This is a genomic window from Enterococcus sp. AZ095a, assembly GCF_050546735.1.
In the GTDB taxonomy this organism is placed as follows: domain Bacteria; phylum Bacillota; class Bacilli; order Lactobacillales; family Enterococcaceae; genus Enterococcus_D; species Enterococcus_D entomosocium.
Genome location: NZ_CP172953.1, coordinates 230,686 through 287,471, shown reverse-complemented (window position 1 = coordinate 287,471; position 56,786 = coordinate 230,686). Strand labels below are relative to the sequence as shown.

The 56,786-nt window shown below is 43.4% G+C and carries 65 protein-coding genes; 11 read left to right on the top strand and 54 right to left on the bottom strand.

Annotation, left to right across the window (positions count from 1 at the left end):
• Window positions 1-27: 27 nt before the first annotated feature.
• The 29 genes from IGJ26_RS01410 to thiD form a co-directional block, all read right to left on the bottom strand.
• Window positions 28-966 carry a DNA-directed RNA polymerase subunit alpha gene (locus IGJ26_RS01410; RefSeq protein ID WP_008376367.1) on the bottom strand — a complete coding sequence of 313 codons (939 nt, stop codon included), beginning with the start codon at window positions 964-966 and terminating at the stop codon, window positions 28-30.
• A 79-nt stretch (window positions 967-1,045) separates the two neighbouring features.
• Window positions 1,046-1,435 carry a 30S ribosomal protein S11 gene (gene rpsK, locus IGJ26_RS01405; RefSeq protein WP_005227104.1) on the bottom strand — a complete coding sequence of 130 codons (390 nt, stop codon included), beginning with the start codon at window positions 1,433-1,435 and terminating at the stop codon, window positions 1,046-1,048.
• A 27-nt stretch (window positions 1,436-1,462) separates the two neighbouring features.
• On the bottom strand, window positions 1,463-1,828 hold the full coding sequence (gene rpsM, locus IGJ26_RS01400; RefSeq protein ID WP_005227102.1) for a 30S ribosomal protein S13: 366 nt from the start codon (window positions 1,826-1,828) through the stop codon (window positions 1,463-1,465).
• Window positions 1,829-1,845: 17 nt separating this feature from the next.
• Window positions 1,846-1,962 carry a 50S ribosomal protein L36 gene (rpmJ, locus tag IGJ26_RS01395; RefSeq protein WP_002288710.1) on the bottom strand — a complete coding sequence of 39 codons (117 nt, stop codon included), beginning with the start codon at window positions 1,960-1,962 and terminating at the stop codon, window positions 1,846-1,848.
• A 32-nt stretch (window positions 1,963-1,994) separates the two neighbouring features.
• Entirely contained in the window at window positions 1,995-2,213 is a 219-nt protein-coding gene (infA, locus tag IGJ26_RS01390; protein WP_002288695.1) for a translation initiation factor IF-1, read from the bottom strand.
• 188 nt (window positions 2,214-2,401) lie between these two features.
• Window positions 2,402-3,046 carry an adenylate kinase gene (locus IGJ26_RS01385; RefSeq protein WP_005227100.1) on the bottom strand — a complete coding sequence of 215 codons (645 nt, stop codon included), beginning with the start codon at window positions 3,044-3,046 and terminating at the stop codon, window positions 2,402-2,404.
• A 60-nt stretch (window positions 3,047-3,106) separates the two neighbouring features.
• Entirely contained in the window at window positions 3,107-4,402 is a 1,296-nt protein-coding gene (gene secY, locus IGJ26_RS01380; RefSeq protein WP_005227099.1) for a preprotein translocase subunit SecY, read from the bottom strand.
• The gene (rplO, locus tag IGJ26_RS01375) at window positions 4,402-4,842 is read right to left on the bottom strand and encodes a 50S ribosomal protein L15 (protein ID WP_003128016.1); all 441 of its coding nucleotides are present in this window, start codon (window positions 4,840-4,842) and stop codon (window positions 4,402-4,404) included. The genes secY and rplO overlap by 1 nt, the downstream gene beginning before the upstream one ends.
• Before the next feature lie 40 nt (window positions 4,843-4,882).
• On the bottom strand, window positions 4,883-5,062 hold the full coding sequence (gene rpmD / locus IGJ26_RS01370; RefSeq protein WP_003128015.1) for a 50S ribosomal protein L30: 180 nt from the start codon (window positions 5,060-5,062) through the stop codon (window positions 4,883-4,885).
• 13 nt (window positions 5,063-5,075) lie between these two features.
• Entirely contained in the window at window positions 5,076-5,576 is a 501-nt protein-coding gene (rpsE, locus tag IGJ26_RS01365) for a 30S ribosomal protein S5 (protein WP_003128014.1), read from the bottom strand.
• Between the two features lie 20 nt (window positions 5,577-5,596).
• Window positions 5,597-5,953 carry a 50S ribosomal protein L18 gene (rplR, locus tag IGJ26_RS01360; RefSeq protein WP_005227097.1) on the bottom strand — a complete coding sequence of 119 codons (357 nt, stop codon included), beginning with the start codon at window positions 5,951-5,953 and terminating at the stop codon, window positions 5,597-5,599.
• A 57-nt stretch (window positions 5,954-6,010) separates the two neighbouring features.
• Window positions 6,011-6,547, bottom strand: a complete 537-nt coding sequence (rplF, locus tag IGJ26_RS01355) for a 50S ribosomal protein L6 (RefSeq protein ID WP_005227095.1) — start codon at window positions 6,545-6,547, stop codon at window positions 6,011-6,013.
• Window positions 6,548-6,578: 31 nt separating this feature from the next.
• Window positions 6,579-6,977 (bottom strand): 30S ribosomal protein S8, encoded by a 399-nt coding sequence (gene rpsH, locus IGJ26_RS01350; protein ID WP_005227093.1) that lies wholly within the window; start codon window positions 6,975-6,977, stop codon window positions 6,579-6,581.
• 32 nt (window positions 6,978-7,009) lie between these two features.
• Entirely contained in the window at window positions 7,010-7,195 is a 186-nt protein-coding gene (locus IGJ26_RS01345) for a type Z 30S ribosomal protein S14 (protein WP_003128010.1), read from the bottom strand.
• 18 nt (window positions 7,196-7,213) lie between these two features.
• Entirely contained in the window at window positions 7,214-7,753 is a 540-nt protein-coding gene (rplE, locus tag IGJ26_RS01340; protein WP_005227088.1) for a 50S ribosomal protein L5, read from the bottom strand.
• 27 nt (window positions 7,754-7,780) lie between these two features.
• Window positions 7,781-8,092 carry a 50S ribosomal protein L24 gene (rplX, locus tag IGJ26_RS01335; RefSeq protein WP_005232526.1) on the bottom strand — a complete coding sequence of 104 codons (312 nt, stop codon included), beginning with the start codon at window positions 8,090-8,092 and terminating at the stop codon, window positions 7,781-7,783.
• A gap of 35 nt (window positions 8,093-8,127) precedes the next feature.
• Window positions 8,128-8,496: a 50S ribosomal protein L14 gene (gene rplN / locus IGJ26_RS01330; RefSeq protein WP_003128006.1), complete on the bottom strand. Its 369-nt coding sequence runs from the start codon at window positions 8,494-8,496 to the stop codon at window positions 8,128-8,130.
• 60 nt (window positions 8,497-8,556) lie between these two features.
• Window positions 8,557-8,823: a 30S ribosomal protein S17 gene (rpsQ, locus tag IGJ26_RS01325; protein WP_005232528.1), complete on the bottom strand. Its 267-nt coding sequence runs from the start codon at window positions 8,821-8,823 to the stop codon at window positions 8,557-8,559.
• A gap of 24 nt (window positions 8,824-8,847) precedes the next feature.
• The gene (rpmC, locus tag IGJ26_RS01320; RefSeq protein WP_005232529.1) at window positions 8,848-9,036 is read right to left on the bottom strand and encodes a 50S ribosomal protein L29; all 189 of its coding nucleotides are present in this window, start codon (window positions 9,034-9,036) and stop codon (window positions 8,848-8,850) included.
• Complete coding sequence (gene rplP / locus IGJ26_RS01315) at window positions 9,026-9,460, bottom strand: 50S ribosomal protein L16 (protein ID WP_005226918.1); 435 nt, start codon at window positions 9,458-9,460, stop codon at window positions 9,026-9,028. The genes rpmC and rplP overlap by 11 nt, the downstream gene beginning before the upstream one ends.
• Window positions 9,461-9,462: 2 nt before the next feature.
• On the bottom strand, window positions 9,463-10,119 hold the full coding sequence (rpsC, locus tag IGJ26_RS01310; protein ID WP_005226916.1) for a 30S ribosomal protein S3: 657 nt from the start codon (window positions 10,117-10,119) through the stop codon (window positions 9,463-9,465).
• Between the two features lie 13 nt (window positions 10,120-10,132).
• Entirely contained in the window at window positions 10,133-10,480 is a 348-nt protein-coding gene (gene rplV / locus IGJ26_RS01305) for a 50S ribosomal protein L22 (protein ID WP_003127973.1), read from the bottom strand.
• A 23-nt stretch (window positions 10,481-10,503) separates the two neighbouring features.
• Window positions 10,504-10,782, bottom strand: coding sequence for a 30S ribosomal protein S19 (rpsS, locus tag IGJ26_RS01300; RefSeq protein ID WP_005226914.1), 279 nt, complete (start codon window positions 10,780-10,782; stop codon window positions 10,504-10,506).
• 42 nt (window positions 10,783-10,824) lie between these two features.
• Entirely contained in the window at window positions 10,825-11,658 is an 834-nt protein-coding gene (gene rplB, locus IGJ26_RS01295) for a 50S ribosomal protein L2 (RefSeq protein WP_005226912.1), read from the bottom strand.
• A gap of 39 nt (window positions 11,659-11,697) precedes the next feature.
• On the bottom strand, window positions 11,698-11,991 hold the full coding sequence (locus tag IGJ26_RS01290) for a 50S ribosomal protein L23 (RefSeq protein ID WP_005226911.1): 294 nt from the start codon (window positions 11,989-11,991) through the stop codon (window positions 11,698-11,700).
• Window positions 11,991-12,614 (bottom strand): 50S ribosomal protein L4, encoded by a 624-nt coding sequence (gene rplD / locus IGJ26_RS01285; RefSeq protein WP_005226910.1) that lies wholly within the window; start codon window positions 12,612-12,614, stop codon window positions 11,991-11,993. The genes IGJ26_RS01290 and rplD overlap by 1 nt, the downstream gene beginning before the upstream one ends.
• Window positions 12,615-12,643: 29 nt before the next feature.
• Entirely contained in the window at window positions 12,644-13,273 is a 630-nt protein-coding gene (rplC, locus tag IGJ26_RS01280; RefSeq protein WP_003127967.1) for a 50S ribosomal protein L3, read from the bottom strand.
• 22 nt (window positions 13,274-13,295) lie between these two features.
• Window positions 13,296-13,604: a 30S ribosomal protein S10 gene (gene rpsJ, locus IGJ26_RS01275; protein ID WP_003127966.1), complete on the bottom strand. Its 309-nt coding sequence runs from the start codon at window positions 13,602-13,604 to the stop codon at window positions 13,296-13,298.
• A 340-nt stretch (window positions 13,605-13,944) separates the two neighbouring features.
• Window positions 13,945-14,775: a bifunctional hydroxymethylpyrimidine kinase/phosphomethylpyrimidine kinase gene (thiD, locus tag IGJ26_RS01270; protein ID WP_194199335.1), complete on the bottom strand. Its 831-nt coding sequence runs from the start codon at window positions 14,773-14,775 to the stop codon at window positions 13,945-13,947.
• A gap of 107 nt (window positions 14,776-14,882) precedes the next feature.
• On the opposite strand from thiD, the gene IGJ26_RS01265 reads away from it, so the two are divergent.
• Both IGJ26_RS01265 and IGJ26_RS01260 read left to right on the top strand, forming a co-directional pair.
• A complete protein-coding gene (locus IGJ26_RS01265; protein ID WP_430599805.1) occupies window positions 14,883-16,328 on the top strand; it encodes a PLP-dependent aminotransferase family protein in 1,446 nt (481 codons plus the stop codon).
• Complete coding sequence (locus IGJ26_RS01260; protein ID WP_194199337.1) at window positions 16,312-17,037, top strand: nitroreductase family protein; 726 nt, start codon at window positions 16,312-16,314, stop codon at window positions 17,035-17,037. The genes IGJ26_RS01265 and IGJ26_RS01260 overlap by 17 nt, the downstream gene beginning before the upstream one ends.
• A gap of 132 nt (window positions 17,038-17,169) precedes the next feature.
• Here IGJ26_RS01260 and tuf read toward each other — a convergent pair whose 3' ends face one another.
• The 4 genes from tuf to rpsL all read right to left on the bottom strand — a co-directional run bounded on the left by tuf (window position 17,170) and on the right by rpsL (window position 21,625).
• A complete protein-coding gene (gene tuf, locus IGJ26_RS01255; protein ID WP_005226902.1) occupies window positions 17,170-18,357 on the bottom strand; it encodes an elongation factor Tu in 1,188 nt (395 codons plus the stop codon).
• A gap of 148 nt (window positions 18,358-18,505) precedes the next feature.
• The gene (gene fusA, locus IGJ26_RS01250) at window positions 18,506-20,590 is read right to left on the bottom strand and encodes an elongation factor G (RefSeq protein WP_005226900.1); all 2,085 of its coding nucleotides are present in this window, start codon (window positions 20,588-20,590) and stop codon (window positions 18,506-18,508) included.
• 80 nt (window positions 20,591-20,670) lie between these two features.
• Window positions 20,671-21,141 (bottom strand): 30S ribosomal protein S7, encoded by a 471-nt coding sequence (gene rpsG / locus IGJ26_RS01245; protein WP_003127957.1) that lies wholly within the window; start codon window positions 21,139-21,141, stop codon window positions 20,671-20,673.
• 70 nt (window positions 21,142-21,211) lie between these two features.
• Window positions 21,212-21,625, bottom strand: a complete 414-nt coding sequence (gene rpsL / locus IGJ26_RS01240) for a 30S ribosomal protein S12 (RefSeq protein ID WP_003127956.1) — start codon at window positions 21,623-21,625, stop codon at window positions 21,212-21,214.
• Between the two features lie 304 nt (window positions 21,626-21,929).
• Here rpsL and rpiA point away from each other — a divergent pair, with 304 nt between their 5' ends.
• From rpiA to IGJ26_RS01220, 4 genes are all read left to right on the top strand, one after another.
• Complete coding sequence (gene rpiA / locus IGJ26_RS01235) at window positions 21,930-22,604, top strand: ribose-5-phosphate isomerase RpiA (RefSeq protein ID WP_005226875.1); 675 nt, start codon at window positions 21,930-21,932, stop codon at window positions 22,602-22,604.
• A 151-nt stretch (window positions 22,605-22,755) separates the two neighbouring features.
• Complete coding sequence (locus IGJ26_RS01230; protein WP_005226873.1) at window positions 22,756-23,337, top strand: recombinase family protein; 582 nt, start codon at window positions 22,756-22,758, stop codon at window positions 23,335-23,337.
• A gap of 194 nt (window positions 23,338-23,531) precedes the next feature.
• On the top strand, window positions 23,532-24,218 hold the full coding sequence (gpmA, locus tag IGJ26_RS01225) for a 2,3-diphosphoglycerate-dependent phosphoglycerate mutase (protein ID WP_005226871.1): 687 nt from the start codon (window positions 23,532-23,534) through the stop codon (window positions 24,216-24,218).
• Between the two features lie 101 nt (window positions 24,219-24,319).
• Entirely contained in the window at window positions 24,320-24,967 is a 648-nt protein-coding gene (locus IGJ26_RS01220) for an SGNH/GDSL hydrolase family protein (protein ID WP_430599804.1), read from the top strand.
• Between the two features lie 52 nt (window positions 24,968-25,019).
• On the opposite strand, the gene IGJ26_RS01215 is transcribed toward IGJ26_RS01220, so the two are convergent.
• From IGJ26_RS01215 to IGJ26_RS01155, 13 genes are all read right to left on the bottom strand, one after another.
• The gene (locus IGJ26_RS01215; protein ID WP_430599803.1) at window positions 25,020-26,207 is read right to left on the bottom strand and encodes an iron-containing alcohol dehydrogenase; all 1,188 of its coding nucleotides are present in this window, start codon (window positions 26,205-26,207) and stop codon (window positions 25,020-25,022) included.
• Between the two features lie 198 nt (window positions 26,208-26,405).
• Complete coding sequence (deoD, locus tag IGJ26_RS01210; RefSeq protein WP_005226852.1) at window positions 26,406-27,110, bottom strand: purine-nucleoside phosphorylase; 705 nt, start codon at window positions 27,108-27,110, stop codon at window positions 26,406-26,408.
• A gap of 25 nt (window positions 27,111-27,135) precedes the next feature.
• Window positions 27,136-27,954 carry a purine-nucleoside phosphorylase gene (locus IGJ26_RS01205; RefSeq protein WP_008376402.1) on the bottom strand — a complete coding sequence of 273 codons (819 nt, stop codon included), beginning with the start codon at window positions 27,952-27,954 and terminating at the stop codon, window positions 27,136-27,138.
• 10 nt (window positions 27,955-27,964) lie between these two features.
• Window positions 27,965-29,131 carry a phosphopentomutase gene (gene deoB / locus IGJ26_RS01200; protein WP_008376404.1) on the bottom strand — a complete coding sequence of 389 codons (1,167 nt, stop codon included), beginning with the start codon at window positions 29,129-29,131 and terminating at the stop codon, window positions 27,965-27,967.
• 194 nt (window positions 29,132-29,325) lie between these two features.
• Complete coding sequence (locus IGJ26_RS01195) at window positions 29,326-30,279, bottom strand: ABC transporter permease (RefSeq protein WP_005232556.1); 954 nt, start codon at window positions 30,277-30,279, stop codon at window positions 29,326-29,328.
• On the bottom strand, window positions 30,279-31,430 hold the full coding sequence (locus IGJ26_RS01190; RefSeq protein WP_430600002.1) for an ABC transporter permease: 1,152 nt from the start codon (window positions 31,428-31,430) through the stop codon (window positions 30,279-30,281). Before IGJ26_RS01190 ends, IGJ26_RS01195 begins: the two co-directional genes overlap by 1 nt.
• A complete protein-coding gene (locus tag IGJ26_RS01185) occupies window positions 31,423-33,033 on the bottom strand; it encodes an ABC transporter ATP-binding protein (protein ID WP_005232559.1) in 1,611 nt (536 codons plus the stop codon). The genes IGJ26_RS01190 and IGJ26_RS01185 overlap by 8 nt, the downstream gene beginning before the upstream one ends.
• A 137-nt stretch (window positions 33,034-33,170) precedes the next feature.
• Window positions 33,171-34,289 (bottom strand): BMP family lipoprotein, encoded by a 1,119-nt coding sequence (locus IGJ26_RS01180; protein ID WP_034872080.1) that lies wholly within the window; start codon window positions 34,287-34,289, stop codon window positions 33,171-33,173.
• A gap of 63 nt (window positions 34,290-34,352) precedes the next feature.
• Window positions 34,353-34,751, bottom strand: a complete 399-nt coding sequence (locus IGJ26_RS01175) for a cytidine deaminase (RefSeq protein ID WP_005226837.1) — start codon at window positions 34,749-34,751, stop codon at window positions 34,353-34,355.
• Between the two features lie 51 nt (window positions 34,752-34,802).
• On the bottom strand, window positions 34,803-35,465 hold the full coding sequence (gene deoC, locus IGJ26_RS01170; RefSeq protein WP_008376411.1) for a deoxyribose-phosphate aldolase: 663 nt from the start codon (window positions 35,463-35,465) through the stop codon (window positions 34,803-34,805).
• A 13-nt stretch (window positions 35,466-35,478) separates the two neighbouring features.
• Window positions 35,479-36,780: a pyrimidine-nucleoside phosphorylase gene (locus IGJ26_RS01165; protein ID WP_042890150.1), complete on the bottom strand. Its 1,302-nt coding sequence runs from the start codon at window positions 36,778-36,780 to the stop codon at window positions 35,479-35,481.
• 123 nt (window positions 36,781-36,903) lie between these two features.
• A complete protein-coding gene (locus IGJ26_RS01160) occupies window positions 36,904-37,923 on the bottom strand; it encodes a LacI family DNA-binding transcriptional regulator (RefSeq protein WP_005226832.1) in 1,020 nt (339 codons plus the stop codon).
• A gap of 249 nt (window positions 37,924-38,172) precedes the next feature.
• On the bottom strand, window positions 38,173-38,778 hold the full coding sequence (locus IGJ26_RS01155) for a class I SAM-dependent methyltransferase (protein WP_430599802.1): 606 nt from the start codon (window positions 38,776-38,778) through the stop codon (window positions 38,173-38,175).
• 336 nt (window positions 38,779-39,114) lie between these two features.
• On the opposite strand from IGJ26_RS01155, the gene coaA reads away from it, so the two are divergent.
• The 4 genes from coaA (at window position 39,115) to IGJ26_RS01135 (ending at window position 43,869) form a co-directional block, all read left to right on the top strand.
• Window positions 39,115-40,038, top strand: coding sequence for a type I pantothenate kinase (coaA, locus tag IGJ26_RS01150; protein ID WP_016611510.1), 924 nt, complete (start codon window positions 39,115-39,117; stop codon window positions 40,036-40,038).
• Window positions 40,039-40,118: 80 nt separating this feature from the next.
• Complete coding sequence (gene guaA / locus IGJ26_RS01145; protein WP_016611511.1) at window positions 40,119-41,684, top strand: glutamine-hydrolyzing GMP synthase; 1,566 nt, start codon at window positions 40,119-40,121, stop codon at window positions 41,682-41,684.
• Between the two features lie 335 nt (window positions 41,685-42,019).
• On the top strand, window positions 42,020-42,895 hold the full coding sequence (locus IGJ26_RS01140) for a glycosyltransferase (protein WP_016611513.1): 876 nt from the start codon (window positions 42,020-42,022) through the stop codon (window positions 42,893-42,895).
• Window positions 42,892-43,869 carry a matrixin family metalloprotease gene (locus tag IGJ26_RS01135; RefSeq protein ID WP_005232595.1) on the top strand — a complete coding sequence of 326 codons (978 nt, stop codon included), beginning with the start codon at window positions 42,892-42,894 and terminating at the stop codon, window positions 43,867-43,869. The genes IGJ26_RS01140 and IGJ26_RS01135 overlap by 4 nt, the downstream gene beginning before the upstream one ends.
• Before the next feature lie 325 nt (window positions 43,870-44,194).
• Here IGJ26_RS01135 and IGJ26_RS01130 read toward each other — a convergent pair whose 3' ends face one another.
• From IGJ26_RS01130 to IGJ26_RS01115, 4 genes are all read right to left on the bottom strand, one after another.
• Window positions 44,195-47,212, bottom strand: coding sequence for a polysaccharide lyase 8 family protein (locus IGJ26_RS01130; protein ID WP_086332895.1), 3,018 nt, complete (start codon window positions 47,210-47,212; stop codon window positions 44,195-44,197).
• Between the two features lie 203 nt (window positions 47,213-47,415).
• Window positions 47,416-48,225, bottom strand: a complete 810-nt coding sequence (locus tag IGJ26_RS01125) for a PTS system mannose/fructose/sorbose family transporter subunit IID (protein ID WP_005226799.1) — start codon at window positions 48,223-48,225, stop codon at window positions 47,416-47,418.
• On the bottom strand, window positions 48,209-48,997 hold the full coding sequence (locus IGJ26_RS01120; protein WP_005226797.1) for a PTS mannose/fructose/sorbose/N-acetylgalactosamine transporter subunit IIC: 789 nt from the start codon (window positions 48,995-48,997) through the stop codon (window positions 48,209-48,211). Before IGJ26_RS01120 ends, IGJ26_RS01125 begins: the two co-directional genes overlap by 17 nt.
• Window positions 48,998-49,137: 140 nt before the next feature.
• Window positions 49,138-50,100: a PTS mannose/fructose/sorbose transporter subunit IIAB gene (locus IGJ26_RS01115; RefSeq protein WP_016611516.1), complete on the bottom strand. Its 963-nt coding sequence runs from the start codon at window positions 50,098-50,100 to the stop codon at window positions 49,138-49,140.
• Window positions 50,101-50,290: 190 nt separating this feature from the next.
• Between IGJ26_RS01115 and IGJ26_RS01110 the strand changes: the two genes are divergently transcribed.
• Window positions 50,291-50,998 carry a GntR family transcriptional regulator gene (locus IGJ26_RS01110; protein ID WP_034878155.1) on the top strand — a complete coding sequence of 236 codons (708 nt, stop codon included), beginning with the start codon at window positions 50,291-50,293 and terminating at the stop codon, window positions 50,996-50,998.
• Window positions 50,999-51,022: 24 nt separating this feature from the next.
• On the opposite strand, the gene IGJ26_RS01105 is transcribed toward IGJ26_RS01110, so the two are convergent.
• From IGJ26_RS01105 to IGJ26_RS01090, 4 genes are all read right to left on the bottom strand, one after another.
• Window positions 51,023-52,798: a glycoside hydrolase family 35 protein gene (locus IGJ26_RS01105; RefSeq protein WP_429966446.1), complete on the bottom strand. Its 1,776-nt coding sequence runs from the start codon at window positions 52,796-52,798 to the stop codon at window positions 51,023-51,025.
• 13 nt (window positions 52,799-52,811) lie between these two features.
• The gene (locus IGJ26_RS01100) at window positions 52,812-53,975 is read right to left on the bottom strand and encodes a glycoside hydrolase family 88 protein (protein ID WP_429966447.1); all 1,164 of its coding nucleotides are present in this window, start codon (window positions 53,973-53,975) and stop codon (window positions 52,812-52,814) included.
• A gap of 149 nt (window positions 53,976-54,124) precedes the next feature.
• Window positions 54,125-54,952, bottom strand: coding sequence for a DUF7402 domain-containing protein (locus IGJ26_RS01095; protein ID WP_086316775.1), 828 nt, complete (start codon window positions 54,950-54,952; stop codon window positions 54,125-54,127).
• The gene (locus IGJ26_RS01090; protein WP_101698770.1) at window positions 54,927-56,693 is read right to left on the bottom strand and encodes a DUF2264 domain-containing protein; all 1,767 of its coding nucleotides are present in this window, start codon (window positions 56,691-56,693) and stop codon (window positions 54,927-54,929) included. The genes IGJ26_RS01095 and IGJ26_RS01090 overlap by 26 nt, the downstream gene beginning before the upstream one ends.
• Window positions 56,694-56,786: the final 93 nt, after the last annotated feature.

The following is a 56,786-nucleotide window of genomic DNA, read 5'->3' as shown; positions in this document are numbered from 1 at the left end:
AACCGAACTAACGTAATCGAAAACGGTTTAATCGTCTTTACGTAGTCCTAAACCTAAATCATGTAATTTCACTTTGACCTCTTCAAGAGATTTACGGCCTAAGTTTCTTACTTTGATCATTTCTGGTTCAGATTTGTTTGTCAATTCTTGTACAGTATTGATTCCTGCACGTTTTAGACAGTTGTATGAACGAACAGATAAGTCTAATTCTTCGATCGTCATTTCCAACATTTTTTCTTTTTGTGTTTCTTCTTTTTCAACCATGATTTCAGCGTTTTTCGCTTCATCAGTTAGGTTAACAAAGATGTCTAAATGTTCAGTCATGATTTTCGCAGACAAACTCATTGCTTCCAATGGTTCGATTGAGCCATCAGTCCATATTTCCATCGTTAATTTGTCGAAATCATCTCGACGACCGACACGTGTGTTTTCTACTTGGTAGTTGACACGACGTACTGGTGTATAGATTGAATCGACTGGAAGAACGCCGATTGGCATGTCTTCTTTTTTGTTTTCGTCCGCTTGAACGTAGCCGCGGCCAGGTTTCACTGTTAAGCGAGCATGGAACGTAGCACCTTCAGAAACGGTACAGATATACATATCTTTGTTAAGGATTTCTACATCACTATCAACGATGATATCGCCAGCAGTTACTGTAGCAGGTCCTGAAATATCAATTTCAAGGGTCTTTTCTTCATCCCCGTACATTTTCAATGCAAGACCTTTAATATTCAAGATGATTTGAGCAACGTCTTCCCGAACACCCTTAACAGTTGAGAATTCGTGTAAAACTCCATCGATTTGAATATTGGTGATTGCCGCACCAGGTAAAGAAGATAATAAAATACGACGTAGGGAATTTCCTAGTGTAGTTCCGTAGCCTCTTTCAAGAGGTTCCACGATGAACTTGCCATAATCTTTGTCTTCATCAATCTTTGCGATTCTTGGTTTTTCGAATTCAATCATTCTTATCTATTACCCCTTTCAAAACGAAAAGTGTCTTGTTCAATGACGTATTTGTTACACTCAAAATGAGCAGCACTCATTAAACACGACGGCGTTTTGGAGGGCGGCATCCATTATGAGGGACTGGAGTCACGTCACGGATCGCACTCACTTCCAAACCTGCTGCTTGTAATGAACGAATTGCTGCTTCACGTCCAGAACCAGGTCCTTTAACTGTTACTTCAACAGTTCTTAATCCGTGTTCCATTGCTGCTTTGGTAGCTGTTTCTGCTGCCATTTGAGCGGCAAAAGGAGTAGATTTTTTGCTTCCTTTGAAACCTAATGAACCAGCTGATGACCATGCTAATGCATTACCATGAGTATCAGTGATCATTACGATTGTATTATTGAATGTTGAGTGAATATGTGCAATACCCGCTTCAATATTCTTTTTCACACGGCGTTTACGACTCACTTTTTTTGCTGCCATGAAGTTTTAACCTCCTTCACTTAGGAATTATTTTTTCTTGCCTGCGACTGTTTTAGACGGGCCTTTACGAGTACGTGCATTGTTTTTCGTGTTTTGTCCACGAACTGGCAATCCACGGCGATGACGGATCCCACGGTAAGAACCGATTTCCATCAATCGTTTGATGTTTAAGTTCACTTCACGACGAAGGTCACCTTCAACTTTTAATTTATCAACTTCTGCACGGATAGCATCTGTTTGTTCATTCGTTAAATCACGAACACGAACTTCTTCAGACACGCCAGCGTCAGCTAAAATTTGTTTTGCAGTCGTGTTACCAATACCATAGATATAAGTAAGTGAAACGACCACACGTTTATCACGAGGAATATCTACTCCTGCAATACGAGCCATATTTGTTACACCTCCGATTATCCTTGACGTTGTTTATGTTTTGGATTTGCTGGGCAAATCACCATAACGCGTCCTTTACGACGAATTACTTTACAATGTTCGCACATTGGTTTTACTGATGGTCTTACTTTCATGATAATACCTCCTGTGGTTTTACGGAGTACAATTATTTAAAGCGATAAGTAATGCGGCCACGGTTCAGATCATACGGGGATAATTCCACCGTTACTTTGTCTCCAGGTAAAATACGAATGTAGTGCATCCGGATCTTACCAGAAACGGTCGCTAGAACTTGGTGTCCGTTTTCCAATTCTACTTTAAACATTGCATTCGGCAAAGTTTCGACGACTGTACCTTCGACTTCAATCATATCTTCTTTTGCCACGCACAGTACCTCCTTGTACTTGTGATTTTCACACGATAAAATGGCGGAAACTCGGTTCCCACCTGATATTCTCAAACTATGCTCCTACTTAATAAAAAGTAGAAGTCGGACTGACATATTCTATCATATCCTGTCAAAGATTTCAAGAGAAAGTTTTAAGCTGCAAGTTGGACTCGGGCAATCTATGATTAGTCAATGATCTTTTGAACATCTTCGAATACAGCGTCGATGTCGCGATCCCCATCAATCGATTGCAATAACCCTTTGTCTTTGTAATAAGTCAAAATTGGTTCACTGCTTTTGATATTGACAGCTAGACGATTTTTGACCGTCTCAGGCTTATCATCTTCACGCTGGTAGAAGTCATGACTTCCACAACGATCACATGTTCCTTCCTCTTTGGGAGGATTGAACAATTTATGATAAGTTGCCCCACAATTGCGGCACATGAAGCGGCCGGCTAAACGTTCTACAAGAACTTCTTCAGGAACATGAATATCAATAACGGCATCAAGTTTTTTGTTAAGGTCAGCAAGCATCTCATCTAACGCTTTTGCTTGATCCAATGTACGAGGAAAACCATCTAATAAGAAACCTTTCTCGGTATCAGGTTCAGCTAAACGTTCTTTAACGATCCCATTTGTAACCTCATCAGGAACTAATGCGCCTTGATCCATGTATGATTTTGCTTTAAGGCCTAGTTCTGTTTCGTTCGCCATCGCAGCCCGAAACATATCGCCTGTTGAAATATGAGGAAGACCGTATTCAGCAACGATACGTTCTGCCTGAGTACCTTTTCCAGCACCAGGTAATCCCATTAAAATGAAGTTCATTCTAATTCCTCCTGTAAGTTTTTGAATAGTGTTGAGGAAATCCTCAACACTTCAATAACTTTAATTGATGAAACCAGTATATTTCCGTTTCAGCATAAGCCCTTCTAACTGCTTGGCAGTATCAAGTGCCACACCGATAATGATCAATAGACTCGTTCCACCTAGTCCGATCGATTGCGGTAAATTCCAAGCCATCTGAGCGATGATTGGAAGTAAAGCAACCAATCCTAAAAAGATCGATCCAACCGTGCTTAATCGCATCAACAAACGCGATACATATTCTTCTGTTCCTTTACCAGGACGCACACTCGGAATGTAACTTCCTTGTTTTTGCAAGTTTTCCGCTAATTTCTCAGGGTTCACTTGAACAAATGCGTAGAAGAAGGTAAACGCAACAATCAAGACAGTGTAGATGATCGCACCCGGTACAGTGTTGTAACTAAAGATCGTTTGCACCACTTCGTACCAAGTTTCTCCTCTATATGAACTACCTAATGCTTGAATGATCGCATTTGGTGTTGTAATAAAAGAACTGGCAAAGATAACTGGGATAACCCCGGCAGCATTTACTTTCAAAGGAAGGTAACTGCTGGTAGGCGCTCCTGCTACCCGTTTTGTATATTGGATCGGAATCTTGCGTTCTGCCTGTTGAACATACGTTACTAAAGTAATGACGATCAACACAGCAATCACAAGCAGCGCCATAAAGATAGCATTTAGCCAGATATCCGATTGATCCACGTTAATGAAGTAATCTTCAATCAATTCTTTGATGCTTGCTGGTAAGCGTGAAATGATCCCCGCAAAGATGATCATTGACACACCGTTTCCGATACCACGCTCGGTGATCTGCTCTCCTAACCAAGTGACTAACATCGTTCCGGCTGTTAAAATCAGTCCGATCACGATATAGGTTGCCATATTAGGATTGTTTACAAACCCGAGTTGAGTGTAATAGTTAAATCCAGCCGTTAATGTCATGGATTGGACAAAGCCTAATACCAACGTCAAGTAACGTGTTGCCTGATTTAATTTCTTACGACCCACTTCACCTTGTTTCGACCATTCAACAAATTTAGGGACGATATCCATCTGCAACAACTGAATGACAATTGAGGCAGTGATGTAAGGCGAAACCCCCATCGAGAAAATCGAAAATTGTTGCATGGCGCCACCACTTACCAAGTTTAACATGTTTAAAAATGGTAGATCCGCGATGGTATTTAGGCGACTTGCGTCTACGCCTGGCACAGTAATATGTGTTCCCAGACGAAAGACAAACAAGATTAAGACGGTGAACAATATTCTAGATCTAATATCCTTAACCTTAAAGGCATCCTTCAATAGTCTGATCATTAGATCACCTCGATTGATCCACCAGCAGCAACGATTGCTTCTTCAGCTGCTTTTGAGAATTTAGCTGCTTTCACAGTCAATTTCTTCGTTAATTCTCCGTTAGCTAATACTTTGATTCCAGCTTTTTCGTCTTTGACGATTCCAGCTTCGTGTAAAGCAACAGGTGTTACTTCTGCACCGTCTTCAAAGCGGTTCAAGACATCAAGATTGATGACTGCATATTCTTTGCGGTTCACATTTGTAAAGCCACGTTTTGGTAAACGACGGAACAATGGTGTTTGTCCACCTTCGAATCCTAGACGTACTCCGCCGCCTGAACGAGCTTTTTGACCTTTTTGTCCACGTCCAGCTGTTTTACCGTTACCAGATGAAGTTCCTCGTCCGACACGGTTACGTACTTGGCGTGAGCCTTCTGATGGTTTTAATTCATGAAGTTTCATAGGTTTGGCACCTCCTTAATCAAACTAGATCTGCTGATCCTTAGACCTCTTCAACGTCCACTAAGTGAGAAACAGTGTTAACCATGCCTTTGATTGCATCATTAGCAGGTTTTACAACTGTTGAATTCAACTTTGTAAGACCTAACGCTTTTACAGTATCACGTTGGTTTTGGGGACGTCCGATAATACTGCGTTTTAAAGTAATTTTCAATTCAGCCATTATAGTGTCCTCCTTAACCGATTAATTCTTCTACTGATTTGCCGCGAAGTGCTGCCACTTCTTCAGCGCGTTTTAATTGTTTTAAACCTTCAACTGTTGCGCGAACAACGTTGATTGGTGTGTTAGAACCTAAAGATTTAGATGTGATATCAGCTACCCCAGCTAATTCCAATACGGCACGAACTGGTCCACCAGCAGCTACCCCAGAACCTTCTACAGCAGGTTTCATAAGGATGCGTCCGCCGCCGAATACACCGATAACTTCGTGAGGGATTGTAGAACCAACCATTGGTACTTCCACCAAGTTTTTCTTCGCGTCTTCGATTGCTTTACGGATTGCTTCTGGTACTTCTTGCGCTTTACCAGTACCGAAACCTACGTGTCCGTTTTTGTCACCGACAACAACTAATGCAGCAAAACGTAGACGACGTCCACCTTTAACAACTTTAGTTACACGGTTGATCGCAACAACGCGGTCTTCTAATTCCAAATGTTTTGGATCAATATAAACCATGAATGGTGTTCCTCCTTCTCTTAAAATTCCAGTCCATTTTCGCGAGCAGCTTCAGCTAAAGCTGCTACACGGCCATGGTAAAGGTATCCACCACGGTCAAAGACTACTACTTTAATACCTTTTGCTGCTGCACGTTCTGCGACTAATTTACCGACAGCTTGTGCTTGTTCAGTTTTTGTTGCACCTGAAACTTCTTTGTCTAAGGCAGAGGCACTTGCTAGCGTCACACCCGCTACGTCATCAATTACTTGTGCGTAGATGTTTTTGTTCGAACGGAACACGTTTAAGCGTGGGCACTCAGCAGTACCAGAGATTTTGTTACGTACACGACGATGTCTTTTCTGACGTGTCTTGTTTTTATCTGGTTTTGTAATCACAATTTGTCACCTCTTTTAATTTTGCTAGCCTAAGCTGCTAGTCGTAAAGAATTACGACTATTTACCAGTTTTACCTTCTTTACGGCGTACAAATTCGCCAACATAACGAATTCCTTTGCCTTTGTAAGGTTCTGGAGGACGAACGCCACGGATATTGGCAGCCAATTCGCCAACGACTTCTTTATCTGATCCTTTAACGATCACAGAAGTGTTTGAAGGAACTTCGATTTCGATTCCAGCTGGCGCTTCGATTTCAACTGGATGAGAGTAACCAACGTTCAATACAAGTTTTTTTCCTTGTAATTGAGCACGGTACCCAACCCCGATTAATTCTAACGCTTTTTGGAAACCTTCAGAAACACCAACAACCATGTTGTTGAAGTTTGCACGGGTAGTTCCGTGGATAGTTTTCATTTCTTTACTATCATTTGGACGAGTGAATGTTACTTCGTTTCCTTCGATATTCATTGTGATATCAGAAGAGAAAGTACGTGTTAATTCACCTTTAGGTCCTTTAACTGTAATGTCGTTTCCGTTTTGCTTGATTTCAACACCAGCAGGAAGAACGACGATCTTATTACCGATACGACTCACTTAGAGGCACCTCCTTGTGGAATATTTTAAATTACCATACATAAGCGACTACTTCGCCGCCAACATTTTTTGCTCTAGCTTCTTTGTCAGTGATTACACCGTCAGAAGTTGAGATAATCGCGATTCCTAGACCATTCAATACTTTTGGTACTTCGTCAGCTTTGACATAAGCACGCAAGCCTGGTTTAGAGATACGTTTTAAGTTTGTGATAACACGTTCACCGTTTTTACCGTATTTAAGAAATACGCGGATCACGCCTTGTTTGTCATCTTCAATGTATTCAACATCGCGGACGAAACCTTCACGTTTCAAGATTTCAGCGATATCACGTTTGATTTTTGAAGCAGGTACTTCTAGGCTTTCGTGTTTAACCATGTTTGCGTTACGCACGCGCGTTAGAAAATCTGCAATTGGATCTGTCATGACCATGGGATAATTTACCTCCTTTATGCGAGTATAGTTTACCAGCTAGCTTTCTTCACGCCGGGAATTTGTCCTTTATAGGCAAGTTCGCGGAAGCAAATACGGCAAAGATGAAATTTACGATAAACTGAATGTGGACGTCCGCAACGTTCACAACGAGTATATTCTTGCGTTGAGAATTTAGCAGGGCGTTTGTTTTTAGCAATCATTGATTTTTTAGCCACGTAGTTCGCCTCCTTTTTTTATTTTTGGAATGGCATGCCTAATTGTGTCAACAATTCACGAGATTCTTCATCTGTGTTTGCTGTTGTTACAATCACGATATCCATACCACGTACTTTGTCGATCAAATCATAATCTACTTCAGGGAAAATCAATTGTTCTTTGATACCTAAAGTGTAGTTTCCGCGTCCGTCGAACGCTTTTTTGCTCACACCGTGGAAGTCACGGACACGTGGCAATGACACACTTACTAGTTTATCTAAGAATTCATACATTCTTTCGCCGCGTAGAGTTACTTTCGCACCGATTGGCATTCCTTCACGTAAACGGAATCCTGCGATAGATTTTTTCGCTTTTGTGATCAATGGTTTTTGACCTGAGATCAATTGTAATTCTTCAACAGCTTTGTCTAAGTTTTTAGCATTAGAAACAGCGTCACCGACACCCATGTTGATAACGATTTTATCAACTTTTGGTGCTTCCATGATTGAGCTGTAGTTAAATTTGTCCATTAATGATGGGACAACTTCTTTTGAATATTTTTCTTTAAGGCGGTTCATCTGTTAGCCCCTCCTTCCTTCATCAGATTATTTATCAAGAACTTCTCCGGTTTTCTTAGAAACGCGGACTTTTTTGCCGTCAACTTCTTTGTAACCGACACGCGTAGCTTCACCGTTCGATGGATCAACCACCATCACGTTAGAAACATGAATTGGTGCTTCCATTTCAACGATTCCGCCTTGAGGAGCAGTTTGAGAAGGTTTTTGGTGTTTTTTGACAACATTGACACCTTCAACAACGACTTTGTCATTTTTAGGAAACGCTGCTAGCACAACGCCTTCTTTGTTTTTGTCTTTACCAGTGATAACTTTAACTTTATCGCCTTTTTTAACAAACATGTTTGTTTCGCACCTCCTTTAGATAAGAATCACTATTACAATACTTCTGGTGCTAGGGAAACGATCTTCATAAAGTTGCCTTCACGCAATTCGCGGGCAACTGGGCCAAAGATACGAGTTCCACGAGGGCTCTTATCGTCACGGATAATAACCGCAGCATTTTCATCGAATTTGATGTATGAACCGTCTGTACGACGAGCTCCTGATTTAGTACGAACGATAACGGCTTTAACGACGTCACCTTTTTTGACAACCCCACCTGGCGTTGCTTGTTTAACCGTAGCAACAATCACGTCACCAATATTGGCAGTTTTACGACCAGATCCGCCAAGGACTTTGATCGTTAGAATTTCACGGGCACCTGAGTTGTCCGCCACTCTTAATCGGCTTTCTGCTTGGATCACGATGTGTATCCTCCTTTCAGATTTTGCAATTCACAATCTATATAGGAAAATCTCGTGTGATTAGATAATCACTGCCTTTTCAACAATCTCTACTAGACGGAAACGTTTCGTAGCTGATAATGGACGAGTTTCCATAATTTTCACGATATCGCCAACTTTTGCTTCGTTGTTTTCATCGTGTGCTTTGTATTTCTTAGAATAGTTCAGACGTTTGCCGTAGATAGGGTGGTTTTTCTTTGTTTCAACGACAACAGAGATAGTTTTATCCATTTTGTCTGATACCACGCGACCTTGGTAAACTTTGCGTTGATTTCTTTCTTCAGTCATACGCTAAATGGCCTCCTTCCACTATTACTTAACTTGTTCACGCAATACTGTTTTAATGCGTGCAATCGATTTACGTACTTCTTTGATACGTGCAGTGTTTTCTAATTGACCTGTTGCTAATTGGAATCTAAGATTGAACAATTCTTCTTTCAATTGTTTTTCTTGATCTAGCATTTCGGCAGTGGTTAATTCTCTGATTTCTTTAACCTTCATTCGATTCACCACCCATTTCCTCACGTTTTACGATCTTCGTTTTCACTGGTAATTTGTGAGAAGCAAGACGTAGCGCTTCGCGCGCAACTTCTTCAGGTACACCGGCAATTTCAAACATGATTTTACCACGTTTAACTGGTGATACCCATCCTTCAGGAGCCCCTTTACCAGAACCCATACGTACCCCGATAGCTTTGGCAGTATAAGATTTGTGAGGGAAAATTTTGATCCATACTTTCCCGCCACGTTTCATATAACGAGTCATTGCGATACGGGCAGCTTCGATTTGACGGTTTGTGATCCAGTGTGATTCAACAGCTTGTAAGCCGTATTCACCGAATGCTACTTCTTTTCCGCCTTTCGCTTCGCCACGCATTTTTCCGCGGAACTCACGACGGTGTTTTACACGTTTAGGTACTAACATGTTTATTTCCCTCCTTTCTCAGTGTTCTTTTTAGTTGGAAGAACTTCTCCACGATAAATCCACACTTTAACTCCTAGTTTTCCGTATGTTGTATCTGCTTCTTCCCATGCGTAATCAATGTCCGCACGTAATGTATGAAGTGGAACTGTTCCTTCTGAGTAACCTTCTGAACGAGCGATATCCGCACCATTTAGACGGCCAGAAACTTGTGTTTTGATTCCTTTAGCGCCAGAACGCATTGTGCGTTGGATCGCTTGTTTTTGAGCACGACGGAAAGCAACACGGTTTTCTAATTGACGTGCGATTCCTTCGCCTACTAATTTAGCATCTAAATCTGGTTTTTTGATTTCAACGATGTTGATGTGAACTCGTTTGCCAGTTAGGCTATTTAATTCTTTTCTTAGGTTTTCGACTTCAGATCCGCCTTTACCGATAACCATACCTGGTTTAGCTGTGTGGATTGAAATATTCACGCGGTTTGCTGCACGCTCGATCTCAACTGTAGACACAGCGGCATCAGCAAGTTTAGATGCGATAAATTTACGGATTTTCAAATCTTCATGTAGAAATTCAGCATACTCTTTTTCAGCATACCATTTAGCATCCCAGTCACGGATGATGCCTACACGCATTCCAATTGGATGTACTTTTTGACCCACTGATTGTCCCTCCTTATTTTTCTGATACGACTACAGTAATATGACTTGTACGTTTGTTGATCGGTGAAGCTGAACCTTTCGCACGTGGACGGAAACGTTTCATCGTTGGTCCTTCGTTTACGAATGCTTCAGAAACAATCAAGTTTTCAACATCTAAGTCAAAATTATTTTCTGCATTGGCAATAGCTGACATCAAGACTTTCTCGATGATTCCAGCTGCTTTATTTGGTGTGAACTTTAAGATCGCGATTGCTTCAGCAACGCTTTTCCCTCTGATTAAGTCAATAACTAGACGAGATTTACGAGGAGAAACGCGGACTGTTTTAGCAGTTGCTTTCGCTGATGTGATTTGTTCTGCCATTTTTGGATATCCTCCCCTCAAAATTAGCGTCTTGTTTTCTTATCATCGGCAGCATGTCCGCGATAAGTTCTTGTTGGTGCAAATTCACCTAATTTGTGTCCTACCATGTCTTCTTGGATGTAAACTGGTACATGTTTCCGTCCATCATACACAGCAATTGTAAATCCGATAAAATTAGGGAAAATTGTAGAACGACGTGACCAAGTTTTGATCACTTTTTTCTTTTCAGCGCCTTCTTGTGCTTCGACCTTTTTCATCAAATGGTCATCGACAAAAGGTCCTTTTTTCAAACTACGACCCATGGTGTACCTCCTCTCAAAATGTGCGACACACGGTCAAGTATATTACTTAGTTTTACGACGACGAACGATAAGTTTGTCTGATTTTGCTTTTTTGTTACGTGTTTTGTAGCCAAGTGCTGGTTGTCCCCAAGGAGAAACTGGTGCTTTACGTCCGATTGGTGCTTTACCTTCACCACCACCGTGTGGGTGATCATTAGGGTTCATTACGCTACCACGTACAGTTGGGCGTTTGCGCATCCAACGAGAACGACCGGCTTTACCGATGTTGATCAATTCGTGTTGTTCATTACCAACAGAACCGATTGTTGCACGACATGATGCTAAGATCATCCGTACTTCACCAGAGTTCAAGCGGATCAATACGTATTTGCCTTCTTTACCAAGTACTTGAGCACTTGTTCCAGCTGAACGAATCAATTGTCCACCTTTACCAGGTTTCATTTCGATGTTGTGGATAACAGTACCGACTGGAATGTTTTCTAGTGGTAATGCATTCCCTACTTTAATATCTGCATCTGGACCAGAAACGACAGTCATGCCAACTTCTAATCCTTTAGGTGCTAAGATGTATGCTTTTACTCCATCCTCGTAATGTACTAACGCAATGTTAGCAGAACGGTTTGGATCATATTCAATCGTTTTAACCGTAGCAACGACGTTGTCTTTGTTACGTTTGAAATCGATCAAACGGTATTGACGTTTGTGACCGCCACCTTGATGACGAACCGTGATACGTCCGTTGTTGTTACGACCAGCATTGTTTTTCAAAGGAGCTAACAATGTTTTTTCTGGTGTTGAAGTTGTGATTTCAGCGAAATCAGAACTTGTCATATTACGACGGCCGTTCGTGGTAGGTTTGTACTTTTTAATCGCCACGTCTTTTTCCCTCCCATGTAAAATTTATGCGTGAGTTGCTTATTCAGCAGCTTCGAAAATTTGGATTTCTTTAGAATCTTCAGTTAAAGTCACAACAGCTTTGCGACGTTTTTTTGTATATCCTGCATATTTACCCATGCGTTTGAATTTAGGACGAACGTTGATGATGTTCACGTTTGCCACTTTCACTCCGTCAAAGGCAGCTTCTACAGCTTGTTTTACTAAAGTTTTGTTAGCTTTTGTGTCCACTTCAAAAGTGTATTTCTTGTCATCCATGGCAAGCATTGATTTTTCAGTGATCACTGGGCGTTTAATAACGTCTAGTAAGTTCATTATGCAAGCACCTCCTCGATCTGAGTAAGAGCAGTTTGTGTCACTAACATTTTGTCGTTAGAAACGATGTCTAGCACACTAATGTTATCAGCAGTAACTACAGAAACTTTTGGCAAGTTGCGCGCAGATAAAGCGGCAAAGTCGTTTTCAGATTCTAAAACTACCAATACTTTAGAGTCAATTGTCAAGTTAGCTAAAACTTGTTTGAATTCTTTTGTTTTTGGAGCATCAAAGCTTAATCCTTCTACTGCTACCAAGTTATTTGAAGCAACTTTTTCTGACAATACAGATTTCATTGCTAAGCGACGAACTTTTTTAGGAAGTTTGTAGCTGTATGAACGTGGTGTTGGTCCGAAGACTACGCCACCTCCACGCCATTGTGGTGAACGGATTGAACCTTGACGGGCACGTCCAGTTCCTTTTTGGCGCCATGGTTTACGGCCACCGCCACGAACGGCACTGCGGTTTTTCACAGCGTGTGTTCCTTGTCTTAATGAAGCGCGTTGCATGATGATTGCATCATAGACAACTGATTCATTTGGTTCGATTCCGAAGATTTCTTCGTTCAATGTAATTTCGCCATTTTGGCTTCCATCTTGTTTGAATAATGCTACATTCGGCATTCCTTAGTTCCTCCTTTCTTCCTATCTACTTATTTAGCTTTCACAGCTGATTTGATTGTAATCAATGATTTTTTCGCGCCAGGTACATTACCTTTGATCAAGATAACGTTGCGTTCTGCGTCTACGCGTACGATTTCCAAGTTTTGGATCGTGATGCGATTTCCGCCCATACGTCCAGCAAGACGTTTGTTTTTAAATACACGGTTAGGTGCAACTGGACCCATTGATCCAGGACGACGGTGGTAACGAGAACCGTGAGCCATTGGTCCGCGGCTTTGTCCGTGACGTTTGATAACGCCTTGGAATCCTTTACCTTTCGAAGTGCCGGTTACATCGATGATGTCTCCTGCTTCAAAAATATCAACTTTGATTTCTGATCCTACTTCTAAGCCCTCTAGCTCTACATTCTTGAATTCGCGAATGAAGCGCTTAGGAGCCGTGTTTGCTTTTGCAACATGACCTTTCGCAGGTTTGTTAGACAAAACTTCACGCATATCTTGGTAGCCGACTTGAATTGCTTCGTAGCCGTCATTTTCGATTGTTTTCACTTGTAGCACTACGTTTGGTGTAGCTTCTACTACAGTTACTGGAATCAATTCGCCAGATTCAGTGAAGATTTGAGTCATTCCCACTTTTTTCCCTAAGATTCCTTTGGTCATGATTACACCTCCATCTTAATTATTATAGTTTGATTTCGATATTAACACCGCTTGGCAAGTCTAGCTTCATTAAAGCATCAACAGTTTTTGGTGTTGGATTCACAATGTCGATTAGACGTTTGTGTGTACGCATTTCGAATTGTTCGCGTGAATCTTTGTATTTGTGCGTCGCACGGATGATCGTGTACAAGCTGCGTTCAGTTGGTAATGGAATTGGACCAGATACGCCAGCTCCAGTTCTCTTTGCAGTTTCTACGATTTTATCCGCTGATTGATCTAAAATACGATGTTCATACGCTTTTAAACGGATACGAATTTTTTGTTTTGCCATTGTTTTCCCTCCTTCGCCTATTTTGAAAAGTAGACATAGCTCCACGAAAATTTTCCGTCACGCTCGTCCATGGCAAAGCGTCCGGGCGTGTCGCAACCTCTCGTTTCGTAGCCGGCAGAAAATTTCTTTGCTGCCAGTGTGACTTACGTATTTACGTAAACAGCACCTTTATGATTATATTACGGATAAACATTGATTGCAAGCTTTTTTTATGGAAAAACCGGGATTCTTTTGCATTTCTTTCAGAAAATTTTCTTTTGTTTTCGAAACACAAAAAAAGAAGCGTTGCCCGCTTCTTTTAAGCGCTTCTTCAATTCCTATTTATATAGAAGCAAACCTGCTATTGCGGCGCTTCCTCATTCATACGTCCTTGGGCGTGGGTATAGGCACCATGCCACACATGGCCCACATAGGGATTGATGACCACGCCTTCTTTGATTGCTGCTGTGACAAAGGCTTTCGCTAAGCGAACACTTTCCACGACGGGTTTGCCTTTTGCAAGACCGGCAGCGATCGCCGCTGAAAAGGTGCAGCCTGCTCCGTGATTGAAATCAGTAGCGATTTTGCCACTTTCTAACAAGAGGAAGGATTCTCCATCATAAACAAGGTCAATGGCTTTTGCTCCTGGCAAGCGATGACCACCTTTGATCACGACGTATTTAGCACCTAATTGATGGATTTTTTCAGCAGCTTGCTTCATGGCTTCCACACTCGTCAAATCCCCCAAACCCGAAAGAATCCCCGCTTCTACTAAATTAGGAGTGACAACATCTGCTAAAGGCAACAAATGCGCGATGATGGCGTCGACACTTTTTGGCTGTAAGATTTCTGCGGTCCCTTTGCAAGCAATGACGGGATCGATCACCACATTTTTGACTTGCTGTTGTTGAATCATCTTCGCTGCTTGCACAATATTGTCTTCATTGCCTAACATCCCCGTTTTAAGGGCATCCATCGGATCACCTGCAAAAGCGGAGATCAATTGCTTTTCAACAAGTGCTGGTTCCATTGCTGTTACTTCATGGCTCCAACCCGCTTGTGGATCCATCGTGACGATCGAAGCAATCGTGGCAAAACCAAAGACACCATACTCCTGAAACGTTTTTAAATCTGCTTCGATACCGGCTCCTCCGGTTGAATCAGACCCGGCAATTGATATTACTTTTTCCATCTTCCTCATCTCCTTGTGCTTTTTGCTAAGTATAGTCAATCTTCCCCTTGACGAAAAGAGCCATTTGGCTTATTTTTAAACCATCCAATTGAAAAAGGTGGTGCAGGATGGCTTCATCAAGTATCGACAAACAAAAGAAACAACCGATTTACCAGCAGATCGTGACCCATTTTATCGAAGAGATCCAAGCGGGAACCTTTGGGCCTGGGGATCGTTTACCACCAGAGCGCAGCCTTGCTCAGACTTTTGACGTCAACCGTTCCACCGTCGTCAAAGCGTTAGATGAATTGAAAAGCTTAGGATGGATCGAACGAAAACAAGGCAGCGGCTCTCGCGTATTGGAAGGTCGTTGGGGGAACCGACAAACACCGCTTTCTTATTTGCGCTCGTCTTTAAGCAGCCCTTACTTGCAGCAAGACCCTTACGTTCAACAGATTCAGCACTTGCGCACCGAGAAGGATGTGCTGGATCTGTACACAGGTGATCTACCTGCCGATCTGATTCCCGACTTCACGTTTCCCGCCTTTACATGGGAAGAGATCCGCAAAGAAAGCACCAAAGTATTACCGACTGGTTATGAGCCTTTGCAAGAAATCTTATTGCAGCACCTTGCTGATTCCTTCAATTTGCCCACCAGCGGTCAAAAACTAGTAATTACTGCCGGTTCGACGCAAGGAATCACCTTGCTGATGCAAGTCTTATTGCATGCGGGGGATTGTATTGCGACAGAGGACCCTTCTTTCTTGTTCTCTCTCCCCTTGTTTTCCACGATGAATGTCCAGCTGATTGGGATCAAGCAGGATAGTGAAGGGATGCGGCCTGCGGCATTGGAAAAAGTGTTGAAGGAAAAGAAGATCAAATTCGTCTATCTGAATCCCACCTTCCAAAACCCAACTGGCCACACCATGAGCGAGCATCGGCGCCAAGCGATCATCCGCCTTTGCCAGACCTACCAAGTACCGATCATAGAAGACGATGTTTTTAGCGAGTTGGCTTTTGATGAAGTACCGCCCAAGCTAAAATCCATGGCTCCCGAAACCGTCATTTATTTAGGCTCGCTTTCAAAATTACTTGGGTCATCAATCAAAATCGGCTGGCTTTTGGTGCCAGAAGCGTTAGCCGACCAATTTGCCCAAGCGAAAAAACGGATGGCGATCGATACCACGATCTTCCCGCAAGTCCTTGCCAACATCGCCTTACGCTCCTCTGATTACCACCAGCAGCAGCGGACACTGCTTACAGAAATGGCCCAGCGCCAGCAAGACCTACTCCAACTCTTGCAGGCATTTCAGGAGGACTGGCAATGGCAGCCGACGAAAGGCGGTCTTTACCTGTGGTTGACTTGGCGTCACCGCACATTGACTCGCAAAGATTGGTCGCGCTTTTTGGCGAACGATTGCTTAGTAGCACCTGCGTTTCTTTTCAGTAACGATACGAATGGCTTGCGTTTGAACTATACCCGCTTAGCCAAAGATGATTTACCACGATTTCAAGAACGATTCACAAAAATCACCCAACAGTTAAAGGAGCAAACCTATGAACGAAACCATTGAGCTTTTGCACAATCATCGCACTTACCGACAATTTGACCCTGATTACCGCTTGAGCCAAGAACAAGTAACCGCGATTTTGACTGCCGCTCGTCAAGCACCAAGCTGGATGAATGGGCAAGCCTATTCGATCCTGGTGATCGACGACCCGCAGATCCGCCAACAAATGGTCGAATGGAATCCCGGCAATCCTCATATCGCAGCAAGTTCGCTCTTTCTGCTGTTTCTCGCAGATTTAAACCGAACCAAAAAAGTTGCTGACGAAAAACAGACCCCTTATCCAATCGATGAGGGCTATCAGCCATTATTGATCGCCACCACTGATGCCAGCATTGCTTTACAATCTGGTGCGATCGCTGCTGAATCACTGGGCTTAGGTACCGTCATTTCCGGCAGTGTCCGCAAAGACAGCGCCAAAATCGCTGAATTGTTGCACTTACCGGAATATGTCTACCCTGTGGCTGGCTTGAGCATCGGTAAACCAATCGTAGAAATGAAGGTCAAGCCTCGCTTGCCAGAAGAAGCGGTCATTCATTACAACCACTATCAGGACTATTCTTATGAGTCGATCGAAGCCTACGATCAAACAATGACTGATTTTGGAGAAGCTCGCGAGACCAAACCATGGTCAGAAAAATTTGCTGGGTTTTACCGCAATCGCCCTGACCAAGGATTTGACGCCTTCTTGAAGAAGCAAAAACTAATAAAATAAAAAGCACCGCTCTCTTTAGCTTCGATGAACCACAGTGGATTCGTCAACGCTAGAGATGGCGGCTCTTTTTTGGTTCTACGAGTTAAAAAAAAGAGCAAAAGCGCGTACGCTTTTGCTCTTCGATCAATCAAATTAAGCTTGGATTGAAGTTACAACGCCTGAACCAACAGTACGTCCGCCTTCACGAATTGAGAAACGAGTTCCGTCTTCGATAGCGATTGGGTGGATCAATTCAACGTCGATTGTTACGTTATCACCAGGCATAACCATTTCAGTTCCTTCTGGTAATTCAACAACACCAGTTACGTCAGTTGTACGGAAGTAGAACTGAGGACGGTAGTTAGTGAAGAATGGAGTGTGACGTCCACCTTCTTCTTTTGTTAAAACGTAAACTTCAGCTTTAAATTTTGTATGAGGTGTGATTGTACCAGCTTTAGCTAATACTTGTCCACGTTGGATGTCTTCACGAGCAACCCCACGTAGCAATGCACCAATGTTATCCCCTGCTTCAGCATAGTCTAACAATTTACGGAACATTTCAACACCAGTTACAGTTGTTTTAGCAGTTTCTTCAGCAATACCAACGATTTCAACTTCGTCACCAACGCGAACTTGTCCACGTTCAACACGGCCTGTAGCAACAGTACCACGTCCAGTGATTGAGAATACGTCTTCGACTGGCATCATGAATGGTTTGTCAGTGTCACGTTCTGGAGTTGGAACGTATTCGTCAACTGCAGCCATTAATTCCATGATTTTTTCTTCGTATGAAGCATCGCCTTCAAGAGCTTTCAAAGCAGAACCAGCGATTACAGGAACATCGTCGCCTGGGAAGTCATATTCTGACAATAAGTCACGAACTTCCATTTCAACTAATTCTAGTAATTCTTCGTCATCAACCATATCCATTTTGTTTAAGAAAACAACGATGTATGGTACACCAACGTTACGTGATAACAAGATGTGTTCACGTGTTTGAGGCATAGGACCATCAGCAGCAGATACTACTAAGATCGCGCCGTCCATTTGAGCAGCACCAGTGATCATGTTTTTAACGTAGTCCGCGTGTCCTGGGCAGTCAACGTGAGCATAGTGACGTGCTTCAGTTTCGTACTCAACGTGAGCAGTTGAGATAGTGATTCCGCGTTCGCGTTCTTCTGGAGCGCCATCGATTTGGTCGTAAGCTGAAGCTTGAGCCAAACCTTTTTTAGATAATACAGTTGTGATAGCAGCTGTAAGTGTAGTTTTACCATGGTCAACGTGTCCGATCGTACCAATGTTTACGTGGGGTTTAGAACGGTCAAATTTTTCTTTTGCCATTTTAAAATGTTCCTCCTAAAAATGCAGTTTATTTTTTATATTTGATAGGTAGGGAGCCGCAGCTCCCCATCCCTTATCATCGATAATATTGTACACGAAACTCAGAAAAAAATATAGCTTTTTACTTAATTTCCTATACTTCCATCAATTATTCAGCTTTGCCGCCGTTTTTCTTGATGATTTCTTCTTGAACAGATTTAGGTACATCTTCATAGTGATCAAATGTCATCATGAACGTACCGCGACCTTGTGTTGATGAACGAAGTGTTGTTGCGTAACCGAACATTTCAGCTAATGGCACGATTGCGTTCACGATTTGTGAGTTACCGTGTGCTTCCATTCCTTCTACGCGTCCACGACGAGCAGTTACGTGACCCATAACATCACCTAAGTAATCTTCTGGTACAGTGATAACTACTTTCATCATTGGTTCAAGAATTACTGGGTTTGCTTTCTTCGCTGCAGCACGTAAAGCCATAGAAGCTGCAACACGGAAGGCAGTTTCACTTGAATCGACATCATGGTATGAACCATCATAAAGTTTTGCTTTGATGTCTACTAATGGGTAACCGGCTAAGACACCGTTCGCCATTGAGTCTTCAAGTCCTTTTTCAACTGCTGGGATGTATTCACGAGGAACCACACCACCGACAATCGCGTTTTCGAATTCGAAGCCTTTACCTTCTTCGTTTGGTGTAAATTCGACCCATACGTGACCGTATTGACCTTTACCACCAGACTGACGTACAAATTTACCTTCCGCTTGTGTTGCTGCACGGAATGTTTCACGATAAGAAACTTGAGGCGCACCTACGTTTGCTTCAACTTTAAATTCGCGACGCATACGGTCAACTAAGACGTCCAAGTGAAGTTCTCCCATACCAGCGATAACAGTTTCGCCTGTTTCAGCGTTTGTTTCCACACGGAATGATGGATCTTCTTCAGCAAGTTTTTGTAAAGCAACCCCCATTTTATCTTGGTCAGCTTTTGATTTAGGCTCAACAGCGACTTCGATAACTGGTTCTGGGAATTCGATTGATTCAAGGATTACTGGTGATTTTTCATCACATAGTGTATCCCCAGTTGTTGTGTCTTTCAAACCAACAGCAGCGGCGATATCGCCTGAGTATACTGTTTGGATTTCAGCACGTGTGTTGGCGTGCATTTGTAGGATACGACCGATACGTTCGCGTTTGCCTTTTGAAGCATTCAATACGTATGATCCAGAGTTCAAGATACCTGAATACACACGGAAGAATGTCAAACGACCTACGAATGGGTCAGTCATTACTTTAAATGCTAATGAAGCAAATGGTGCTTCATCGTCAGCCGGACGATCAGTTTCTTCGTCTGTTTTAGGATTGATCCCTTTAATCGCAGGAACATCAAGTGGTGAAGGCAAGTAGTCGATGACTGCATCCAACATCAATTGAACCCCTTTGTTTTTAAAGGCAGATCCACAAAGAACAGGGAAAAAGTCAACAGTCAATGTTGCTTGACGAATACCAGCTTTCAATTCTTCCTCAGTGATTTCTTCACCTTCCAAGAATTTCATCATTAGTTCTTCATCAGTATCAGCAACAGCTTCGATTAATTTTTCGCGCCATTCTTCAGCTAATTCTACGTATTCTTCAGGAATTTCAGTCTCTTGGATTTCAGTTCCTAAGTCATTTGTGTAGATTTCAGCTTTCATTTTTACTAAGTCGATAATACCAGTAAAGTCATCTTCCGCACCAATTGGTAATTGGATTGGGTGAGCATTTGCTTGTAAACGATCATGTAAAGTTGATACAGAGTATAAGAAGTCTGCACCAATTTTGTCCATTTTGTTACAGAATACAACACGTGGTACGCGGTAATCTGTCGCTTGACGCCAAACTGTTTCTGTTTGAGGTTCTACACCTGATTGTGAGTCCAACACAGTTACAGCACCATCAAGTACACGCAATGAACGTTGCACTTCGATTGTGAAGTCCACGTGTCCTGGTGTGTCGATGATATTTACGCGGTTTTCTTTCCATTGCGCAGTTGTCGCAGCAGAAGTGATTGTGATCCCACGTTCTTGTTCTTGTTCCATCCAGTCCATTTGAGAAGCACCTTCATGTGTTTCACCAATTTTATGGATTTTACCTGTGTAATAAAGGATACGTTCAGTTGTCGTTGTTTTACCAGCGTCAACGTGGGCCATGATCCCGATATTACGAGTTTTTTCTAGCGAAAATTCTCTTGCCATTCTAGGTTGTTCCCCTCTCATTCTTACTTAACTTAAGCTAAGGTTGTCTCAGTACCTTCCAATAAAAAGCAGTGAGGATCTTACCAACGATAGTGAGCAAATGCGCGGTTGGCTTCCGCCATTTTGTGTGTGTCTTCGCGTTTTTTCACAGAAGCACCAGTGTTGTTTGCTGCATCCATGATTTCTTTTGCAAGACGTTCTTCCATTGTGTGTTCGCCACGCAAACGAGCGTAGTTTACCACCCAACGAAGACCTAGAGTTGTACGACGTTCAGGACGTACTTCTACTGGTACTTGGTAGTTAGAACCACCGACACGGCGAGCTTTAACTTCCAATACAGGCATAATGTTTTTCATTGCTTGTTCGAAAACTTCCAATGGATCATTTCCTGTAGATTCTTTGATAATGCCAAAAGCATTGTAGATAATATTTGCAGCAACACCGCGTTTACCATCAACCATTACACGGTTGATCAAACGAGTTACTAATTTTGAGTTATAAATAGGATCTGGTAAAACATCACGTTTTGCAACAGGACCTTTACGAGGCATCCGTAACTCCTCCTTCCGAGATATCAGTTCTGATTTAAATAAGATTCATTTGATCTGTTTGTCTTAAAGATTAAGCTTTAGGACGTTTTGTACCATATTTAGAACGAGATTGTTTACGATCGTTAACACCGGCAGTATCCAATGCACCACGAACGATATGGTAACGTACCCCTGGTAAGTCTTTTACACGTCCACCACGTAACAAGACCACGCTGTGTTCTTGTAAGTTGTGTCCGATACCTGGAATATAAGCTGTCACTTCAATCAAGTTTGACAAACGAACACGCGCATATTTACGTAGAGCTGAGTTCGGTTTTTTCGGTGTCATAGTTCCCACACGAGTAGCTACCCCACGCTTTTGAGGTGAGTTAACATTCGTTTGAGCTTTCTTGAAACTGTTATATCCTTTGTTCAATGCTGGTGAATTTGATTTTTCAACCTTGGATTTACGAGGTTTACGTACTAATTGATTAATTGTAGGCATCCCTAGTTGTCCTCCTTCCTTGATTCGCTTTATAGTCCCACACATCCAGGTGGTTCTTTTTTTGCGATAAAAAATAATGCATTCTCTGCATTCATATCAACTATGCTTTGATAGACAGTCAGCACGTCTCCAACGAGAGACCTGTAGATAAAGCACCTTTGATAGAATATCATGCTTATTCTTACCTGTCAAGTATCCTCCCAAGCTTTTTTCAAAAGAAATCTGTTACGAAAAAATCCGCAAATTTTGCGCTTCTTCCTATATAATAGAGACAAAGCATTTATTTAAAAAAGGCGGGAAGAAAATGAACCTAAAAGAAATGGTCGGCATTGAAGCGGCTAGTTATGTAAAAGATGGCATGGTCGTTGGCTTGGGCACTGGCTCAACAGCCTACTACATGATTGAAGAACTGGGTCGACGTGTAAAAGAAGAAGGTCTATCGATCACTGGTGTCCCAACTTCTTGGGCATCGAAAAAACAAGCAGAAGGATTAGGTATCCCGATTCGCACCATCGATGAAGTGGACGCTGTGGATCTAACGATCGACGGTGCAGATGAGATCAGCAAGGATTATCATGGCATCAAAGGCGGCGGTGCAGCCCTTTTATTCGAAAAAATCGTGGCGTCTAACTCCAAAAAAGTTTTGTGGATCGTTGATGAATCGAAAATGGTCGAAACACTTGGTGCCTTCCCGTTGCCAGTGGAAGTGATCCCTTATGGCAGCCAACAGCTGTTGCGTCTGTTCGAGAAGAAAAACTACCATCCAAAACTGCGTCTGAATGAAGAAGGCGAACCGTTAAAAACCGATTGCAGCAATTACATCATCGATCTTCATCTAGAAACGATCACCGCTCCTACTGAGTTGGCACAGGAATTAGATGCTACAGTGGGCGTGGTTGAACACGGTCTGTTTTTGGATATGGTTCATACGATCATTGTCGGATTGCCTGAAGGACCGAGTACCAAGCACGTTAGATAAAGGAAACAAAAAAGGAGAAGCAAAAATGCTTCTCTTTTTTTCGTTATTTTTCTTCAATCGACTTAATTTTTATTATTTTTTGTGCAAATTACCCTATCATTTAAGAAATAATTATGATACATTCAATAAAAAGGGAAAGGTAGGAGGGTTTATGAAAATCATAGGCTATGCTCGTTCAACGATCACCGACAACTCAACAAGTGAACAATTAAACAAGCTCGAAGAATTTGGGTGTCATGAATTTTTCCATGAGACATTTAGCGTGGAAGAAAGTGAAGAAAATCATTCATTGGAGTCAGTGGTGGCACAAATGCAGCCCGGCGACACCTTAGTCGTTACGGAACTGCATCGTTTAGGGAAAACGACCAGACAGCTGACCGATCTCACTGATCTATTAAAACAGCGAGAGCTTCATCTGGTTTCACTGGCAGAACAAATCGATACCCGCGGTCCGATGGGACAGGTTTACTTCAATTTAATGGAAGGACTTGCGATCATGGAACGCTCACTCATCAAAGAGCGCACGCTGGTCGGCTTAAATAAAGCCCGCAAAAAAGGCAAAATTGGCGGTCGTCCAAAAATCGATCCAAAAACGATTAAAAAAATCCGTCAATTGTACTACGAAAAAAAAGAAACGATTCAATATATTTCTGAAAAATGCGGTGTTTCTGTAGGTACATGCTATAAATACATAAAATTATCCGAAGAAGAATGGAACAAGTTACGTTCATAGTTGTCGACTCCCCCTAGAACAGCATGAAACAAAAGCGGTCCTCTTTTTAATGATCCCCTTTTGTTTTTCCTTAAGAATGGCGTTTTCCCCCAGCTTTTCCTCCAAAACCATGGAAATTCTTTGAGAAAGAGTGTACAATAAATACGGAATTGAAAATTTCAGAAAAATATCGAATATCTAAAGGAGAGTTTTACATGCCAAAATTAGTATTTTCTCGTCATGGACTAAGCGAATGGAACAAATTAAACCAGTTTACCGGTTGGGCTGATGTTGATCTAGCGCCAGAAGGTGTCGAAGAAGCAATCGAAGGCGGACGTAAAATCAAAGAAGCAGGCATCGAATTTGACGTTGCTTACACATCTGTTTTAACTCGTGCCATCAAAACTTGTAATTACATTTTAGAATATTCTGATCAACTTTGGGTACCAACGATCAAATCATGGCGCTTAAACGAACGTCATTACGGTAAATTACAAGGTTTAAATAAAAAAGAAACTGCTGAAAAATACGGTGACGAACAAGTACACATCTGGCGTCGTTCTTACGATGTTTTACCTCCATTGATGGAAGCTTCAGATGAAGGTTCTGCTGCAAACGACCGTCGTTATGCAATGCTTGACCCTCGCGACGTACCTGGTGGAGAAAACTTAAAAGTTACTTTAGAACGTGCATTGCCTTTCTGGCAAGATGAAATCGCCCCAGCATTAAAAGACGACAAAACTGTCTTAGTTGCGGCTCACGGAAACTCTCTACGTGCATTAGCAAAACATATCGAAGGTATTTCTGACGAAGATATCATGGATCTTGAGATCCCAACTGGTCAACCACTTGTTTATGAATTGAACGATGATTTGACTGTTGCGAAAAAATACTACTTATAAGCCTCGCTTATCGCTGCCCTTTTTAACCAAAGGGCAGTTTTTTTATTGGCATTTTCTCCCCCCTCTTTTATAATTGAGGGCATACTCGAAAGGAGCTTATTATGAAACTAGTCAAAAATAATACCGTTTTATTTTTAGGTGACAGCATCACAGATTGCGATCGTGATCGCCAAGACCCCCACGATTTAGGACATGGGTTTGCCCGTCTCGTTGCCGATCAGCTGGCAGAGAAATTCCCCACTGCGGGCTTTACCTTTTATAACCGCGGGATCGGCGGCAATAAAGCTGCCGATGTCTTAGCCCGTCTCCAAGAAGATTGCCTCCAATTAGCGCCTGACGTCTTGGTCTTTATGATTGGGATCAACGACACGTGGCACAATGCCGGTGGTCCCGATTTTGGTTCAGAAGCTGCGGCAACGTCCTTTGAGGCAACCTACCGTCAAATTCTGGAACAAGTGACCCAACAGGGGATCACGCGTATTTTCTTGCTGGAACCTTTTGTATTGCCATATCCTGAAGATCGCCAAACCTGGCGGATCGATCTTGATCCGAAAATCCAAATCGTTCGTCGCTTAGCTGCCGCCTTTCATTGTCAACTGCTGCCGCTGGATGGCTTGTTTGCCGAAGCATCCGTCGCTAGCTCCCCACAGGCACTGACAGGCGATGACGGTGTGCACCCTACTCCTGCAGGACACGCCTTGATTGCGAATCAGCTAATGGCCCGTTTGGCTTTTTCTTCTGAAGGGTAAATAAACAGACCGCTCCGCGACAACCAAGTCGCAGGAACGGTCTGTTTAATGATTAAAGATAGGTTGAAGGAGTCAAGGAATCTTGGTAGATTGCGATCACGTCTTCTTCTTGTAGCGGTACATACGCATTTGTTGCAATAGAGCTGAATTGAACTGCTTGAGCCGCCATTTCAGCAAAATGAGTGTCATCGGCGATTCCCACTTCTGGCAAAGTCATCGGAATATCGCAAGAAGCAAAAAAGTCATACAGTTTTTGAATCCCCATTCGGGCAGCTAATTCTGGCACTGCTTCTTGGACACCAAAGACTTCTCTGGCAAAACGCGCAAATTTCGGCGCCGTTTCTTCATTCAATACATGAAGCATCCAGCGTGGGGTCAGGATCGCTAAGCCGATGCCATGGGTAATGTCATAAAACGCACTCAACTCATGCTCCATCGCATGACAAGACCATGCACCACCCTTGCCGCTTCCAGTCAAACCATTTAAGGCTAAGGTGCTCGCCCACATCAAATTCGCCCGTGCGTCATAGTCCGAGGGATCCTTTAATGCGATGGGCAGATTTTTAATGACTGCTTTTAGCAATCCTTCTGCTACACCGTCTTGGACATCTGTTCCTTCTGTTTTACTGAAATAATTTTCAATCAGATGGCTCATGATATCCGCTGAACCGGCAGCCGTTTGATAACGACTGACACTAAAGGTCGTTGTTGGATCTAAAAAGGATACTTTCGGTAAAAATTCGGGTCCGTGAACGCCAAGTTTTTGTTTCGTTTCTAGATTAGAGATCACTGCGCCGCGATTCATTTCACTGCCGGTAGCCGCAAGGGTCAAGATCGTTACTAATGGAATCGCTGGTCCTTGATAGCTTCTGGAAAGTACTAAGTCCCAAGGCTCTTGCTCACTGCAAGCCGCCCCAGCAATCACTTTGCTGCAATCAATTACAGAACCGCCGCCAACAGCTAAAATGACGTCGATCTTTTCTGAACGACAAAGAGCGGCTCCTTGACGAACGGTTTCGATTCGTGGATTTGGATCGACACCAGTCAATTCAGTGACTTTATTGCCGTTGGCAGTCAATTGCGCCATGACTGCATCGTACAAGCCGTTTTTCTTGATACTGCCGCCACCATAGACTAGCAAGACGTTTTTTCCAAATGTATTCAGTACTTCTGGCAATTCGTTCAGACGGTCTTTCCCAAAACGAATGTCCGTCGTTACATGAAACGTAAAATTATTCATTGTCTCGTCTCCTTTTTACACCTTTTCTTTTCATTAAACCATTTTCTGGCAAAAGTGCAACGCTTCTTCGTGGCTTTTTGCCAACAAAAAAAGATAACACATTCTCGGTTGCATGCAAACCAATACGATTTGGCTGCTTGCTCTCTCAAAAGCAAGCAGCCCTCGCATCGTTCATGCACCGATCCTGTGGTATCTTTTTTACGCAATCGCTGTTTCTAAGCCAACTTTGATCATGTCGTTAAACGTCGTTTGTCTTTCTTCTGGCGTTGTTTCTTCTCCAGTGATGATGTGGTCGCTGACAGTACAGATCGCTAAGGTTTGAACGTGGAATTTCGCCCCTAAATAGTATAAGGCTGCGGCTTCCATCTCAACACCCATCACTCCAAGGTCTGCCAACTGTAACGTTTCCGTCATGTCATCTTTGTAGAAGGTATCTTCAGATAAGATGTTGCCGACGTGGGTCGTAAATCCTGATTCAATCGCTGTATCATAGGCTTTACGCAGCAGTGCAAAGTCAGCGATTGGTGGGAAATGGAAACTTTGGAAGTTTTTTGCCACCATCGATGAACTTGTTGCTGCCGCTTGGGCAATCACAAGATCACGCACGTGGACATCTTTTGAGATGGCACCACACGTACCGACCCGAATCAATTTCTTCACGCCGTAAGAGTTGATCAATTCATGGGCATAGATGCTCGCTGAAGGCATGCCCATGCCGGTTCCTTGGACAGAGACCCGCTCGCCCTTATAAACGCCTGTATAGCCCAACATTCCCCGAACATTGTTGTAACAGATCGGGTCTTCTAAAAATGTTTCAGCAATATATTTTGCCCGCAGTGGATCACCTGGTAACAAGATTTTGTCTGCGATCTCGCCTGCTTTTGCTTCGATATGAACGCTCATTCGTTTTTCTCCTTTGGTCTGCTTTTTATAGTACTGCTAACGTTTCTTTGATCAACGCTTTAAATTCTGCCTTGACCCGTTCCGTCGTTTCCACGACTTCTTCGTGATTCAAGCTCGCTTGCATACCAGCAGCCAAGTTTGTGATGCAAGAAACACCTAAGACTTTCAAGCCACTGTGAACAGCAACGATCACTTCTGGGACAGTCGACATACCGACAGCATCGGCACCGATCGTCCGAGCAAAGCGGATCTCTGCTGGCGTTTCATACGTAGGACCTGAGAAGCCCATATAGACGCCTTCTTTTAAGTGCAATCCTTTTGATGCGCCAACTTTTTGTGCCGCTTCCCGATAAGGCAAATGGTAAGCTTGGCTCATATCTGGGAAACGTGGACCCATTTCTTCTTCGTTTTCACCAATCAGTGGGTTGTCCCCCATAAAGTTGATTTGATCGGTGATCAACATCAAGTCTCCAGGCTGGAAGCTTTCGTTCACACCGCCACAGGCATTGGTCACGACTAAGGAATGAGCTTTCAATGCCGCCATCACACGGACGGGGTAAGTGACCGTCTGCATCGAATGGCCTTCATAATAATGGAATCGTCCTTGCATCGCTAAGACTTTTTTCCCAGCTAATGTTCCATAGACCAATTGTCCAGCATGACCGACCACTGTCGAAACAGGAAAATGCGGGATATCGTTATAAGGCAACACGATTGGATTTTCGATCTCATCGGCTAGTTCACCTAAGCCAGATCCTAAAATCAACCCAAATTCCACTTCACCGACGCCGCTTCCTTTGATAAATGCCGTTGTTTCTTGTAATTTCTCATGTAACGTTGTCATTTCATCACCTCTAATTTAAATGTTTTAAAAAGCTTGTTCCGTTTTCTGTAGCTGAAACACCAAAGTTTTCAGCGATCGTTGCGGAAATATCCGCATAGTAGCCTTGTGGCAATTGGCCTTGGCCTTGAAATTTCTTGCTGTACGCTAGTAATGGCACATATTCTCTCGTGTGATCCGTTCCCGTAAAGGTTGGGTCATTGCCGTGGTCAGCTGTGATCAACAGCAGATCCTCGTCTCCCATTGCTTCTAAGAGTTCTGGAATACGCAAATCAAAATCTTCAATGGCGTGGGCATACCCTACGACATCGCGACGGTGACCATAAAGCGCATCGAAGTCGACTAAGTTCGTAAAGCTTAGACCCGTAAAGTCTTGTTTCATCACCTTCAATAATTGATCCACACCGTCCATATTGCTCTTCGTCCGTACAGAATCGGTGATTCCTTGCCCGTTGAAGATATCATTGATTTTCCCAACGGCGATCACGTCTTTTCCAGCTTCTTTCAATGAATCTAACACTGTATGGCCAAATGGATCGAGTGCGTAGTCATGACGATTGCTCGTACGAGTAAAGTTTCCAGGCTCACCGACATAAGGACGCGCGATGATGCGGCCGATCATATACGGCTCATCTTTCGTGATATCCCGAACGTACTGACAAATACGATACAATTCTTCTAATGGAATGATTTCCTCATGAGCGGCGATCTGCAACACTGGGTCAGCCGAAGTGTAAACGATCAGATCCCCGGTCTTCATTTGATGTTCGCCAAAGTCATCAATGACTGCTGTCCCAGAATACGGCGCATTGCAGACGATTTTGCGTCCAGAGAACGCTTCGATCTGTTGCAATAATTCATCGGGAAACCCATCTGGAAATACGCGGAAAGGCTTTTGGATATTCAAGCCCATGATCTCCCAGTGACCCGTCATCGTATCTTTCCCAACAGAAACTTCTTCCAATTTGGTTGCATACCCATCATGGTCAGCTACCGCCTTTACGCCTTCTAAAGGACGAATCGTCCCTAGGCCTAATTGTTCCAAATGAGGGATCGTTAAGCCTGCTTCTTTTGCAATATGGCCTAATGTATCTGAACCGACATCACCAAAAGCTGCCGCATCAGGTGCTTCACCAATTCCGACTGAATCCATCACGATCAAGTGTACACGTTTAAACATTCTATTCCCTACTTTCTTTATTTTATGCTTTTACAAGCGGATCTACTACCTCTATCATACTAAACTTAAGCAAAAATTGCGCTGGGTTGCTTTGGAAATTTCCTGACGCTTTCCTTTCACCCAGAGGATAGAAAAAGGGCAGGACACAGCAACACATTCATGTCCCATAGCCCCACCCTTTCATACTGAAAAAATTATTTAGATTTAATGTAGTTCTTCCCGTTAGCTTTCGGACCAGCAGCTTTTCCAAGGAAAAGAACGAGCACGATGATCGTCAAGGCATAAGGCGCAGCTTGTAAGTAAACTGCTGGAATGGAAGAGATGATTGGCAGCTGGCCACCTACGATACTGATGTTTTGCGCGAAACCGAAGAAAATCGCTGCGCCCATCGCACCAAGTGGATTCCATTTACCAAAGATCATCGCAGCCATCGAGATAAACCCTTGACCGGCGATCGTTGTCACAGCAAAGCGACCCGCGATCGATTGAGCAAACAAGGCACCGCCCATCCCACCAAGGAATCCAGAGATCAAGACGCCTGAGTAACGCATCACGTAAACATTGATCCCTAAGGTATCAGCTGCTTGAGGATGCTCACCGACAGAACGAAGACGCAACCCAAAGCGTGTTTTGAAAATCACGAACCACGCGATCACTGAGATCAAAATAGCGAAGTACGCCGGTAAGAACGTTTGATTAAAGAAAATCGGGCCAATGATAGGAATATCTTTAAGAATCGGGAAATTGAAATACCCCAATGTCCGTTGGATGTTATCGGTTTGCCCTTTGTTGTAGATCGCTTTAACTAAGAACACGGCCAAAGCTGGTGCCATCAAGTTCATCACCGTACCACTGATGATGTGGTCTGCACGGAAGTTGATGGTTGCCACCGCATGCAGCAAGGAGAAAACCACACCGACAAGTCCGCCGACGAGCATCCCTAACCACGGTGTCCACGCACCAAATTGTGACGCAAATTCAATATTGAAAACAATCGAGCTAAAAGCACCCATAACCATGATTCCTTCAAGACCCACGTTAACGATCCCGCTTCGCTCTGAGAACACGCCACCTAGCGCCGTCAAAATCAGAGGAGACGCATAAATCAATGTTTGAGTGACGATCGAAGAAATTAAACTAATATCCATTAGATGGTTCCTCCTTCCTGATCTTGATCGTTTGGTTGGGCTTCAATCTCCTGTACGACCAGCGCTTCTTTTTTGCCGTCAAAGATTTTTGCCAACAAGAAACGAATCACAAAACTGATCGCTACGAAGAAAATAATAATTGCGATATTAACATCAACTAATTCAGATGGAATACCTGCAAACTGCATGCCTTGTCCACCTAATTTCAAAATACTGAACAAGAGGGCTGAAAGCAAGATTCCGATCGATGAGCCGCTTCCTAACAAGGATACAGCCATACCGTCAAACCCGATGCTTAATGATGACCCTTGAACGAAGAAGTTTTCAAACGTTCCTAGTCCTTGAACAACTCCACCTAATCCGGCAAGTGTCCCAGAGATGATCATGGAGATAACGATCGTCCGTTTGCTGCTCATCCCAGCATATTCAGAAGCGCTTGGGTTCAAGCCCACCGCGCGGATCTCATAACCAAGAGTGGTTTTTTTCATCAAGAACCAAACCAAAACTAAGAAGATCAAGGCTAAGAAGATCCCTAAGTTCAAGCGAGAGTTGCTCGTGATGCTTGCTAGAAACGGCGTCTGCATGGAGGCATTTTCCCCCACCATTTTCGTGACCCCTTTTGTCGTGATCATGGATTCACTCATCACATTATTGACTAAATGGTTCCCCGTATAAAGCAAGATATAGTTCATCATGATCGTCACGATGACTTCACTTGTTCCAAAGAATGCCCGTAGGAAACCAGGAATCGCAGCTGCGATCGCCCCGCATAAAGCCCCTACGATCACGGCTAATGGCAAGACCACCAACCGAGGCGCATCCGGCATCGCCAGTGCGACCCAGATACTGGCAACCCAACCTGCTAGCGCTTGACCAGAAAGACCGATATTGAAGAATCCTGCTGAGTTTGCAACGGCAAATCCCAGAGCAGTAAAGATCAAGGGTCCTGCTGTAACAAAAATCTCACCAATGTTGCGGGCATTTAACCCACCTGTTTGTCCGTTGATAAAAACGGTCCGGAACATTTGTGTATACCCTGTGATCGGGCTGTAGCCGAAGGCCGCCATGATGATTCCGCCAAGGACGAATCCCAACAAGACAGCGATGATCGGCACTAATATATTGCGGATCTTTTCTTTGCGGTTATTCAACCGAACCACCTACTTCCTCCATTTGCAGCTCTCGTCTTGCTTCCTCCAAGGAGTACCCTGCCATCAACAAGCCAAGCTCTTTCTCTGATGTTTCTTTCGGATCAACGACCCCAACGATCTCACCAGCATGAATAACAGCAATGCGGTCTGATACATTCAAAATTTCATCTAATTCAAAGCTGACTAATAAAACAGCTTTGAACTTATCCCGTTGTTCAATCAAGCGTTTGTGGATAAATTCGATCGCTCCGACATCCAACCCACGGGTCGGATTGGCAACGATCAATAGATCAGGATCGCGGCTGATTTCTCGTGCGATAATCGCTTTTTGTTGATTCCCGCCGGACAATGCCCGTGCCGGTACGATCTCATTGACTGTTCGTACGTCAAATTCTTGAATCAAGTCACGAGCAAACTCGTTGATTTCTCCATAATCTAAGACACCTGCATTACTCAAAGGTTTTTTGTAGTAGGTTTGTAAGGCGATGTTTTCTGATAACATCATATCCAAGACAAGCCCGTATTTATGGCGGTCTTCTGGCACATGACCAACGCCGGCTTCGGTGACTTTCCGAGGCTTGAAGTTGGTGATGTCATCGCCATTCAGCAAGACCTTGCCACTTTCGACTTTCCGTAAACCAGTGATGGCTTGTAACAGCTCTGATTGCCCATTGCCATCAATACCAGCAATCCCCAATACTTCACCTGCACGTACTTCTAAGCTTAAGTTTTTGACTGCTTCTAAGCCACGGTTTTCTTTTACGACTAAGTTTTCAACAGAAAGCACGACTTCTTTTGGTGACGCCTCTTTCTTCGGTGTCTTGAAGGACACAGAACGACCAACCATCATATCGGCCAACTGTTGGGAGCTGACGTCTTTGACATTGACAGTGCCGATCCCTTGCCCCCGACGGATAACTGTACAACGGTCTGCCACCGCTTTGATCTCATCCAGTTTGTGGGTGATCAAGATGATCGATTTCCCTTCACGCACCAATCCGCGCATGATCTCGATCAGTTCTTCGATTTCTTGCGGTGTCAAAACTGCCGTTGGTTCATCAAAAATCAGTACATCTGCGCCGCGGTAAAGAGTCTTCAAGATCTCTACCCGTTGTTCCATCCCAACAGAGATGTCACGCACATAGGCATCTGGATCAACCGATAAACCATATTGTTCAGAAACTTTTTTGATTTCTTTGCGGGCTTTCTTGCGATCTAACACACCGAGATGATGGGGTTCGCTCCCCAAAATGATATTTTCTGTTACAGTAAAGGCGTCTACCAGCATGAAATGCTGATGCACCATCCCGATCCCCAATTTGTTTGCTGCGGTCGGACTCGTGATATTCACTTTTTCACCATTCATCCAGATTTCACCAGATGTTGGTTCCAATAATCCTGACAGCATATTCATCAAGGTCGACTTGCCCGCTCCATTTTCACCAAGCAATGCGTGGATTTCTCCTGGCCTTACTTGCAAGTTGACATCGTCATTGGCTTTGAACGTTCCAAACTCTTTGGTGATATGACGCATTTCTACAACATATTTTTCCTCAGCCAAATTACTCACATCCTTACTTTCTAATTCGCTTATACAAACCATTCGTCATGTCAAAAAAATAATTGCTATTGCTTAGGATGATTACTATCCTCATGAAAACCCGTAGCTTTCATCAACATAGTAATCCAACAACGATCATCTTGCCCTAGGCTAGGGCAAGATAACCGAAAAGAACCACTTTATTTTTCAGGTGTTTCTGGTACTTCTACTTTGCCGTCGATCACGTCTTGTTTCGCTGTTTCGATCGCTGCTTTGGCATCATCTGAAAGGAACCCTTCAGTAATGTCTACACCGCCATCTTTCAAGCCGTAAACAATGTGTTCGCCGCCAGGGAAGTTATCTTCTAACGCACGAGTTGAGATATCTTGTACCGCTGCGCCAACACCTTTCAATGTTGAAGCCAGTGTGAAGTTATCTTCTTTGCCGTCAGCAGTTGTGAATTTTCCTTCGTCTTGTTGATCGCTATCCACACCGATGACCCAAACTTTTTTGTCTTCTAGGTCTGCTTCGTTCAATTGTTCGTTGATTGCTTTTGCTTCCTGGAAGACACCTGCACCAGTACCGCCAGATGCGTGGAAGATTACGTCAGCGCCGCCTTGATACATTGAAGCTGCCAATGCTTTTCCTTTGGCAGGATCACCAAATGATGCTGCATATTGAGAATCAATGGTAATTTCTTTGCCTAGTTTTTCAGCTGCGTCTTGAACACCCTTTGTGAAACCAGCTTCGAAACGGTCGATAACGACGCCTTCTTCACCACCGATGAAGCCGACTTTGTTTGTTTTGGTTGTATAAGCTGCAGCATAACCAGCTAAGTAAGCTGCTTCATTATCTTTAAATGTTGCTGAAACAACGTTGTCTTTGCCTTCGATCACATCATCGATGATCCCGAATTGTGTATCAGGGTTTTGGTCAGCTGCTGCTGCGATTGAATCTTTCAATAAGTAACCCACACCGAAAATCGTTTTGAAACCATTTTGAACGGCACCATTTACGTTTGTTGTGTATTCTGATGCTTCATTTGATTGCACGTAGTCATAACCACCAGCACCGCGAGCGATCCCGTGTTCTTCCCCCCATGCTTCTAAGCCTTCCCATGCGGATTGGTTGAATGAACGGTCATCCACCCCGCCGATATCGGTAACGATTGCGACACTATGCGCTGCATCAGTCGTACCGTCTGCAGAACCGCCACCAGTTGAATCAGTTGAACCTGAATTTCCTCCGCCACAAGCACCAAGTAAAGTCAACCCAGCTACTGCAACAATACCTAAACTAAATAATTTTGCTTTTTTCATTGCTGTAAAGCCCCCTAAAAATATAGTTTTTTTCAACAGCCGCATCGACTGAATGAACATGGTTTATAAATCTTTGTTCGTAAAGTAATAAGGCAATAGGCCTTCTACCGTGGTTTCTTTGATGACACCATCATCGCCGACTAAGGTCACCGGCATATCTGGCGCACAAAATTCCACCATGACCTGGCGGCAAGCACCGCAAGGAGAGATCGGTTCTGGCGTATGACCCGCCACAACCAAATGTTGAAACTCTTTTTCGCCTTCAGAAACGGCTTTGAAAAAAGCCGTTCGTTCTGCGCAATTTGTTAAGCCATATGAGGCATTTTCAATGTTGATCCCTTGATATATCGTCCCATTTTTGGCAACGAGACAAGCACCGACCGGAAACTTAGAGTACGGCACATACGCTTTATCTAAGGCGGAAACGGCGGTGTCGATCCACTCTTTTTTCGCTATTGTCATTGTCTTCCCCGCTCTTGTTTTTAATTTTTGCTACTTTACTTAATGCTAGGCTTAATAGCCAGCACCTGTTGAGCCAGTCACGATGGCAACACTTGCGCTTGTTCCTAAGCGATTTGCCCCCGCTTCGACCATAGCTGCCGCTTCTGCTTCGTTGTGGATACCACCGGAAGCTTTGACACCCATTTCTGGTCCTACAGTTTCACGCATCAAGCGAACATCTTCAATGACTGCCCCACCAGTTGAAAAGCCAGTTGAGGTTTTCACGAAATCTGCACCGGCTGCTTTGGCTAATTCACAGGCTTTGACGATTTCTTCGTTGTCTAATAACGCTGTTTCAATGATTACTTTGACAAGCGCTTTGTCTTTGGCTGCTTCAACGACTGCTTCGATGTCTGCTTGAACTTTTTTGTATTGTTTTGATTTCAAGGCACCTACGTTGATTACCATATCGACTTCATCTGCGCCGTTTTTGATCGCATCTGTTGTTTCATAAGCTTTGACCTCAGATGTGTTTGCCCCTAAAGGAAAACCGATCACGGTACAAACAGCCGTTGGTTCGCCTTGTAATTTTTCTGCTGCTAATGAAACCCACGTTGGATTGATGCAGACAGAATAGAAGTGATAGGTTTTTGCCTCTTCGATGATTCGTAAAACATCTTCCTCCGTTGCGTCTGCTTTCAAAATCGTGTGGTCGATCATGCGATTCAATTCCATTTTTATTCGCTCCTTATTCTGTAATAATGTCATGGATCAATGGCGGTTCTGCGCCATCTTCCCCAATTTCAATATTTTGGTCGATCAATGCTTTGACATCCTCGATTGCTTCGGTATTGCTATAGATCGTCAATAGCGATTCCCCTTCAGTTACGGATTCGCCAACTTTCTTATGCAATTTGATGCCCACTGCATGGTCGATGTCTTCGTCTTTGGTCTTACGACCTGCCCCTAACATCATCGCCGCGATCCCTAGCTCATTGGCAACTAATTTCGTCACCACGCCGCTAGTTTTCGCTGGGACCTCAACTTCATATTTTGCTGTCAAAATCTTGCTCGGGTCATCGATCACTGAAGCGTCTCCGCCTTGATCTATGATCATCTGTCTGAATTTTTCTAACGCTTTGCCTGAATGCAAGGCTTCTTCCAACAGTTGGCGTGCTTCTTCCAATGAATCAGCTTTTTTCGCTAAAACGACCATTTGGCTGCCCAGTGCATAGCACATTTCTTCCAAGTCTTTCGGTCCTTTTCCTTGCAGTGTCTCAATAGCTTCCACCACTTCCAAACTGTTCCCGATCGCTTCCCCTAGAGGTTGTGACATATCAGAAATGACTGCCATCGTTTGGCGATTTGCCAATTTTCCGATGCGGACCATCGTTTGGGCTAAGCGTTTGGCATCCTCCAAGTTTTTCATAAAGGCGCCATCGCCTGTGGTTACATCTAACACGATCGCATCGGCACCTGCCGCGATTTTTTTACTCATGATCGAGCTGGCGATCAATGGGATCGAACTAACCGTTGCCGTCACATCTCGTAAGGCATACAGTTTTTTGTCCGCAGGAGCTAAATCTCCTGATTGACCGATCACGGCCACTTTACTTTCGTTGACTAATCGGATAAAGTCGGCTTCAGAAAGCTCGATTTTAAATCCAGGGATCGCTTCAAGCTTGTCTAACGTCCCTCCGGTATAGCCTAAGCCGCGGCCAGACATTTTCGCAACCGGTACGCCAACACTAGCCACTAATGGCGCTAGGATCAACGTGGTCGTATCACCAACACCACCAGTCGAATGCTTATCGACTTTGATTCCTTCAATTGAGGATAGGTCGATCACTTCACCAGAATTTGCCATTGCTAGCGTTAAGTTCGTGATCTCTTCATCTGTCATATCTACATAAAAAATAGCCATCAACAAGGCACTCATTTGATAATCTGGAATACTTCCTTCAGTATACGCAGTTACAATGTAGTCAATTTCTTCCTTCGTCAATGACTTGCCGTCACGTTTCTTTTCAATTAAATCCACCATTCGCATCGAAATGACCCTCGCTTCCTTTAACATTATACAATAATTTTTCGTAGGGTAAACCACTTTAGTAAAACAGTTTACTAAATATCGCAAAACTATGAAAACACTTACAAGAAGAAATATACCGCATTATTTCTCGCTTGTCAATGTCTTCACGCTCTCACGAATAATTAATTTTGTATCAAAAATCTTATTTGGAATTCGCCGTGTCGGAAACTCAATGGCGTCCACTAAAAACTTCGCTGCGGTAAAACCGATCTCAAAGGTCGGCTGCATGACCGTGGTAAGCGGTGGTGTGATGTATTCCGATAATTTCAAGGCATCAAAGCCGATCACCGAGTAGTCTTCTGGTACTTTTTTACCCGCCTCATAAATCGCTTGATAACAGCCGATCGCCATGGCGTCGTTGCCGCAGAAGAACGCTGTGATCTCTTTGTACTTCAATAATTCTTTCGTTGCTTCGTACCCGCCGGTAACCGTTAATTCAGCATTTTCTACATATCGGCCTTTAAAAGGGATCTGATGGTCCTTCAAGGCATGGCGATAGCCATTGAACCGTTCCTCTAATTGATAGTAGCCGGTGATTTCTTTGAGCATCGCAATGTTGCGGTGACCGTTTTTGATCAAATAACTGACGGCTTGGTAGGCACCTTCGTATTCTTTCACGATTAAACGACCATTGTCCCGCTGATTGATCCCGCGATCGACTAAAATAATTGGTCGGTCATCAAAGAACCCGCTCTTCAAGGAATAATCCTCCGGCAGTAAATGCGGCGTCGCTAATAAGATGCCATCTACCGAACGATGAGACAGTTCATTCAAATATTGAACCTCTTTTTCTTGGCTGTGGCGCGAATTGCATAACACTAGCATGTAACCTAGTGGATTGAAATAACTTTCCGCCCCTTCAATGACTTTAGAGAAAAAGAAATCCGTCACATCAGGCACGATCATTCCGATCGTTTTTGAATGGCGGTTGATAAGATTCGAAGCAAAAAAATCCGGCTTATAGTGATATTTATTTACGATATCTAAGACCCGCTTTCGGGTTTCTTCACTAAAACGGCTGCCTTTATTGTTTAGGATCTGCGACACGGTCGTGACAGAGACGCCAGCCATTTCAGCAATCTGTTTAATCGTCAATTTCATCTGCTTCTCTCCTCTCTTGCCTAAAGTGTAGCAAATTTTTCTCAAAAAAAATAGCACACTTTCAACAAGTGTGCGACTTTCTTTTTCGTTGATCAAAAATAGTCCGATGTTACAGACAGCTGATTAACCGACGCTGCAATTGCCCGAAAGGCTGCTGGCAATAGGCTTTTTGAGAAACCAACTGCCCAGTTGCCACTAACCAGCGCTTGCCTTGGCGATGCCTTTGATCTGTTGAGAATCAAAGAGCAGCTACGCTTCTTTTACGCTTTGAATGATGTAATAGCCTTTGTCTTTTTTGATGATTGCGGCATTGCCAAAGGTCTCTTGCATTTTCTTTTGAGCACTCGGCGCCCCTTGTTTCTTTTGGATCACGATCGTTAAAGTTCCCCCTGTTTTTAGTAGCGGAAACGCCCCCGTCAAAATCTCATGAACGACTTCTTTTCCTGCCCGAATCGGCGGATTGCTGAGGATCGCCGCATAAGCAGGTTGATTTAATTGGGCATAGATATTGGATTGATGGATATCTACCTGTTCAATGCCGTTACGCTGGGCATTGCCTTTTGCCAAATCCACTGCCCGTTGATTGATATCGATCATCTCGACAGGTCGCTGACTTGCATAAGCCAACGCTAAGCCAACAGGACCATAGCCACACCCAACGTCTAGCAGACTTCCTTCTGGCAGCTCCGCCCACTCAAACGCATCGATCAGCACCCGCGAGCCGTAGTCCACCGTGTCTCGGGAAAACACCCCGCTATCTGTCACAAAATGAAAGTTCTTTCCTCTTAATTCAAACGACCACTGTTCAAAATCATGGGCCATATCAGGATTTTCTGTATAGTAATGATTACTCATGATTATGCTCCTTTCTTCTATTCCCTTTTCGCTTGTTTTTTCTACTGGCTTCTACTGGTTTTTTCCTTGTTGCTTCTATTAGAACGAATGAACGTAGTGAAAACACCAGTAAAAAGGCGTGCAAGATTTGTCTGCTGTTTCTTTCTAATCATACCGAAAAACAGCCAGAAGTAAACGCCCAGCAAAAAAAACAACGAAAAAACAGTTTTTTGTTGTTTCTGCAAAGGAAATCATGTCTTTTTTCCAAGTTCAGCGGGTTTCTATGGTAAAATACTTTCGAACAGTGGCCTATCGCTTCTAAGAGAAACCGATGATGCCGCAAAAAAGGAGCCTACTATGCAAGAAACCATGAATTTTTATCAAATTCCTCGTGAGCAATGGCAAGGGTTTTATACGAACGGAATGATGCCTTTCACTCAAGAAGAATTGGATAATATCAAAAGTTTGAACGACCGGATCTCGGTCCAAGATGTGGAAGATGTTTACGTGCCTTTATGCCATCTGATCCATCTTTATATGAAAGAGTTTGAATCATTGACCCTCAGCAAGGGACTCTTTTTACACCGCTATGTTAAAATGCCGCCTTTTATCATCGGCATCGCCGGAAGCGTCGCCGTCGGCAAGAGTACCACCGCACGGCTCGTCCAAAATTTATTGGCCCGTTTGTTTCCCCGCAGAACCGTCCAACTGATCACCACTGACGGCTTTTTGTATCCGAACGAAGTCTTGGAAGAACGCGGCAGCTTGAATCGCAAAGGATTTCCAGAAAGTTATGACATGGAAGCCTTGATCAACTTTTTGAATGCGGTCAAATCAGGAGAACCAGACATCCAGATCCCCGTCTACTCCCATGAAGTCTACAATATTATTCCTGATACGTATGAAACGATCAGTCAACCAGATATCTTGATCGTGGAAGGCATCAATACCCTGCAACTACCTGCCAACCAACAAATCTATATCAGTGACTTTTTTGATTTTTCAATTTTCGTGGACGCCCAACCGGTACTGATTGAAAAATGGTATTTGGAACGATTTGAATCATTACTAGACACTGCCTTTCAAGACCCTAGCAATTATTATTACCAATATGCGATCGGGGATCGCAAGGAAGCGATTAAAATGGCAAAAGAAGTATGGAAAAATGTGAATTTAAAGAATTTACACGAGTATATCTTGCCTACACGCAGCAGAGCCGATATAATTCTTCATAAAACAAAGCACCATTTGATCGATGAAGTGTTCTTGCGCAAGTATTGACCGCTTCATTTTTATAATTATGCTGTTGAAAAGGCCTAGCCTTTTTTCAATAAAAACTAAAAGAATTGAGGTAATTTATTGTGACAAACGTTGACACTTTGCCAAACGTCGAAAAAATTATCGTACTTGATTACGGTAGTCAGTATAACCAGCTGATTACACGCCGTATTCGTGAGTTCGGTGTTTTCTCAGAATTATTGAGCCACCGCATTACCGCTGAAGAAGTAAAAGCGATGAATCCAAAAGGGATCATCTTATCTGGCGGACCAAACAGCGTCTACGACGAGAACTCTTTCGGTATCGACGAGAAAATTTTTGATTTAGGCATCCCAGTTTTAGGGATCTGTTACGGCATGCAGTTGATTACTTATAAATTAGGCGGAAAAGTTGAACCTGCCAAAAACCGTGAATACGGCAAAGCAGAATTGGAAGTCACTTCTGATGCAGCGGCCCTTTTCCAAAACACGCCCGCAACCCAAACCGTGTGGATGAGCCACGGGGACTTGGTCACTCAAGCACCTGCAGGCTTTGATGTTGTGGCGACGAGCAAAGATTGCCCGATTGCTTCTATCCAAGATGCAGAACGCAAAATGTACGGTATCCAATTCCACGCAGAAGTTCGCCATTCAGAATACGGCAACGACTTACTGCGTCACTTTGCCATTGACGTTTGTCAATGTACAGGTGATTGGACAATGGATAACTTCATTGATATGGAAATCGCAAAAATCCGCGAACAAGTGGGCGACAAAAAAGTCTTGCTTGGTCTTTCCGGCGGGGTCGATTCTTCTGTCGTTGGTGTTCTTTTACAAAAAGCGATTGGCGATCAACTGACTTGTATTTTTGTTGACCACGGCCTCTTGCGTAAAGGCGAAGCCGAGCAAGTAATGGAAAGCTTAGGTGGCAAATTCGGCTTGAACATCATCAAAGTTGATGCCAAAGAACGTTTCCTATCAAAACTTGCTGGGGTTTCTGATCCTGAAGAAAAACGCAAGATCATCGGGAATGAATTCGTGTATGTCTTCGATGATGAAGCAACCAAACTAGCTGGCGATGAAGGCGTTTCTTTCCTTGCCCAAGGAACCCTTTATACCGACGTCATCGAATCAGGAACCGAAACTGCTCAAACCATCAAATCACACCACAATGTGGGTGGGTTACCTGAAGACATGCAATTCAAATTGATCGAACCATTGAACACCTTGTTCAAAGACGAAGTCCGTGAATTAGGGACTCAACTTGGCATGCCAGACAGCATCGTATGGCGCCAACCATTCCCTGGACCAGGTCTAGGTATTCGTGTCCTTGGCGAATTGACAGAAGAAAAACTAACGATCGTCCGCGACTCGGACGCAATCTTGCGGGAAGAAATCGCAAATGCCGGCTTAGACCGCGACATTTGGCAATACTTCACCGTCTTACCAGGCATCCGCTCCGTCGGTGTCATGGGTGATGGCCGGACCTACGATTATACCGTCGGCATTCGTGCAGTCACTTCAATCGATGGCATGACCGCTGACTTTGCCCGCATCCCATGGGAAGTCCTACAAAAAATCAGCGTCCGCATCGTCAACGAAGTCGCACACGTTAATCGGATCGTGTATGATATTACGAGTAAACCACCTGCTACTGTGGAGTGGGAATAAAGTAGCAACCTCACTTGGTTGCGAAATATTGATTTAACAGTTTTTTAGTTCACTTGGAATGGATAACAATGACCTGTTTTACCTAGGTTCACCACCAAAATCCCGTCAGATTTCTCTGACGGGATTTTTGATTTAGGCTTAATCTGACAACCCTTTTGGGAAAATACGATAAGAAATTGTTGATTCTCGTTAACTACGTTAATCCCAATAGTGGGACTAACGCTCATATTGGAAATCAGATACGATAAAATAAGCTTAAATGCTTTTATTGCCTAAGTTTCTATAGAAGGTTTTTATTAAAAAATAAAAAACACTAAAAAGGGTGGACATGAACTATGAAGAAGAAAGCTGTCGTTTATTGTGTTACGGGGTCACATATTCAATTAGCTGCAGTATCCATTGCGTCAATAGTAAATACTTATGAAGGGAATGAACCTTTAGATATATTAGTAGTTGTAAATGAACTAGGGAACGAAGAAATACTGAAATTGAAAAGTATTTCTAGATTATATGGAGAAAAAAATGTAATTATTACTATTTGGTATCCACCTAAAATAATAAACGAAATAAAGAATTATAGTAATTCGCGTTTTCCTGAAGTCACTCTGTGGAGATTATTTCTACCTTCATATTTTAGCAATTATGATTACATTCTCTATTTAGATAATGACACTATTGTATACGATGACGTATCCAATTTCTTTGATTTGATCCCTGATCAAAAATCAATTGCTGCAGTTAGAGACTTCTACTTCTCAGTTATAAGTGATACAGAGGACAGCTTTAAATATTTTGGCGTAAAAACTATGAAGAATTACTTCAATTCTGGAGTTATTTTATTTAATGTAGTTGTGTTCAATGAACAGATACGACCAGAAGCCATAGTACGTATGATAAATAAGAATGAATACTTGTATTTAGATCAAACCATTTTAAACATTCTTTGTGAGAGAAGTGTTGAGTTGTTGCCTTATGAATACAATTACCAGAAAGATGATCATTGGTTATTTGATTGGGCAAAAAATGTGAATCCACTCAAATTTTTGAAAATTGAAAAAGCTAGAAAAAATATAAAGATTCGACATTTCGTTGAATTTGAAAAAAATTCGATGCCCTGGGAGCATCTTTCCATACAAGATAGATGGGAAAAAGATTTTTGGAATTATCTGTATGAAATCAAGTCAACAAGTTTAAGGAGTGGAAAACAATGAAAAAAAATTTTTCAAGAATTCGTTCGTTATTTTTAATTGCATTAATTTACTCTATAGGAACAATTTCTGTAGATGCAAAGTCAGCCGACATAGCGAAGACGCCTATTGTTGATTATTACTATCCTGGAATATTGTATGGTACAGCTACTTGTGTTAACGAATACGGTACCATCATTTACGACTCAAACTCACTAGGAGAAACCTACCAAGAGGCTGTCAATGAAGCTGCGCAATCATGGAATCAGTCGATTGGGAGATCGGTAATTGTCGAAAAATCAAGTGTAAATGCAGCAGATAACCAAGTTGATTTAGTTTTGCAATCAACGGATGGCGATTCCTATGCAGATATGGGGTACTCCGGATTTGGTTGGGGGAATAGTACGAACAGAATATTTTTGAATAAAGCTGCTTTAAATGACGCATCATCTGGAAAAGGAACCTCAGGCTACGTACAGCTGGTTTCAACTATCCGACATGAAATGGGGCATACTTTAGGTCTCCAACATGACAATGGATCAGTGATGGCTGATTTATATGATGCCCAGGTTAGCAACAATCAAGAGATGCTGGATGCAGCGCAAAAAACGGCGGACTCAATTTCTAAGGGGATACTTCCTGCTGTCCCATTATTCAACAAATATGCGATACTAAATATCCTTAATAATAGGGATAAAATCTATTATTTGAATAATCATCGTTCTAATCAAATTGCCTCAATCTTTTTAGATTCTCCTGCTGGAAAAATTTCTGGCGTTACTTTCATCGATCAAACAGTTGAAATAACAGGTAACTATAATTTGTATAAACTGTCTCTGTCCCCAAGAGATCCGTATGTAGGAACAATTTCTAGTAATAATCTTATGAATAGAACTGTTTCAGTTACTGAAGATATTGTTTCTATTTATGGTCAACACTATTATCTTTTTGAAATTGATGGAGAAGAGTATATTGTTAATCGCCGCGCCTTCGGATAAATTCGCTACCAATTCTTACTTGAAAAGTTGCCACTGCAATCTTGGAAAAGTGTGCTTGCAATCTTAGATACATTCTTTAGTGGCAAACATACGCCTTTTAAGTAAGAAGAAAATTAGCAAACGTTTCATGCTAATGCGCAAGTTTTCAGCATTTTCTGTGAGGATTTTTTTGACAAAACCTCGGCCCTTGAAAAGTAGTTAAAGGAATTAATAGTCAAAGAAAAGTCTATGTTTAGCCTTTCATCGTATCATTTTCTAGCTGACAAAAAACAGCTAGAGATTGATCCCTAGCTGCTGATGATGAGACAGATAGCATTGAAACACCTTACTCGACTACAATCACTTTATTTCCACCGTCTTGCTCCGCAAAGTTTACCGTAAATAGATTCGTCGAAGCATCATAACTGATTCCATCGCTTTGAGAAACGATTTTTTGGTAGTCTTTTGGCAATTTTAAGGTCATGGTCGTCGTTGTTTGAGTTGGATCAGAAAAGGCATAGATGGTTTTGCCTTCTCTACTTGTTCTAATCAATGAAAGAGGTTTGTTAGTAGTAATATCGGCGACACTACCTCCATCATTCTGCCAAAAATTGATACCTAAATAGTCAGTTTGATCAAGTTTTACTGCTTGAACTTCCGAGGTATTGGCTAAAATCTCCAGCGGTTCTTCTTGGGCATAGGCAGTCAGTTCTGTTTCATTGATACCTGGCAACATGACATACGCATAATGATCCTCCATGGGATTTTTGCCATGATTGATCAAGAATTTTCGATATTCTCCGGTATAAACCGCATTACTTGGAAAGGCCTCATTGATTTCTGTATAGCTGCCTGTTCGTGTTTCACTTACCACGTTTACTGTCGTTTCTTCTGGAAAATAGTAACCGATATTGGCCTGGGAATGATCGGAGTCTAACAACAACCACTGCTTGCTACTTGTTTCATTTAACTGATCAATACTTCCTTGATCAGAAAGGATTTGATAAGTATACGCATCGTTTAGTAAGCGATTATCCACGACCGTCTCAATAGAAGCTGTCGTATCACCAGTGATTCCCGCACCTAAAGCGACAATCTGCCCATCAATGATAAACCACGATTTTTTTGCCCGCACGTTCATAGGTAAAACATTCCCGTTATTTTTTGTACCCGTTTTGTTTAATGCCATTCCCACCGCAGCTGCACCATCATAAGCCACACCGCCTACCCACTTTTCTGGAGACGTTACCGTTGTAAAAGCTGAATTTTCATCCGCTAATTGTATGGTGTCCACGGTTGTTCCTGGCAAGCGATATGGATCGACGGTCGGCCAATAGCTAGAATTGAATTGAACTTGATCATCATTATAGAGGTAGAGCATCCCGTCTGCTGTATGCCACCCACGCTTGTTTTCCTTGTTGCCAGCTTCAAAGGAAGAAATGCGACTGGAATATAGTCCTAAACCCACCATATAATCAGTTGTTCGTTGAACAAAGCGATCCATTGAAGCGTACAGTTTTGTTCCCGTAAAAGGTAATGCATCCCCTGTAATCGATGGGTCTGCCAAGAGATTCATTGTCATTTGTAAATCATTGAAGTCTCTTGCATTCGTCAAATAATAGTCTGGATTTTCTTTGAGCCAATACTTGGCAGCTTCACGGAATTTTTGCTGGTATTGGGTTGGTGCGAATTGGGATACGATCAACAAATTATAGACTGTTGATGAGCCATAGCCGGCTTTGGTTTTGGCTGGAGCTCTTGAAATCGAACGACCATTGACCAACGGCAGCATTTCTCCTTGATAGATCAACGGCAAGAATGCTTGATCAACATTTTTAACAAACGTTTGTACGAGATCAGCGTCCATCTCAAAACTTGACCCTTGCGTGATAGCTAGAATTTGTCCCACACCCTTGATCAGTACATTTCCATAAGAACCAGTATAAGGGATCGTATTATGCTGAATAAAGGAACCATCTTTATAAAAACCATCGCCTTTTGTGACTAACTGAAATACTTCTTCGATACTTGCTGAAGCTTGGGTGATTTTCCCAGCGTCCCTTTGCAAAATGCCCAAGCCTAATACAGTAAGCGCGAGATCTGTACGATTAGCACCAGAAGTCACAAAATTTGGAATAAAAGCAAGCTCAGTAAAACTGCCTTGTGTCTTCGTATACAATTGCTTGAAGGGATCTGGTACATAACTGCTGATAATGGCAGTGTATTGCTGTAATTTCTCGGACGGTAACTCAGCGCCTAAAATCATTAAAGTACTGATCAGTTTTTGCGGGACACCGATTTGCCAATCCCACCAGTTTCCATGGTACTTTTTCCCATCATACCCTTTTCGAGTGACCATGAAATCTATCCCATCAATAATCGTCGTCGCCACTGCATCATCTTGATACAAAGAACTACCTTTCGTGCCATAGGCTAAAGCCATTTTCTGTAATTTTGTAAATTGAGTCGTTACATCCGCTGAAGCAGTATTCCCTTGTTCGAGGGGCCATAGGCTCGTTCGATCAGATGCTTTATTTATGGTTTGATACAACGCCTCAGCTTCTGAGGTGACCATCTGCACGTAATCAGCCATAGTCGGATTATTTGGATCATAGTGATCGGAAACCAGTTGATTTTGCCATTTTTCTTGCAGCTTCATAAATTCTGCTGTATGATCTTCCACGGGCAAGCTGCCGATAGGACCGCTGCGCATCGATAATACCTTCAGCTTAGATAAATTGCCAAACAAACGGATACCCACATACCCGGACCAGTCCCCATCAATTGCCGTACCATTGGGATAGTTTACCTTTTGATTCTCATAAAATAGCTGATCATTTAAAAAGGCACGAAAACTCGAGCCCTCATACTGAAGCAAGAGTTTATATTTTTGTCCCGCAATCAAAGTAGGTCCAGAAATAGCTGTCAGCCATTTTCCACCTGGTTGACCAAGTTGCCACTGCCCATCACGATTATAAGCAAACGATTGCCACTGATCTGTCTTTTGTTCATCTGCGCGAAAGACCACCCCAATGTTCGCTTGGTCTTCATATAAGAAAGTAGTTTCAAAATCCCCTGAAGACCGCTTGGGAGCATCTTTGTTGAGCGTTACTGATTCCAGATTGGTGCCTTGCTTCGTATTACTGATCATTAAACCAGTAGCATTTTGTGCTACTTCGGCTTTCCCGACTAAATCTTGCCAAGACCCTTTCTGGTTAGAAAAATCCGAGTGATAGATCGATTCTGCTTCCGGTAATTCGGGTATTTGTTCCTCGGCATTTCCAGAAAGACGAGAGGCGCCAACTACCGAATACAGCAACAAGAAACACCCCATGATCAACAGATATTTTTTCCCTTTTTCCATCCTTTACTCCTCCTATTTCCCCGCGCAAAAGATAGCGCTATCATTTCGTGGGATAGGAAAAGAGTGAAGAAATTCATTTCCGCACTCTTTTCCATTGATTTCAGCTATTCTTAAAAGAAAACAGGTTGACTACCCTAACTGCTTATACGATTTACAAAACAATCACAGCAGCTGCCCATTTCCTTTTACACCATGATTCTTTCCTAACCCAAAATACCAAACGCACTCAAAACGATCGACAAGATCAAGATGATCCAAATTACTCGAGTGGAATTTAGTTTCTTTTGGCCTAGCATCCAGTAGGTCAGCAAGACGAGCAAGATAGGTACAAGGGATGGCAAGATGGCATCCAACGTGTCTTGGATCACTAATTCGACGCCGTCTTTTTTATAGACAAAAGGAACGGTCGCTTTAACGACAGAGGGAATCAAAGCACCAATCACTGTGACCCCTAAAACGGTTGCGGCATTAGTGAAGGCAGATAATTTGTCTTTCAAGGTCGTCACTAATTTGACCCCTTGTTTGTAACCTAAGGGAAGCAACGCTGCCCGACCGAAAAGTAACGCGATGTTGGCGATGATCCAGATGACACAACCAACGACGGAACCATTTTGCGCCAATGTGCCAGCAACAGAGCCAAAGATCGTTCCCCAAATCACGTGGAACAAGGAGTCACCGACACCGGCCAAGGAACCCATCAAGGCCGTTTTCAAGGCGATAATCGTTTCTTTGGCTTTGTGTCCGTCTTGTTCTTCGATAGCGACATCGATCCCCATGATCAAGTTCCCAAAGATCGCATTGGTATTGAAAAATTGATTGTGGGTCCGCAGCATATCTTGCAGCTGGGTTTCATCATGGCCATAGAATTTTTTCAAGACGGGTAGGATGCCGTAAAGGTAGCCCGAACTCATCATTCGCTCATAGTTCCAGTTTAATTGGCTTGCCAAAATATAACGCCAGCTAATGGTATTCAACTCTTTTTTTGTCAGTTTTTGATCACTCATCGCCATCATATCCTCCTTCAAAATCTCCGGCAGCTGCCGTTGCAACCGTGCCTTTTTCGCTATCACGTTTAAAGACTAACATTGCTGCTACAAGTCCGATGATGGAAACGCCGAGCATTGGTACTTGCAGATACGCAGCTAAAAAGAAGCCTAATAACAAATAAGGAATGTAGTGCTTTGTTGGCAAGTAGCGCAATAAGATCGCTACCCCGACGACTGGCAAGACGCCACCAGCGGTTTTTAGTCCGGTCATCAGCCATTCTGGCGTGTTATCGGTAATCGTCGTAACGACTGCATCTCCAGCTAAAAGCATCAATAAAATCGGAATCGCCCGTGACAATCCCCATAAGAAAGAACCCGATAAAACTAACCGTGGGATTCGTTTGACTTGCATGTTGTCGATGGCTCTATCGATCCGGTGTAGTAGAAATACGTTACAAAAACGAGCCACGACATCCAGTTGCAGCATCAGCAAGGACACTGGAACTGCTAAGCCGATGCCATATTCCGCGCCGTTTCCTGAGATCACGGCAAACGCTGTTCCCAGTACTGCGCCGGTAAAATAATCCGGGACGGATGCACCACCAAATGCGGCGATCCCCAAACGCATCAACTGTAAGGTCCCACCGACCATCAAACCGGTCTTTAAGTCCCCCATGATCATTCCAGAAATCATTCCGGCGATCGCTGGTTGGGTCAACGTATTGGAAATAAGTGAATCATTAATAGCAATAAAAGCATAAACAGTAATAAGAATGATTTGATACGCTGCTAAATGCATGAATTTTCCTCCTAATTGTATGAACGAGTCTTAACTGGCTAGTTATCGATCGTTATGTCGCCTCAGATAAATCGTGAAAAACACTCGTTTTTTGACAAATCTTCCGCTACATATTCTCCTCGATTCAATCCCTGCCTGGTTTATCCTCGTAATTTCTTCATAAAGTCGATCGATGGTTCATTGGGTACAAGCTGTGCCGTGACGGTGATGCCTTTTGCGGCGATCGCTTCAAAGATCGGCTCTTCTTCTGGCAGTACTTGAATGCTTTTGGTCACTTCCCGTGCGCCTTCTTTGTAGCTCATGTTGCCGACGTTGATCGCTTTGATCGGTCCATCTGCTTCAATATAACGCAAAACATCTTGGGGATTTTTGAAAAGTAAAAACAACCGTTGTTTTCCATAACGACCGGCGCGAATATTTTTGGCTGCCGTTGCCACTGGAAGGACGGAAAGTCGCATCGAAGTTGGCGCCGCCATTCGTAAAGAAGATTTTTGTAATGGGTCTACGGCGGCTTCATCATTGGCTACGATGATCCGTTGCGTGTTTAAACTGGTGGACCAGATACCGGCGACTTGTCCATGGATCAAGCGCTCATCGATTCGACTATTGACGATATTTTCTTGCCCAGCATACGCACTGTAATCCCCTAATTCCTCTTGCTTTTCTTCTAACATCTCTTGTTCTGCTTGGTTCATCCCTGCTTTGACATCAACGATGTTTTCTTTGGCTAAGCAAAGCAGCTCTTTGATCGTCGCTCGTTGATTGACGACTGCCTCGATCACTACGGACAATGTCATTCCAGCGAAGATCGCCACTTCGTCATCCTCTAAATAATTCTTGACTGCAACGTTGCACGGGGTTCCTCCTAATAAATCCGCAATAATCAATGTTGAACCGTTAAGGGCTTTCATTTTCTCGTTCAATTCTTTCTCAAATTGCAGATTGTCACTATCTGGTCGTAATGAAACGGTGTGAACGTTTGCTTGCTGGCCTACGATCATCTCCAGACTGCTTTTGACCCCTTCTGCCATGCCGCCATGACTGATCAATACAATGTTTTCCACTAATTTCCCTCCTACTCCGCAGGTCGCCCCACTTAACATGTTATGTTCCTTGTAAGCATACTATACCACATGGCAAGCCATTCGTAAACCTAATATCTTAACATATTGAATTTTATTTTTCAGACCTGTATAGACTGGAAAACAACGAATTTTCTACAATAATTAAGTGGCAGGAAAGGATTTAACATGTTATGCTTGATGTATTCATATGGAATGGAGGGAAACCACTGTGTTGCCAAAGTATGAGCAGATCAAGCAAGATCTTTTACAAGAAATCAAAGACCATAAATTCATTCCCGGCGATAAGTTTTATTCAGAGGCGGATATCAAGCGGATGTATTCTGTTAGTTCGATCACGGCAGTCAAAGCGTTGAATGAATTGACGAGTGCTGGCTATCTGTATCGCATCCAAGGCAAAGGGACCTTTGTTTCAAAAGCAAAAGTATCTCAGAGTGTGAAGTTTTCCGACATTGAGCTGCATTCACTGGACCAAGAAAAGGTCAAGGTCCTTGCGGTGGAAGAAGGAAATGACCCAGAGATTTTGAAAGAATTAGGATTGGCTGCCAGTGCTTCCTACTACCGAATCAAACGAGTCCGCTATTTTGGCGACGTTCCTTTCTTGGTTCACATCACTCATTTGCCGAAGAAGCTGATGAAAGAACCGATCGCCAAAAACCTCAACCAATATGCTAGTGTTTATGAGCGGGTCCGAAAAGACTTTGCGATCGACCTTTTCTCATTGGCTTCTGTTGAAACCAACGAAATCGTCTTTCCTGATGACGCTGAATTGTTGAACTTATTGCAACTGAGCTTCCGAGAGCCTGCGGTCAAACAAGTCAAGCACTCCTATTTAGCAGATGGAAGTGTCGCTGAATACATCGTCAGCTACAAGCACTGGAAATATTTCAAAACAAAAATAGAAGTAGAGCCCGCGTAAATTTGGGTCTCTACTTCTATTTTTTTATTCTACGACAGGTTGATCACAGAAAACGAGTTCCTTGATCTCAACGCCATCGGTTTCAAATACCACGACTTCGTTGCTGCCTTTTTTCAAAAATTCTTTCGGACAGTATAAGGAATGCACGGGGCCACGTTGCCAATAGCGACCAAGATTGATGCCGTTGACGATAACGACGCCTTTCCCATACCCACGGCAATCGATAAACGTATCTCCTACCTCTGTCAGCCTGAAGGTCGTTTGATAAAAGGAGGGGTGTGTCGGATTTTTTCCTGCTTGATAATCGATGGCTTGTAGCTGCTCTGCGGAAAGCGTCAATGGGTAATGACGATAGCCTTGATGGAAATGAATATCTTGCATGATGCCCCCACGGATGCCTTTGGCTTGTGTAGGCCCGTTCAATTTAAACCCGTAGTTCACGCGCCCTAAGTTTTCTACTAAGACATCTAGCTCGATGGTTTCTTTATCTGGTGTCCCTTGGATCAACAGCTCCTCACCTAGCGTTTCTTGGTATTGGATCGCCTGTAATTGGCCGTCGGTAAAAATATGCAACCGATCGCTAGCTTCTACCACTTTTAATTTGTTTTCTCGATGATAGTTTTTTAACTGAACCGAATAGAGCAAATAGCCGTAGCCTTTGCTGGCAGCTTCCATTGTTAGAGGATACATGCTTTCTTGTGGTGCCATCAGCTGATCTTTGATAGCCAATAATGAGACACTGTTTTCGATGGGAAAGGTTCCTAATGCCGCTAATTGCTTGGTCCGTGGTTTGGCTTGCCACACTTCGGGACAGGCTTCTTTTATGGCTTTTTGTACCTGATAGTATTTGTCGGTAGGTTCTCCTGCTTCTGTCAGTAAAGCATCGTAATCATAGCTGGACACTTGTGGTAGATCCAGCGCTCCCCGAGCGGAACAGCCATTGTAAAAGCCAAAGTTCGTGCCTCCATGGAACATGTAGAGATTCAAGGAGCCGACCGCTAACATCTCTTTGACTTCATTAGCTAAGTCTTGACCGTCTCGCTTGATGATCGGCTCGCCCCAGCGGTTGAACCAGCCATCCCAGTATTCCATGCACATGATGGGCCAATTTTTGCCATGTTTTGCCATAAACTCTTTCATCACAGCCGCATTTTCCTTGGAACGACTGCCGAAATTGCCTGTGACAAAGATGTCGTCTTCAATCAATGTCCCAGCGTCCAGTACTTCTTCCCATGCCCCATCTGAGGTAAACAAGGGTACATCGATGCCGTATTCTTCCATCAACTCCTTGGTCTGGCGCAAATACGCTTTTTCCATTCCATAAGAGCCGTACTCATTTTCCACCTGCATCATGATCACTGGTCCCCCATGGGTGATCTGCAACGGCACAAGCTTTGGCAGCAAGACCTGGAAATAGTTGCGCACCTTTGCCATGAAGCGTGGGTCGGTTGAGCGCAACCGCATCGGTTCATTTAACAGCCAAGCTGGCAACCCGCCAAATTCCCATTCAGCACAGATGTAGACGGAAGGCCGTAAAATGACCATCAAGCCTAGCGTTTGGGCTTGCTTTACAAAAGCACAGATGTCTTTCATTCCTTCAAAGTCGTAGACTCCTTCACGAGGTTCGTGGAGATTCCAAGGAATGTAGGTCTCAACTGTGTTGGCTCCCAGTGCTTTTAGATTGTAGAGGCTATCTGTCCATTGCGCCGGTGTCATGCGGAAATAATGGATCGCTCCGCTAATCAATTTGATTGGTTTTCCATCTAACAAAAAATCTTCTTTTATCTCAAACGTTCGCATGTCGTCTTCCCCTTTACCAGTATCTTTGCCAATCAGGCAATGCCAATCGGATCAATCCTTCTAAATAGAAATAATCACCCCAAAGATTGGGCTCATCGATGCCTTTGCCTTCCGCATGAGCATACACACCATGCAGCAATAAGCCCTCATTTTCTGGCACTTGGTTCGCTGCATAATGTTCGCCTAATTGGTAAAGCATCCCTTTAGCGATTTTTTGGGCATCGGGATATGCACCCATTTTCTCTGCTTCCAACAAGCCACAAGCCGCAATCGCTAAAGCAGAGCTGTCTTTTTCAGCAGGATGTTGGTCGTTAAAATCAAAGTCCCAATACGGTACCAAATCTGCTGGCAAATGAGCCAAAAACACCTCCACGATCTGCGGATAATTTTCTGGAAAAGGCTGACTATGCAGGTAGCTTTCATTCAAAGGAAGCCCTAAAATCGCCCAGCTCTGCCCTCGTGCCCAAATCGATTGGTCGCTGTTTCCTTGATGCGTCGCACCGTGACTTGGCTGCCCCGTCTCAGGATCGAAATAATACGTATGAAAGGTGGTGGCGTCATTCTTAATGACGGTCTTTCGGACTGTCTGATAATGCTTACTCGCAGCCTCTGCGTAGCGAGGCTCTCCCGACAATTGGGTTGCTGCAAATAAAAGCGGCAAGTTTAGTAACGAATCAATAATCAAGCGGTATTCTTGTGGGTCGCCATAAGTGCCCCAAGCTTGAATAAATTCCCCCTTTTCTTGAAACCGTGCCAGCAAAACATCTGCTGCTTGAATGACTTCTTGCTTGCAGTGTTCATCGCCAGTGATCTTGTAGCCCGCACCGGCAGATAAGCTATATAAAAAACCAATATCATGATGATCTAATACAAAATGGTCGTCTAAACGCGTTTGAAAACTGTCGATATTTGCCATAGCTCGATCAAGAAAGTTCTTTTCCTTGGTCCACTCATAGGCGAGCCACAACATCCCGGTCCAAAAGCCATTGGTCCAATCATCGTTGCCTTTCAGCCGATATTTGCCATTGGTGGCACAGGCTGAAGGAAACTGTGTGCCAAAGCGCTGACTATTTTTTTCGATCTGTTGGATGCACGCGGTGATTTTATCCGCTACCCACACATCGGTCACTTTTTCTCCTAACAGGATCAAGCGTTGTTTGTTCTCTTGCAGACGCATGTTTACCCTCTCCTTAACTTGTTAACATATTAACTTAAATCATTATAACGTAAACGCACAAAAAAAGCGACCTCCCTTTGTTGATTCCCAAAAAAAGAGCATGACAACTGCACACAAATGCAGACCTGTCATACTCTCGTCCTCTTTTTTTAACAGTTCCAACCAAATACTTCGATTTGTGAAAGAGCTGGGAAGGGGGAATCATCCTCTGCTTTTTGCAGCTCTTTATAGGTCAGCTTAGTCGTTTCTTTTTTCGGAAAACGAACTTCTTGAAAAGACGCCGTATTTGTCGTTTCCACCACCAGCTCTTCTCCATCAGCAAAGACCAAGGTCCCTTTGGTCCAGTAGCTATCATGGGGATAATCTGCCCGCAATAGGAAGCGAACCCGATCAATCAAGACGGGACGACCAAACTCAATGGTCAACGCAGCATCGGCTTGCTGATTGATGCCCCAAGAAGCAAACGGATACGACCCGTGGGATCGGTTGCCATATTTTCCATCAATCGCATTCTTAGCAAAAAAGACGGAATCATCTCGCGTTTCCACATTCGCTGAAGCATGAGGATACGCCCCTGTCGCTGACTTTTGATCATGGGCATTGAAGGATAAATTTTGATAATTCGTGATCTCAAACGCATGGGCTTTGCGCACCATCAGGTGATGGCGCTGCGAGGTAAAGGCCGTTTCCACCGAGGACTTTCGAGCGGATTCCGTCCAAGGAATCTGATACTCCCAAGTGGATTGGGAAAGATAGATCAGTGATGGTGCTAAGGTTTCATCAAGCTGAAGGACATAATACGGATTTTCCCCCGTCACCTCAATAACGATCTTATCTCCTTCCTCATAGGGATAGTTTTTAATGGCTAATACGGCCAAATCATCATCAGAAACTTGAAATGGCGCGGGTTCTTTTTCATGGTCGATGCGACCGACGATCACCTGGTCCTGCTTATTTTTTATTGCTAGCGTAATCATTTGGATCGATCCTTTCTTTTTCTACGATACCACCGACTAAACAAATCAAACGGTGCTTCCCTGGCGGAATATGTTGTGCTAAGTATGGAAAACTGGTTCTTGGAAAAAAGACGGAGGTATTGGCTTCTGGCTGAACAATACTGGCTTGTTGATAGCCTTCGATGTTGATGATTTGAGAACAAAAGCCCCCTTCACTGACTCGACTCCAGGTCGGTCCTGTTTGGGCCTGAGGCAACCGTCCAGTCAGCGGTACACTAAATCCGCCCTCACGAAGGTCCAACGAAATCGTCGTCGTCAACTCGTGCACGCGCACATGCCACTGACCAAATGGATAAATCTCAGTTTCAATAACTACCTCCTCAAAGGGAGCCCATTGGAAAAAGACGCCTTTTTCCGTCACTCGATAATCCATGACTGCGCCCTTCGTGCGAAAATAGCTGCCATCTCGAGCAATAGCTAATGTGCTATCAAAGGCGCCTTCGGCATACGTGACGCCGGCTTTCGGCACACTGAAGCCAAATTTGCTCGAATAGACGAATTTGCTGTATTTTGCTTGAGCATGCGCTTGCTGTTCAAGCATCAAACCTGCAGGATACCCCAACAAATGATGGTTTTTTTCATTGTGCACCAGCAACATATTGCCTTTTTCAATCCGTTTTTGCAGCTCTCTCTTGATTGGCTCAGGTTCAGCCCGCCAAAAAGGATGCGTTTCTGCGACCGCTAAAAGCAAAAAGGTCTTAAGCCCCCAGTAAGGCGAGCCTGGTGCATTGTACCCTTCTGCCATCACTTGATTTTCATAGTGGTATCCGATGGACAAGCGACCATCGAAAGTGAAAATCTCCTGCGCCATCCAATTGCGCAAGTGTTTCGCCAGTAGTCCTCGCATCTGTCCCCATGGGATCGCTTCGACATCTGCGAAAACCAGCGCCGAGAAAAAAGCACCTTGCGCAAACCGATAGGTCAGGCTGCGGCCATAGGGCAAGGCTTCGCCGTCTTCATCAAAATAATAGATGAAGTCTTGGGCAAATCGGGTGGCCCGTTCTTTAAAACGCTGTGCCCATTCTGGGTCTTCGTCTTGCATAAATGTAGCGTAAATCAAGCCATAATAATGAAACGCAAAAGGAATATAGTAATCTCGCTGCGTCGTTTTCCCATCTACGTACCAACCATCGCCAATGTACATGGAATCGATCAATGCCAACTCTTGGGACAATGCTTCTTTTGCCAACGGTTCCCCACAGTGAAACAGGGCAATGCGAATCAACACTTTGAAGAATGTCCAGTTGTTCTTAGGAATCTTGCACGCAAGTGCTTGGGATAGCCAAGCCACTAGCTTTCGCTGGTTCTTCTGCGGCAACGCTGTCCAAAAAGCATCCTTTTGCAATAAAAGAGTCAATGACAATGCGGCTGCTTCCACGATGTATTGATCATAATCCGTGATCCTTCCCCAGTAAAATGCGTGTTCAGGATCTGTCCCCGCCATCACTTTTTCCACATAAGCTGCTCGTAACGGATCATCTGAGCAAATCCTCCAATAAGGCGCCAACCCCCACAAAGGACGCACAAGCGCTTCCATCTCAGCCCGTGTTCGGTCATACACGGCCCCACTGCTACCTAGATTCAATCCTGGATAGTCATCTGCCAATATTGCTGCTTGCAAAGGAGCGATCATGTCTTCCAATGCCCGCTGATAATCCAGACGCGTCAAAAACGGATTCTCTTTGATTGCCATTTGCTTCATACGCCATCTCCTTCTGTCAATTTACAGAACAGAATAGCAAGCCACGACTTTTTTATCAAGCGATTTTCTACTGGCAATACTTCTGAAAAATGA

Bases quoted from the DNA above. Each gene is read 5' to 3' on its own strand.
- IGJ26_RS01105 (WP_429966446.1), bottom strand. From the start codon at position 52,798: ATGCGAACGTTTGAGATAAAAGAAGATTTTTTGTTAGATGGAAAACCA.
- deoB (WP_008376404.1), bottom strand. From the start codon at position 29,131: ATGTTTAAACGTGTACACTTGATCGTGATGGATTCAGTCGGAATTGGT.
- IGJ26_RS01230 (WP_005226873.1), top strand. From the start codon at position 22,756: ATGAAAATCATAGGCTATGCTCGTTCAACGATCACCGACAACTCAACA.
- rpsK (WP_005227104.1), bottom strand. From the start codon at position 1,435: ATGGCAGCAAAAAAAGTGAGTCGTAAACGCCGTGTGAAAAAGAATATT.
- rpmD (WP_003128015.1), bottom strand. From the start codon at position 5,062: ATGGCTGAATTGAAAATTACTTTAAAACGCAGTATTATCGGACGTCCC.
- rpiA (WP_005226875.1), top strand. From the start codon at position 21,930: ATGAACCTAAAAGAAATGGTCGGCATTGAAGCGGCTAGTTATGTAAAA.
- rplD (WP_005226910.1), bottom strand. From the start codon at position 12,614: ATGCCGAATGTAGCATTATTCAAACAAGATGGAAGCCAAAATGGCGAA.
- IGJ26_RS01155 (WP_430599802.1), bottom strand. From the start codon at position 38,778: ATGAGTAATCATTACTATACAGAAAATCCTGATATGGCCCATGATTTT.
- rplX (WP_005232526.1), bottom strand. From the start codon at position 8,092: ATGTTTGTTAAAAAAGGCGATAAAGTTAAAGTTATCACTGGTAAAGAC.
- IGJ26_RS01115 (WP_016611516.1), bottom strand. From the start codon at position 50,100: ATGTTAAGTGGGGCGACCTGCGGAGTAGGAGGGAAATTAGTGGAAAAC.
- IGJ26_RS01135 (WP_005232595.1), top strand. From the start codon at position 42,892: ATGAAAAAAAATTTTTCAAGAATTCGTTCGTTATTTTTAATTGCATTA.
- rpsS (WP_005226914.1), bottom strand. From the start codon at position 10,782: ATGGGTCGTAGTTTGAAAAAAGGACCTTTTGTCGATGACCATTTGATG.
- gpmA (WP_005226871.1), top strand. From the start codon at position 23,532: ATGCCAAAATTAGTATTTTCTCGTCATGGACTAAGCGAATGGAACAAA.
- IGJ26_RS01175 (WP_005226837.1), bottom strand. From the start codon at position 34,751: ATGACAATAGCGAAAAAAGAGTGGATCGACACCGCCGTTTCCGCCTTA.
- rpmC (WP_005232529.1), bottom strand. From the start codon at position 9,036: ATGAAGGTTAAAGAAATCAGAGAATTAACCACTGCCGAAATGCTAGAT.
- IGJ26_RS01385 (WP_005227100.1), bottom strand. From the start codon at position 3,046: ATGAACTTCATTTTAATGGGATTACCTGGTGCTGGAAAAGGTACTCAG.
- IGJ26_RS01220 (WP_430599804.1), top strand. From the start codon at position 24,320: ATGAAACTAGTCAAAAATAATACCGTTTTATTTTTAGGTGACAGCATC.
- deoD (WP_005226852.1), bottom strand. From the start codon at position 27,110: ATGAGCGTTCATATCGAAGCAAAAGCAGGCGAGATCGCAGACAAAATC.
- rpsM (WP_005227102.1), bottom strand. From the start codon at position 1,828: ATGGCTCGTATTGCAGGAGTAGATATTCCTCGTGATAAACGTGTGGTC.
- IGJ26_RS01120 (WP_005226797.1), bottom strand. From the start codon at position 48,997: ATGCATTTAGCAGCGTATCAAATCATTCTTATTACTGTTTATGCTTTT.
- IGJ26_RS01265 (WP_430599805.1), top strand. From the start codon at position 14,883: ATGGCTTCATCAAGTATCGACAAACAAAAGAAACAACCGATTTACCAG.
- secY (WP_005227099.1), bottom strand. From the start codon at position 4,402: ATGATCAGACTATTGAAGGATGCCTTTAAGGTTAAGGATATTAGATCT.
- fusA (WP_005226900.1), bottom strand. From the start codon at position 20,590: ATGGCAAGAGAATTTTCGCTAGAAAAAACTCGTAATATCGGGATCATG.
- rpsL (WP_003127956.1), bottom strand. From the start codon at position 21,625: ATGCCTACAATTAATCAATTAGTACGTAAACCTCGTAAATCCAAGGTT.
- IGJ26_RS01195 (WP_005232556.1), bottom strand. From the start codon at position 30,279: ATGGATATTAGTTTAATTTCTTCGATCGTCACTCAAACATTGATTTAT.
- tuf (WP_005226902.1), bottom strand. From the start codon at position 18,357: ATGGCAAAAGAAAAATTTGACCGTTCTAAACCCCACGTAAACATTGGT.
- IGJ26_RS01260 (WP_194199337.1), top strand. From the start codon at position 16,312: ATGAACGAAACCATTGAGCTTTTGCACAATCATCGCACTTACCGACAA.
- coaA (WP_016611510.1), top strand. From the start codon at position 39,115: ATGCAAGAAACCATGAATTTTTATCAAATTCCTCGTGAGCAATGGCAA.
- rpsH (WP_005227093.1), bottom strand. From the start codon at position 6,977: ATGGTCATGACAGATCCAATTGCAGATTTTCTAACGCGCGTGCGTAAC.
- IGJ26_RS01140 (WP_016611513.1), top strand. From the start codon at position 42,020: ATGAAGAAGAAAGCTGTCGTTTATTGTGTTACGGGGTCACATATTCAA.
- rplC (WP_003127967.1), bottom strand. From the start codon at position 13,273: ATGACCAAAGGAATCTTAGGGAAAAAAGTGGGAATGACTCAAATCTTC.
- rpsG (WP_003127957.1), bottom strand. From the start codon at position 21,141: ATGCCTCGTAAAGGTCCTGTTGCAAAACGTGATGTTTTACCAGATCCT.
- deoC (WP_008376411.1), bottom strand. From the start codon at position 35,465: ATGGAATTGAATCGCATGATCGACCACACGATTTTGAAAGCAGACGCA.
- IGJ26_RS01215 (WP_430599803.1), bottom strand. From the start codon at position 26,207: ATGAATAATTTTACGTTTCATGTAACGACGGACATTCGTTTTGGGAAA.
- IGJ26_RS01130 (WP_086332895.1), bottom strand. From the start codon at position 47,212: ATGGAAAAAGGGAAAAAATATCTGTTGATCATGGGGTGTTTCTTGTTG.
- IGJ26_RS01290 (WP_005226911.1), bottom strand. From the start codon at position 11,991: ATGAACTTACTAGACGTTATTAAACGCCCAGTGATCACTGAAAAATCA.
- rplE (WP_005227088.1), bottom strand. From the start codon at position 7,753: ATGAACCGCCTTAAAGAAAAATATTCAAAAGAAGTTGTCCCATCATTA.
- IGJ26_RS01180 (WP_034872080.1), bottom strand. From the start codon at position 34,289: ATGAAAAAAGCAAAATTATTTAGTTTAGGTATTGTTGCAGTAGCTGGG.
- rpmJ (WP_002288710.1), bottom strand. From the start codon at position 1,962: ATGAAAGTAAGACCATCAGTAAAACCAATGTGCGAACATTGTAAAGTA.
- IGJ26_RS01205 (WP_008376402.1), bottom strand. From the start codon at position 27,954: ATGACAACGTTACATGAGAAATTACAAGAAACAACGGCATTTATCAAA.
- IGJ26_RS01165 (WP_042890150.1), bottom strand. From the start codon at position 36,780: ATGCGAATGGTGGATTTAATTGAAAAGAAACGTGACGGCAAGTCATTG.
- rpsE (WP_003128014.1), bottom strand. From the start codon at position 5,576: ATGGTTTATATTGATCCAAAACATTTGGAATTAGAAGACCGCGTTGTT.
- thiD (WP_194199335.1), bottom strand. From the start codon at position 14,775: ATGGAAAAAGTAATATCAATTGCCGGGTCTGATTCAACCGGAGGAGCC.
- IGJ26_RS01185 (WP_005232559.1), bottom strand. From the start codon at position 33,033: ATGGTTTGTATAAGCGAATTAGAAAGTAAGGATGTGAGTAATTTGGCT.
- rplO (WP_003128016.1), bottom strand. From the start codon at position 4,842: ATGAAACTTCATGAATTAAAACCATCAGAAGGCTCACGCCAAGTACGT.
- IGJ26_RS01100 (WP_429966447.1), bottom strand. From the start codon at position 53,975: ATGCGTCTGCAAGAGAACAAACAACGCTTGATCCTGTTAGGAGAAAAA.
- IGJ26_RS01095 (WP_086316775.1), bottom strand. From the start codon at position 54,952: ATGATTACGCTAGCAATAAAAAATAAGCAGGACCAGGTGATCGTCGGT.
- IGJ26_RS01125 (WP_005226799.1), bottom strand. From the start codon at position 48,225: ATGATGGCGATGAGTGATCAAAAACTGACAAAAAAAGAGTTGAATACC.
- rpsQ (WP_005232528.1), bottom strand. From the start codon at position 8,823: ATGACTGAAGAAAGAAATCAACGCAAAGTTTACCAAGGTCGCGTGGTA.
- IGJ26_RS01160 (WP_005226832.1), bottom strand. From the start codon at position 37,923: ATGAAATTGACGATTAAACAGATTGCTGAAATGGCTGGCGTCTCTGTC.
- rplV (WP_003127973.1), bottom strand. From the start codon at position 10,480: ATGGCAGAACAAATCACATCAGCGAAAGCAACTGCTAAAACAGTCCGC.
- IGJ26_RS01090 (WP_101698770.1), bottom strand. From the start codon at position 56,693: ATGAAGCAAATGGCAATCAAAGAGAATCCGTTTTTGACGCGTCTGGAT.
- rpsJ (WP_003127966.1), bottom strand. From the start codon at position 13,604: ATGGCAAAACAAAAAATTCGTATCCGTTTAAAAGCGTATGAACATCGT.
- rplP (WP_005226918.1), bottom strand. From the start codon at position 9,460: ATGTTAGTACCTAAACGTGTAAAACACCGTCGTGAGTTCCGCGGAAAA.
- IGJ26_RS01410 (WP_008376367.1), bottom strand. From the start codon at position 966: ATGATTGAATTCGAAAAACCAAGAATCGCAAAGATTGATGAAGACAAA.